The sequence below is a fragment of the Rhodococcus sp. AZ1 genome (assembly GCF_054979605.1).
In genome coordinates, this window is the sequence record NZ_JBUEQF010000006.1 from 229,842 (window position 1) to 274,103 (window position 44,262).

Below are 44,262 nucleotides of genomic sequence, written 5' to 3' on the forward strand. Positions count from 1 at the left end.
CCGCGTCCCATGCGTCCTCGATCAGACGACGGGGGCCGCTCACGGCGTCGCCGGGCGGCAGGGCCGACCCGGTTTCACCGGCGATGGCAGCGGCGAGGGCGCGGAAGGTGGTCGACCCGTCGGCCACCATGTGCGAGACGTGCAGAGTGAGGACGAACCGACCGGATGCGGTGTGCGCACCGGCGAGCGACCATGCCCGACCGGTCACCGGGGACAGATGCGCCGCGCGCAGGCGGGCCTCCGTCCAGGCCTGGACGTCGGCATCGGCGATCGGGTCGGGTTCGATGTCGAGCACCGGGGGCTGCTGGGCCCGCACCCACCGGTCCCTGGCGAAGGGTACGGCGGCGGGCACCACCCGGCGGTCGAACGCGCCGGTGGACAGAGCCTCGGCTATGCCCTTCAGCGCGGTCTCGGCCGGCGCACGGTCGAACACGAGGATGAGTTGGATGGGCGCGACCACACCGAGGACCTGCTCGGCGAGACCGTAAGCCTCGTCCGCGTCGGACATTCGAGTATCGGCGACGGTGCCGGCCATGGGTTCCCCTTCCGGAGGACGATCAGGTGACGGTGTGCGGAACTGCCCATCCGTGCAGTTCCTCGGACAGCAGCTCACGCAGGTGAGCACTGCTGCGGATGTGGGTCTCGTCGAAGGCCAGCACGCAGAACGTGGCCGAGGTGCCGGTGGTGAGCAACCACGACTGCAGGCCGTCGCCGAAGCGGTGCGGAGCGGACGGATCGACACCCTGCGCATTGCCACGGAACGCCACCGAGGTGGCCCGCCGGCCGTCGAGTACGGCGAGGTCGGCCTCGAAGTCGCCGAGGTTGGAGACCATCGCGTCGGGCATCCCCGATCCCGTCGACGAGACGAGCGTGATGACGAGCGAGATAGGCATCAACTGCAGGAGCGGTTGGAGGTGGATCATCGCGGGGCGGTGACCGCTCGAGATGGCGGTGAACGCGGCCTTGCACTGGGCGCGAATGCCGGCGAGGTCTCCGCCGGCGACCGGGCGCTCGGTCAGCATCACCGACACACCGGCGGTGGCGTTGCCGCGGTCGTCGCCCTCGGTGCGCAGGCTCACCGGGATCCCCACCTTGACCACGTCGAGCCCCTCGGCATACCCGGAGGCGAAGAGCGCACCGGCGATGACGGCCACGAACAGCGAGTTCGCCGTGCCGCCGTGTCGGCCGGCCGCGCGGATCCAGTCGTCGACGTCGACGGTGACGGTGGCCCGCGCCGGCGCTGCCTTCGGGGATCGGTCCGCGGTAGGGGTACGGGCAGCGGACACCTTGGGTGCGGGGGCGGTGTCGGCGCCGATACCGCGCACGCTGGTCGACACCGCGGTCAGCACGCCGGACGCAGCGGACCCGACCCGCGCCGCGGTGTCGAGGAGGTCTGCCAGCACCGTCGACCGCCCACGGCCGAGAGGATCGACCACTCCACCGGCCAGCGCATTCAGCGCCGCGGTGGTCATGGCCTTGCCGTCGGCAACCAGGTGCAGGGCGGTGAGCGAGATCAGGGTCGACCCGTCGTGAACGCGGGCGGCGCGAAGACGCCAGGACCGTCCCGCCCGCGCGTCGAGATCGACGGTGTCGAGATCGTCGTCGGCCCAGCGCGCCGCGGCGTCCGGCGCCAGCGGCTCCGGGTCGATCACCGCCCGCGGACGCAGCGGTGAGTGCACCCAGTACGGACGGGCGGTGGGCAGCGTGGGCGGGATCAGCATGCGGTGCAACGGCCCATCGACGAGGGCGTCGTTCATGGCCTCGATGGCGTCGTCGGACGGCGACTGCGACGGCGGGAAGGTCCACACCAACTGAAGCACCACCGACCACCCGAACGCCCGATCGAGGAACAGGTACGTGAAGTCCTGGTCCTGCACCCGCACCGGGCTGCTCACGTGAGCACCCGGGCTGCCTCGACGGCGTCGGCTGCGAGGGACACCGCCTTCGCCGGCTCGATCAACGACGCCGCCACGCGCCCCACGGCGTCGGCTGCGTCGGCGGTCAGGGCGACGGTCAGCGCGTCGGTGAGGTTCTCGGCGGTCAGGGTGGACAGCCGCAGGCTCGCGCCCGCTCCTGCCGCCGCGACGCGGGCGCCCCAGAACGGCTGATCGGAGCTCAGCCAGCACACCACGGTGGGCCGCGACGCGCGCAGACCGGCGACGGTGGACCCGGCGCCACCGTGATGAACCACGGCGCGGCACAGCGGGAACACCGCCTCGTGATCGACGGCGCCCACCACGCGCACCTCCGGGTCGGACTCCGCGTTCTCCGCAGCCGGATCGACACCGCTCCAGCCGACACTGATCAGTGCCCGCAGACCCAGGGCGGCGCACGCCCGGCGTATCGAGTCCAGAACCGCGCCGGGGTTGTCCACGGGCATCGACCCGAAGCCGAAGTACACCGGTGGATCCCCGGCACCGATCCACCGCTGCAGGTCGGCGTCGATCCCCTGGTCGAGTCCGATCCGAGCGCGCAGGTCCGAGTCCAACTCGAGGAATCCCGAGAACGGCCGGGCGCCGTTCCATTCCGCGACGATCTCGGGCACCAGCGCCGGGTCGTAGGCCTGCAGCTCGACGGCGTCGGACCCCGCGGTCCGCCGTGGCAGCGCAGTCCACGTGCGCGCCAGGCCGAGGCGGCGACGCAGGGCGTTCTCCCGACCGGCGGTCGCGGCGAACAGCACCGACTCCGCCACGGTCCAACTCGCGCGCACGGACGCCGAGGGCTCCTGCCCACCACCGGGATCGGCTGCGGGCACCGGCCCGACGTAGGAGTTACGCCGCACCGGCGCGTGCTGGAGGGCGACGTAGCGCAGCCCGCGTGCCGCCGCGAAGCTGTACGCCGCCTGCTCGGTGGTGATCCCGGTGACGATCGCGTCCGCTCCGGTGGTGGCGGCGTCGAGTTCGGCCACCATCTGGTCCCATCCGAAGTTCCAGAGTGTGGCGGCGGCCGAGATGCGCTGGCGCAGCGAGCCGCTGCGCACCTGCACCCGCACCAGGTCCGAGTTCATGTGCTCGCGGGTGTCGTAGCCGAACGGCACCGTCTCGAGGCCGGCCGCCGTCGAGAACGCCGTGACGTTGGGGGGCACGGCCATCAGGACGTCGTGGCCTCGGCGGGTGAGCTCCGCGCCGAGAACCACGCCGGGTTGCACGTCGCCGCGGGTACCGCTGATGGCGAAGACGATCCGCACTTGCTCTGTACTCCTTCGCCGTGAACAGGACGAAGTCGAGTATCGGCGACCCGCGCCCGGTCCGCACGGCGCACAGTATGGGCTTGCTCACTGATCGATAGCCTCGGTCAGCACACCGGGGTCACATCTGTCAGTGTTCGGGCCGTGAAAGTGGTTCTGTCGTTCAACGGCAGCCGTGGCGATGTGCAGCCGGGTGTCGCCCTGGCGCTGGAGCTGGGTCTGCGCGGACACCACGTGACGATGGGCGTTCCGCCCAACCTCGTCGACTTCGCACGGCGCGCGGGAGCGGACGCCCACCCGGTCGGCGCCGACACCCGGCAGGTCCTGGACTCGGACCTGGTGACCCGCGAGTTGAAGTCCGCGAATCCGCGGAGGCGGCTGCGCGCGATCTCGGCCCTGACCCTGCGCGATGGCGCTGCGGCGCAGCGAGAACTTCTCGACCTCGCCACCGACGCCGACGCCATCGTGGGGTCGAGTGTGGGTCAGGAGCGCTCGCTCAACGTCGCCGAGGCTCTGACAATTCCGTACATTCCGGTTCACATGTGCCCGATCCGCGCCAATCGCGCCGTCTCCCTGATCGGCTCGTCCCGCTCGGAGCTGCCCGCACTGCTCGTCCCGCTCTCGTGGGCGGTGATCGATCGGGTGCTGTGGTGGGGGACGCGGCGCACCGAGAACAGCCTGCGCGCCGAGGTGGGCCTGCCCCCCGCGCGCGGAAGCACCGCGGCACGTCTGCGCCGCCGCGCGGTTCCCGAGATCCAGGTCTACGACCCGGCCATCTTCGGCGAACTCGCCGCGGAATGGGGACCATCACGGCCGCTGGTGGGGTTCCTCGATCTTTCTGCGGACACGCGGGATCGGCTGGCCGAATCCGGTGTCGACAGCGATCTCGAGAGCTGGCTCGGTGCCGGTGACCCCCCGCTCTACGTGGGTTTCGGCAGCATGGCCCTCACCGACCCGCAGGCGGTGACCTCCGCCGTGGTGGGCGCCGCCGCGGCCGTCGGGCGGCGGGTGCTGCTGGTGGGCGCTGCTGTCGGCAACGTCGCCGTGCGCGACGCGGACGACTCGGTGTACGTGGTGGCCTCGGTGGACCATTCCGGCGTGCTGCCTCGCTGCGCGGCGGCGGTGCATCACGGCGGAGCGGGCACCACCGCGGCAGTGATGCGGGCCGGGATCGCGTCGGTGGTGTGCACGTTCGGGGCCGATCAACCCCTGTGGGGACGTCGGATCGCGGCTCTGGGAGTAGGTTCGGCACTGCCCATGGCCCGGCTGACCGAGGCCGCTCTCACCGACGCCCTGCGCTCGGCTCTCGACGTTCGTACCGCCCGCGCAGCGCACGCTCTGCGGGACAAGCTGGTCTCGGCCGACGACGCTGTCGCGGCCACCGCCTCGCTCGTCGAGCGTGTTGTGGAGTCGTCGCCGAGCAGAACGAACCGACAGTGACGGCCACGAGAGCGCGAGGACGAGACGATGACACCCCCTGATTCCCCGGTCGAGACCACGAAGATCCTGTCCGTTGTGGTGCCCGCGTACAACGAACAGGACAGCCTGGCCGAATGCCTGGATCGGCTGACCGGCCAACTCCGCTTCATCCGCGACATCGTGGTGGTGGACAACAACTCCACCGACGGCACGGCTGCTCTGATCGCCGACTACGCCGCACGGTTCCCCGAGATCGTGCCCATCACCGAGGTTCGTCAGGGCCTGGTGTTCGCCCGCAACACCGGGCTCGACACCGCGACAGGGGAGCTGATTGCTCGAATCGACTCCGACACGCGGGTCCCCGAGCACTGGGCAGAGTCGATCGTCGAGTTCTTCGCCGCCGATCCCGAGCATCGGTGGGCCGCGCTGTGTGGACGCGGTGAGGCCTACGATCTGCCCTACGGCGACGCCGTGGAGCGACTGAAGAACAGGTACTCGCCGTTCGGTGACCGCTCCCGCGCCACCGCCGACGCGTCGGCCGCGATCGCTCCCCCGCGCGACGTCCCGGTCCTGTACGGCTCCAACATGATCCTGCGGCGACAGACATGGGCCCTGGTGCGCGAGCGCGTGAGCATGCGGCGCAATGTGTTCGAGGACGTCGATACCGGTCTGTGCGTCCAGGAGGTCGGCGGTCGCAACGCGTTCCTCGCCTCCATCACCGTCGGGGTGTCGGCACGGCGTATGGAGTCGTCCCTGCCGTCGTTCGTGTCGTACATGATCTGTCTGCCACGCACGCTGATCCTGCATCGACGCTGGCTTCTCGCCGCGGGCGCTGCGCTGCTCTACGTGCCGGGAGTGACCGTGCTGCACGCCGCCCGGCTCGTGGTGATCCGCGCCTACGACCGCGACAGCGGGTCGTTCAGCCTGCGGGCACTGGCGCGTCCACGCCAGGAAGCCGATCGCGTTCTTCCCTGACCTCCCGAATCCAGTTCGAAACGAACGGTCCCTAATTATCGAGTGACCGTCGTCTCTGCGCGCCAATTTCCCGTTCGAACGGTGCAATTACGACGGTTCCCCTCGTTGCGACGCGTGACCTCGGTCGTGAACCCCGGGCACCTGCCGCTGGTCCCGAATGACGTTGTGCCGAAACAGAAGCCTGCGTGGATGGTGTGATCCGCGTTGCATTTTCGATTCAACTAATTGCCGTCAGAAACCTCCGTGAAACATTCGAGATTCATTCACGAAACTCGAGAACAGAAGTTGAGAATTAGTGATCGACAACACGCTCTCCAGTTGTTTCACGCAGTAATTCTCGACTTATTGTTTGGCCCAGCAACTTCTTCTCCGGGTGCCAACGGTGACGCCCGCCCCGTCGACACAGCATCCGTAGTCGCCCGCGCGTCGGGCCCGCCACACCACCTGAAACGGACATCCGAATGGACTGCACAGAACTCGCCGACTACCCGCTGCCCGCCGGCATCGTCACCCAGTGGACGCCCGTCGCGGATCGCGAGAAGTTCCGAATCGACGAGCGGCCCCTCGCCTTCACCCACGAGGCCCACCTGCGCCACAGCCTCGAGGCACCGGTTGCGAGCAACGGAGCCTCCTGGCTGGGCGCGGCAATTCGGATCGAGGGCCTGTTCGACGCCGACGCCGCAGCCCGCGCGATGACCGCCTGGACCGCCCGTCACGAGAGTCTGCGCACCACCGTCACCGTGGCCGAGGACGGCAGCGGTGACCTGATCCGACGCACCGTCGCGCCGGAGCATGTGGGCATCGCGATGAGCACCAACTGGGTCCCCCTGCAGTCCGGGGCCGTGCACGATCGCATCACGCGAATCTTCGGCGACCAGCTGTCCCCGTTCGTGTGGCCCCACCTGCTCCTGGTGACGGTGCACGATCCCGAGCGCGATGGCTTCCTGCTCGTCTTCGGTGGCGACCACGCCGTGATGGACGGCTACTCGATGCTCCTGTCGATCAACGAATTGCACATGCTCTACCTGAGCGAACGCGACGGTGTGGCCGCAGACCTGCCCGACGTCGGCTCACACCTGGACTACTCGGAGATCGACCGCCGCTCCGGTGAGGCGATCACCCCCGACCACCCGGGCGTGGCCGCATGGGATCGGTTCCTCCGCGACGGCGCCTTCCCGCGTTTCCCCCTGCCCACCCAGCAGATCGGGGCGGCGCATCCGCGTCAGAGCAGCCTGACCTTCCCGATCCTGACGCCCGCGGAGTCCATCGCCGTCGCGGCCGCCTGCAAAGCGGAGGGGCACAGCATGCAGAGCGCCGTGATGGCCGCGTTGGCGATCGCCACCGATCGCGTGACGTCCTCATCCGGCAAGCCCTGCAGCACACTCGATGTCGTCATGCCGATGCACACTCGCACCGAAGCCCGCTTCGTGCACTCGGTGGGCTGGTACGTCGGCGTGGTGCCGGTGAGCATCGACCTCTCGCGCGTGGGCACCTTCACCGAGGCGCTGGACACCGCCAAGGAGTCGATCCGTGTCAACAGATCCGTCGCCCAACTGCCGTTCTCCCGCGTCGCCGATCACCTCCAGATCGCCGACAGTCCTACCTTCGTGGTGTCCTTCCTCGACCTGCGGCACGTCCCGGGAGCCGAGAACTGGGATCGATGGGCAGCACGAACCCTGCGCAGCACCACCGACTCCATCGACGAGGTGTACTTCTGGATCACCTATACCCGCGCGGGCTTGAGCGTGAGCACCCGCTTCCCGAGCACCGAGGCCGCCACGGTGAGCGTGCACCGTCTCCTGGGCACCCTGAAGTCCGTTCTCACCGAGCAGCTCGCCGATGCCCCCGCGGCAGACCGGACCGCGCTCGCCTACAGCACGGCCGGCCGGCCATGAGGATCACCAAGACCGCGCTGTGGAACATCGGTCCCGGTCACGTTCTTCGCGTGGTCCCCACCGAGCAGTGCCGCGCAGCAGCCGAGAGTGCGCCTGCCATTGCCACCACCTGTACGTTCCTGCAGGAGGACCACATTCGTGCCCAGCACCGACGGCGCGCGAGCGGTGCACCCAACACCGGGTACCTGTTGGCGGCCACCGAGTTCGACACTCCCCTCGACCGGGCGGCTCTGCTGGCCACGGTCGAGCAGTTCGTGGCGCGACACGAGTTGGTGCGCACTCGATTCGCCATCGCCGAGGACGGCCACATCGATCGACACGAGGTTCCCGCATCGGCGCTGTCGTTCGAGTTCACCGACGTGGGCGCGGCCGACGCCGCAGCTCCCGCCGACGGATCGGCGGTGTTCGCCGACGGGACGTCGGTGCGGGACTGGGCCAAACGGCTGATCGCCGACGAGGCCACCCCGTTCGAATGGCCGGGTTTCGTGATCGGGATCGTCGAGCGCCCGGGCAGCTTCTCGTTCTTCTACGGAGTCGATCACGCCTTCTCCGACGGATCGTCACAACCGCTGGCCGTGTCGGAGTTCGCCGACCTGTACTACGCCGCCGTCGAGGGTCGACCGCCCACCGACACCTCCGCACACAACACCGGCTTCTTCGAGTACGCGGCCGCCGAGCGGGCACTGGCGGCCTCCATGGACGCCACCACCCCCGCCGTGGCCGAGTGGACCCGGGTGTTCCTGGACAACGGGTCGACCATTCCGCGTAGTCCACTGGACCTGGGGCTGGTGCCGGGCGAAAGTGCCCCGCCCGCAGCCCTTCACGTGATCGACCTGCTGACCGCCGATCAGGCCGACGCCTTCGAGCAGGTGTGCATCGGCGCGGGAGGCAAGATCACCAGCGGGATCTTCGCCGCGATCGCCCTGGCCGAACACGAGATCACCGGGCAGGACCGGTACTACGGCGCCGCTGTACTCAGCACCCGCACGAGCGAGACACTGTTGTCGCAGGGGTGGTTCTGCAACTTCGCCCCGGTGGCGTTCGAGGTGGCCGGGGTGTCGTCGTTCACCGAACTTCTCCCCCGCGCCCGCGCCGCGTACCGCCGAACCCGCTCGATCGCCGAGGCACCCATCGAAGCGGTCATCACCTCGTGGCTCACCACCGGGTTGGCCGGACTCGATGTGGTGGCCAGCCCGAACCTGGTGTCCTACATCGACTTCCGCTGGTTCCCCGGAGCGGGCTCACCCACCGACCGCGCAGCGATCCAATCCCACGGTGAGGGGCCGACGTCGAACGCGTCGCTGTGGGTCAACCGCGACGCCGACAGTCTGTATGTGGGCGCCCAGAGCCCGGGCAACCCCACCGCCGCCGCAACGATGGACACGTTCTTCGAACGCCTTCGAACCATCCTCCGGACGGTCGCCGACCACGGCGAGTACCTACCGCGACAGAAAGTGCTGACCGGTGCAGGTCACAACGATCACTGAGTTCTCGCCGGCACCGGGATCCTTCGTGCAGTGGGCGGTGGACATCGGCCGATCGACACCACGCCGATCCTCGGCAGGGCCGTCACTGAACCAGATATTCCACATCCAGGGCGCCCCCGACGACGCGCCCACGGTGTGGCTCGCGGCATCCTTCGAGATCCGCGGCGAACTCGACACGGCGGCACTGACCGCCGCCTACCGGGATCTCATCGTTCGCCACGCGACGCTGTGCAGTGGTTTCGAGCGGGCGGACTCCGAGATCGTCCGATGGCTGCACGACCCGGAGAGCCTGGACGTACGAATGGGCGAGCCGATCCACACCACGGGGGTCGAGGACACCCGGCGCGTGGTTCGCGAGGCCCTCGATGCAACCTGTCGCCCGCTGCAGTTCCCGTCGTACCTGCTCGGGGCGATCGTGCGTCCGACATCGACGACGGTGATCGCCGGTTTCGACCACGCCCACGTCGACGCGTACTCGATGGCGGTGGTGGTCGACGATCTGCACGCGCTCTACCGCTTGCACTGTGGTGAGCCCGCCTCGGACCGTCTGCAGCACGTGCCGGGGAACTTCGTCGACTACTGCGCGCAGGAGGGCACCGAGGTGGCCGCGCACGACGAGTCGAAGCTCGAGCGATGGGTCGACTTCATGCGGGCACACGGAGACGGCCCACCGTCGTTCCCACTCGATCTCGGCGTACCCGAGGGGAGCACCGCCGACCAGGCCGTCGACATGCGAACGTTGTTCGACGAGCGGGAGACCGAGGACGCCGAGAGAATGTGTCGCAATGTCGGCGCGAGCCTGTTCGCGGGCGTCCTGGCTGCGATGGCAACGGCCGTGCGCACCCTCGGGGGCGGCCCGTCCACCGCGTTGGTGATTCCGATCCACACCCGCACGAGCCCCGAGTGGGTCACGTCGTTGGGCTGGCTGACCACCAACGTCCCCGTGACCGTGACGCCCGGTCGCGACCTCCTGTCCACCATCGCCGATACCGGGTGGACCGTGCGATCGGCCATCGGCATGGGCACGGTGCCGATCACGTGCGTGATCGATGCGCTCCCCGGTGGGATGGTTCGCCGCCGCGACGACATCTTCATGGTGTCGTACATCGACTACCGGGCGGTGGGGAACCACGAGACGCGCACCGAGCTCGACGCACACCACATCTCCAACGTCACCCGCGCCGACGACGCCCAGTTCTGGCTCTCGCGAACCGAGGCGGGCCTGGCCCTGCGCAGCAGGTTCCCCGCCACCGCCACCGCCCACGAGACGATCGACGCGGTGCTCGCCCTGACGCGTCGGATCGTCGTCGAGCACCTCGATCGCGACCCGGGCGCCCTCACGGGAGGCGGTGCACTAAGTTGTCCAGCATGAGCGAGACCGCGCAGCCCCTGATCAAGATCGTTGCCGGGCATCCCACGGACGAGGAGCTCGCGGCACTCACGGTGGTGCTCACCGCCGCGGCGTCGGCGGCCGATCCTGTCGGCGACAAGCCCGAACCCGAGAACTGGGGAGCACCGGTGACCATGCACCGCACCACCGCCCCGTTCTCCCCGTACGCCTTCTCCACGAGGTGACGCGTCTGGTCCTGGCCTCGCAATCGCCCGCTCGACTGGCGGTGCTGCGAGGGGCCGGGATCGAACCCGTCGTGCGTGTATCCGGAGTCGACGAGGACGCCATCACCGCACGTCTGGGTCCCGACGCTCCCCACGAGCAGGTGGTGACCACCCTCGCCGAGGCGAAGGCGCAGGCTGTGGCAGCGACCGGCGAACACTTCGGGCCGGACGTGGTGATCGTGGGGTGCGACTCCATGCTCTCGATCGGCGGCGAATTGGTGGGCAAGCCGGCCACCGTGGACATCGCGCGTCGACGCTGGATGGCCATGGCCGGAAAGTCGGGGACCCTGATTACCGGCCACGCAGTGCTGCGCGTGGTCGACGGGACGGTGATCGACCGGGCCGTGGACCGGTCGTCGACGGTGGTTCGGTTCGGGACGCCGTCACCGACCGACCTCGAGGCGTACCTGAGCTCGCGTGAGCCGCTGGCGGTGGCGGGTGCGTTCACCCTCGACGGGCTCGGCGGATGGTTCGTCGACGGGATCGACGGCGACCCGTCGAGTGTCATCGGCATCGGGCTGCCCCTGATGCGGGGCCTGCTCCGCGCGGTCGGGGTGAGCGTGGCCGAGCTCTGGGCCGCCGACCCGAGCGGGCCGGACACCCCGCCGGGCTAGGATCAAGATCACCCCCGCACTCACCCGAGGAGGCTCCGATGACGGTTGCCACGGACCCCAACCCCGCATTCGCCGGTTACGCTCACCCCGAGCGCCTGGTCTCGACACAGTGGCTCTCCGCGCACCTGGGAACGCCGGGTCTGCGCGTGGTGGAATCGGACGAGGACGTCCTGCTCTACGACGTGGGCCACATCCCCGGCGCGGTGAAGGTGGACTGGCACCTCGACCTCAACGATCCGGTCACCCGTGACTATGTCGATGGCCGAGCGTTCGCAGAGCTGATGTCGCGCAAGGGCATCGCCCGCACCGACACCATCGTGATCTACGGCGACAAGAGCAACTGGTGGGCCGCCTACGCGCTGTGGGTGTTCACCCTCTTCGGCCATCAGGACGTGCGCCTGTTGGACGGGGGCCGCGATGCGTGGCTCGCCGAGGGCCGGGAGACCACGTTGGACGTGCCTGCGTATCCGCGCACCGACTACCCCGTGATAGACCGGGACGACTCGTCGATCCGGGCGTTCAAGGACGACGTACTCGCCCACATCGGCACCGGTCCGCTGGTCGATGTGCGCTCACCGGCCGAGTACACGGGCGAGCGCACCCACATGCCGGACTACCCGGACGAGGGCGCGTTGCGCGGCGGGCACATCCCGTCCGCGGTGAGTATCCCGTGGGCGAAGGCGGCCGCCCCGGACGGCCGCTTCAAGTCGGCCGACGAGTTGCGCGAGGTGTACGCCGACGTCGACCCCGACTCGGCGGTGGTGGCCTACTGCCGGATCGGTGAGCGGTCGAGCCACACGTGGTTCGTCCTCACCCACCTCCTGGGGTACCCCACGGTGCGCAACTACGACGGGTCCTGGACCGAGTGGGGCAACGCGGTGCGCACCCCCATCGTCACGGGGTCCGCACCGGGCGCGCTCGGCGGATGAGTGCGCCGCTCCCCGCCGCGCTGGCGGAGATCGTCGACGATTTCGCCGCCGTCGACGGGCAGGACAAGATCACGATGCTGCTCGACTTCGCGAGCGAGTTGCCGCCGTTGCCCGAGCATCTCGAGGAATCGGCCATGGAGCCCGTCCCGGAATGCCAATCGCCATTGTTCCTGTCCGTCGACAGCACCGATCCCGGCGCCGTGCGGCTGTTCTTCAGCGCCCCCGCCGAGGCTCCGACCACGCGCGGGTTCGCCTCGATCCTGCATCAGGGCCTCGACGGACAGAGCGCGGCGACAATTCTTGCCGTTCCCGACGATTTCGCCCATTCGCTCGGACTCGAGTCCACTGTGAGCCCGCTTCGACTGCGCGGACTGACGGCCATGCTCTCGCGGGTCAAGAGAGCCCTGCATTCCTGAGCCGGAGCCAGTATTTGGCTACTCGCCAGTAAGGACGGCCCCTGTGCAGCCGAGGGGTCGGGAGGGCCCTACACTCCCATTCGAACTTCTCGGCACGGGCTCGACCGGTCACCGACATCGCAGCGGTCACCGACTCTCGATCCGGCCGACCCGTCGATGCACGAACGTCACGATCTACGAACCAGGAGGCTCCGTTGCCCAGTCATGCGAGCGCGCAGATCACCAAGGTCCTCGTCGCGAACCGCGGTGAGATTGCAGTCCGAGTGATCCGAGCAGCAGCCGATGCCGGGTACACGAGCGTGGCGGTCTACGCCGAACCGGATGCGGACGCTCCGCATGTGCGCCTCGCCGACGAGGCCTTCGCGCTCGGCGGCACCACCTCGGCCGAGTCGTACCTGGACTTCGACAAGATCCTGAGCGCCGCGGCGCGCTCGCACGCCGATGCGATCCACCCCGGGTACGGCTTCCTCTCCGAGAACGCCGATTTCGCTCAGGCCGTCATCGACGCCGGGTTGATCTGGATCGGCCCGTCACCGCAGTCCATCCGCGACCTCGGCGACAAGGTCACCGCGCGCCATATCGCCACCCGCGCCAAGGCGCCGGCAGTGCCCGGCACCGCCGAGCCGGTCAAGGATGCGGACGAGATCCTCGCCTTCGCCGACGAGTTCGGTCTGCCCATCGCCATCAAGGCCGCCTTCGGCGGTGGTGGCCGCGGCATGAAGGTCGCGCGCACCCGCGAGGAGATCCCCGAGCTCTTCGACTCCGCCACCCGTGAGGCCGTGGCCGCGTTCGGTCGCGGCGAGTGCTTCGTCGAGCGGTACCTCGACAAGCCACGCCACGTCGAGGCTCAGGTGATCGCCGATCAGCACGGCAACGTGGTGGTCGCGGGCACCCGTGACTGCTCCCTGCAGCGCCGGTTCCAGAAGCTCGTGGAGGAGGCGCCCGCACCGTTCCTCACCGAGGCCCAGCGAGCCGAGATCCACGCCTCCGCCAAGGCCATCTGCCGCGAGGCCGGCTACTACGGCGCCGGCACTGTCGAATACCTCGTGGGCCAGGACGGCCTGGTCTCGTTCCTCGAGGTCAACACCCGCCTGCAGGTCGAGCATCCGGTCACCGAGGAGACCTCGGGTATCGACCTGGTGCTCCAGCAGTTCCGCATCGCCAACGGCGAACCGCTCTCCATCACCGAGGACCCCGCACCGCGCGGACATTCCTTCGAGTTCCGCATCAACGGCGAGGACGCCGGACGCGGCTTCCTGCCCGCACCCGGTCCGGTGACCACCTTCGTCGCGCCCAGCGGACCCGGCGTGCGCGTGGATTCCGGCGTCGAGAGCGGCAGCGTGATCGGCGGCCAGTTCGACTCCATGCTCGCCAAGCTCATCGTCACCGGCGCAACCCGCGAGGAGGCTCTCGCCCGCTCGCGGCGGGCTCTCGCCGAGTTCGACGTGCAGGGCCTTGCAACGGTGATCCCGTTCCACCGCGCCGTGGTCTCCGACCCCGCGTTCATCGGCGACGGCTCGTCGTTCCAGGTGCACACGCGCTGGATCGAGACCGAGTGGAACAACACCGTCGAGCCCTTCACCGCACCCGGGACCATCGATGACGACGATGTGGCGCCGCGCCAGTCGGTCGTCGTGGAGGTCGGCGGACGGCGGGTCGAGGTGTCTCTGCCGGGCTCGTTCTCCCTGTCCTCGGGCGGCGGCGGCGCCGCCGACGGTGTGATCCGTCGTAAGCCCAAGCCGCGCAAGCGGGGCGCGGGTGCGGGCTCGGGCGCCTCCGGCGACTCGGTCACCGCACCCATGCAGGGCACGGTGGTGAAGGTGGCCGTGACCGAGGGCCAGGAGGTTGCCGAGGGCGACCTCATCGCCGTGCTCGAGGCCATGAAGATGGAGAACCCGGTCAACGCCCACAAGGCCGGCGTGGTCACCGGCCTGGCCGTCGAGGCGGGAGCCGCCATCACCCAGGGCACGGTGCTCGCCGAGATCAAGTAGCACCGTGGGCCCCGCGAGCGCACCGCGGCCCTACCGGGCCGCACTGTTCGACGTCTTCGGAACGGTCGTGGACTGGCGAGGCGGCATCGCCGACCAGGCAGCTGCCTGGTTCGCCCGCCATGGCCGTCCCGGCGTCGACGGCGGAGCCTTCGCCGATCGCTGGCGGGCGCGGTACCAGCCCTCGATGGAGCCCGTACGGACCGGTGCCCGGCCGTTCACACGACTCGACGTCCTGCACCGGGAATCGCTGACAGCTCTGCTCGCCGAGGACGGCGTGGACGCGACCGACGCGGCGATCGACGAGCTGAACCTCGCCTGGCACCGATTGCCGCCCTGGCCCGACTCGGTCGCCGGGATCGCTCGTATACGCACGTCGATGATCGTCGCTCCACTCTCGAACGGGAACATCTCCCTGTTGCTGGACATGGCCCGGGGAGCGTCACTGCCCTGGGACACTATCCTCGGTGCCGAGGTTGCCAGGGCCTACAAGCCGTCCGCGGAGTCGTATCTGCGTACCGCCGACGTCCTCGGCCTCGAGCCGGCACAGTGCCTGATGGTGGCGTGCCACAACTCCGATCTCGCGGCTGCGCGGGCGAGCGGGTTGGCCACGGCCTTCGTCTCGAGGCCCCTCGAGTACGGCGAGGGTGGCTCACCGGACACCGATCCGTCGGAACCGACGTCTGACTGGGACATCGTCGCGTCCGACATCGGCGACCTCGCCGATCAGCTCGCCCCGCAGGCCTGACAGCTCAGCACTCGGCGCCGGTCAACGATCGTAGAAGGTCTGCAGCACGATCGTGCTGCGAGTGTTGACGTTCGCCGTGCTTCGGATCAGGTGCAGCAGTCGCTCGAGGTCACGCGGACCGGTGACCCGCACCATCAGCACATAGCTCTCGTCGCCCGCCACCGAGTGGCACGCCTCGATCTCGGGGATGTGCCGCAGTCGCTCGGGGGCGTCGTCCGGCGCCGCCGGGTCCAGCGGGGTGATTGCGACGAACGCCGAGAGCGGACGTCCCAGCACCTCGGGATCGACGCGGGCCCGGTACCCGGTGATGACGCCCTTGGTCTCGAGTCGGCGAACCCGCGACTGCACGGCCGAGACCGACAATCCGGCCTTGTCCGCCAGGGCGGCGAGGGTGGCGCGCCCGTCGGCGACGAGCTCGTCGACCAGCACGCGATCGATCGGATCGAGGGGATCGGGCACGGGGAAACCTTAGCGGCTGCCGTGACGGTGCGCCGTCAGACGAACAGCGGTGGCAGGGCGAGAACCATGATCGACGACCACGTCACGTGGGTGAGGATCGGCGCCAGGATCCCGCCGGACGCGCGGCGCTCGAGTCCGAGGACGGCGCCGAGGAAGGCCGCGGCGAACGCCAGCATCGGGTTGCCCGAGGCGAGTGTGGCGATCACGTACACGATCGTCGAGATCAACACCGGTCTGCGCCGCCCGATCGCAGCGAACAGTGCACCGCGGAAGAACACCTCCTCGGCAACACCGTTGATCAGGGTGATGAACACGATCAGCCACAATGGCCCGAATCGCGCGTGCACCAGCACGTTCTCGACGAAGTCGCGTAACGGCGGGATCAGCCGAACCACCAACGCTCCCGCAACGAAAACCGATCCGACGCTCAGCCCGACCACGATGGGAGTGACGATGGGCCTGCGCAGGTGGCCGCGAAAGTTGATCCTGCCCAGATGCAGGGGGCCCGAGACGAGTCCACCGACGGTCCACACCAGCGCAAGGGCGATGGTCAGTACGTAGAAGCGCGAGTCGCCCGGATCGGTGGACAGCGAGAATCCCAACAGGGTCGCGCCCAGGGCCAGCACGACCGCCACGATGATGCGCCGACGCCAGAATGCCCGATCGGTTTCGCTGTGATCGCGATCGACCTTGTCCACCAGGGCAGATCGGACGAGGGCCTCCGCTCGCTCACGCATCGTCGTCAACGAAGTCTCCTCTTGGGCTCATGAACCGAGGTTACGGGTGGTAGAACGGAGGTCACCATGGAGACCATCGGAGCGGACACGCTCATCGGCGACGCCGCAGCGGACACGCTCATCGGCGACGCCGCAGCGGACACGCTCATCGGCGACGCCGCAGCGGACACGCTCATCGGCGACGCTGCGACGCGTGCGGCAGACGGCCACCGGAGGGTGTCCGAGCCCATTCCTTCCCGGCCGATCCCGGCCCACACTCTCGATCGCAGACCCGCCCGCCCGCCGGCGCCGGTGCGAGCGCGGTCGATCCTGGCGATCCCCACACCGTCCGATCTGGTCGCCGTCGCGCGGGGGGTGGTGAACTTCGCCGTGGACTCGGTGACCCTGGTGGCGTCGCTGCCCACCCGTGTCGAGGCAATGTTCGCACAGATCGAAGACCTGATCACCGCTGTCGAGACCCTGCTGGCGCGGGTGGCGGAGGTCACCGAGGATGCCGGTGCGGTGGTTCTGCAGGTGGAGTCGACGGCTGGACGGGCAACCGTGCTCATCGGCGACATCGAACCGATCGCCGAGAAGGCGATCCCCCTGGGCAAGGACTTCGTGGACAACATCTCCAACGAGGAACTGCTCGCGGCCGTCAAGATGGTCGACTACCTGCCCGAGCTGCTCCAACGCATGGACGCCCTCGTCCCGATCCTCGCCCAACTCGATTCGGTGGCCCCGGAGCTGCACCAGCTGCTCAACGTCACCAAGGACGTCCGGCGCGCGGTGATCGGCATCCCCGGTTTCCGGTTCTTCCGCAACCGCGGCGATCAGATTCTCGACGAACGCTGAGCTGATCGTGTGTCCACACTGCAACCCGACGCGGTACTGAGCCGCTTCTCCCCGTTCACCCGAGAATGGTTCGACGGTGCCTTCACCGCCCCCACCCCCGCCCAGCTGGGCGCGTGGGACGCCATCTCGAGCGGCGCTCACACCCTGGTCGTGGCTCCCACCGGTTCGGGCAAGACCCTCTCCGCGTTCCTGTGGGCTCTCGACCGCCTCGCCTCCCGCACCTCCCCGGCCCCGACAGACGACGACGCCGCCGACGGCGCGCGCGGCACCCGCGTGCTCTACGTCTCGCCGCTCAAGGCCCTCGCGGTGGATGTGGAACGGAACCTGCGCGCCCCGCTGGTGGGCATCACCGCGACCGCGGTGCGGCACGGACACCCCGCCCCGGACATCACCGTCGGCGTGCGCTCGGGTGACACCACACCCGCGGCGCGGCGCGCCCTGGTCGCGACGCCTCCCGACATCCTCATCACCACCCCGGAGTCGCTGTTCCTGATGCTCACCTCCGCTGCGCGGGAGTCGCTCGCACAGGTGGACACCGTCATCGTCGACGAGGTGCACGCCGTGGCCGGCACCAAACGCGGTGCGCACCTGGCACTGTCGCTCGAGCGCCTCGACCGCGGGCTCGCACGTCCGGCGCAGCGGATCGGGCTCTCGGCCACGGTGCGACCACACGAGGAGGTGGGCCGATTCCTGGCAGGGTCCGCACCGATCCGCATCGTCTCACCTGCGTCGAGAAAGACCTTCGACCTGTCGGTGCGTGTGCCGGTGGCGGACATGACAGACCTCGGCACCGCCGACACCGGCGAGGGCGACACCTCGTTCGCTCCGTCGCAGGGCTCGATCTGGCCGCACGTGGAGGAGCAGATCGTGGATCTGATCCTCGATCACCGCTCATCGATCGTGTTCGCCAACTCCCGACGCCTGTCCGAGCGCCTCACCGCACGCCTGAACGAGGTGTACGCCGAGCGCACCGCCGCCGACGCCTCGCCCGAGTCCACCGAGAACCCGGAGCTGCTCGCCCGCGCCCACCACGGCAGCGTCAGCAAGGACCAGCGCGCCCTGATCGAGGACGACCTGAAGTCCGGTCGACTCCGCTGCGTGGTCGCCACCAGCAGCCTCGAGCTCGGGATCGACATGGGCGCAGTGGATCTGGTGGTGCAGGTGGAAGCGCCACCCTCGGTGGCCAGCGGTCTGCAGCGAGTGGGCCGCGCCGGCCATCAGGTGGGCGAGATCTCGCGTGGGGTGCTCTTCCCCAAGCACCGCACGGACCTGATCCACTGCGCGGTCACCGTTCACCGCATGACCAGCGGTCACATCGAGGCCCTGCACGTGACCACCAACCCTCTCGACATCCTCGCGCAGCAGACCGTGGCGGCGTGTGCGCTCGAACCCATCGACGTCGAGGAGTGGTTCGACAGCGTGAGGCGCACGGGCAATTTCGCGACCCTCCCACGCTCGGCGTACGAGTCCACGCTGGACCTGCTGGCCGGACGGTACCCGTCCGACGAGTTCGCAGAGCTCCGTCCACGATTGGTGTGGGATCGCGATGCCGGCACTCTCACCGGTCGTCCCGGTGCGCAGCGCCTGGCCGTCACCTCCGGTGGGGCGATCCCCGATCGCGGACTGTTCACCGTGTTCATGGTGGGCGAGAAGTCCACGCGTGTCGGTGAACTCGACGAAGAGATGGTGTACGAGTCGCGCGTGGGCGATGTGTTCGCCCTGGGCGCCACCAGCTGGCGCATCGAGGAGATCACCCACGACCGGGTGATGGTGAGCCCGGCTTTCGGCCAGCCCGGCAAGCTCCCGTACTGGCACGGCGACGGGCTGGGCAGGCCGGCGGAGCTGGGCGAGGCGTTGGGGGCGTTCCTGCGCGAGTCCGCCGATGCCGACACCCTCGCCGCCGCGATGACCGAGGCCGGCCTCGACGACAACGCACGCACCAATCTCGTTGCGCTGCTCGATGATCAGCGCGCGGCCACCGGCAACCTCCCCACCGATCGCACGCTGGTGGTCGAACGATTCCGCGACGAACTCGGCGACTGGCGCCTGGTGCTGCACTCACCGTACGGGCGCGGGGTGCACGCCCCGTGGGCGCTGGCCATCGGCGCCCGCCTGATCGAGCGATTCGGCGTCGACTCCTCCCCCACCGCCTCCGACGACGGCATCATCGTGCGCCTGCCCGACACCGACGACGCCCCGCCCGGCGCCGAGCTGTTCGTCTTCGACGCCGACGAGATCGGCGCCGTGGTCACCGAGGAGGTGGGTGGCTCGGCGCTGTTCGCGTCCCGCTTCCGCGAGTGCGCGGCCCGGGCACTGCTGTTGCCGCGGCGGAACCCCGGCAAACGCGCCCCCCTGTGGCAGCAGCGCCAGCGCTCGGCACAGTTGCTCGACGTGGCGCGTAAGTTCCCCACCTTCCCGATCCTGCTCGAGACGGTGCGCGAGTGCCTGCAGGACGTGTACGACCTGCCGGCCCTCGAGGACCTGTGCCGGCGCATCGCCCGCCGACAGATACGGGTGATCGACGTCGAGACCGCCTCGCCGTCGCCGTTCGCGTCGTCCTTGCTGTTCTCCTACGTCGGCCAGTTCATGTACGAGGGCGACTCGCCGCTGGCCGAGCGTCGCGCCGCGGCCCTGTCGCTGGATGCGTCGCTGCTGGCCGAACTGCTCGGGCGCGTGGAGCTGCGGGAACTGCTCGATGCCGACGTGGTGCGCGACACCGAGCGTGAACTCCAGCGACTGACCGACTCGCGCCGCGCCCGTGACGTCGAGGGCGTGGCCGATCTGCTGCGGCTGTTGGGACCGCTCACCGACGACGAGCTCGCTGCCCGAACGATTCCCGACGGCGACTGCCGGTCGTGGGCCCAGAAGCTGGTCGAGGCGCGTCGGGCCTTGCGGGTGAGCTTCGGCGGCCGACAGTGGTGGGTGGCCATCGAGGATGCCAGTCGACTGCGCGACGCCCTCGGTGTGCCGCTGCCGATCGGGACACCCGCGGCGTTCATCGAGCCGGTTCCCGATCCCCTGGGCGATCTGGTGGCGCGGTACGCGCGCACCCACGGACCGTTCACGGCGCCAGAACCGGCCGAGCGCTTCGGCGTGGGAACCGCCGTGGTGACCGAGGTGCTCTCGCGCCTCGCCGTCGACAAGCGAGTGGTCGAGGGTGAGTTCCGTCCCGGCGGCACCGGCAGTGAGTGGTGCGACAGCGAAGTGCTGCGGCGACTGCGTCGGCGCTCCCTGGCGGCTGCACGCGCCGATGTGGAGCCGGTCGCGACGGCAACCCTGGGCGCTTTCCTACCCCGCTGGCAGCACGTGGGCGGGACGCTGCGCGGGGTCGACGGCGTGGCCGCCGTGGTGGAACAGCTTGCGGGCGTACCCGTTCCGGCGTCTGCGTGGGAGTCGCTGATCCTGCCCTCGCGGGTGCGTGACTACTCCCCCGCGATGCTCGACGAGCTCACCGCCGCCGGGGAGGTGCTCTGGTCCGGGCACGGGTCGATCTCCACCAAGGACGGCTGGGTGTGCCTGCACACCGCCGACGCCGCTGCGGTGACGCTCGCCGCCCCCACCGACATCGAACTCACCGAGACTCAGCAGCGTGTTCTCGACGCGCTGGGCGGCGGCGGTGCGTACTTCTTCCGCCAACTCAGCGACACCGTCGGTGCCCTCGACGACACCGCCACCATCGCGGCGGTGTGGGATCTGGTGTGGGCCGGGTATCTCACCAACGACACCTTCGCCCCGCTGCGCGCTCTCCTGCACGGCACGACCCGCGCCGCCCCCGCCCATCGGCCCGTACGCCGCACCCCGCGCAGTCGGTCGTACCGGAGATTCGACCGGCCCGCCCTGCCCACCCGCACCGGGCCACCCACCGCGGCCGGACGGTGGGCCGCGCTGCCGCCGCTCGAACCCGACCCCACGGTGCGCGCGCATGCCACCGCCGACATCCTGCTCGAGCGATACGGGGTTCTCACCCGCGGCGCGGTGATGAACGAGGGTGTACCGGGCGGGTTCGGCGGCGTGTACAAGGTGCTCACCTCGTTCGAGGACTCCGGACGCGCTCGACGCGGCTACTTCGTCGACTCGCTCGGTGGCGCCCAGTTCTCCACCTCGGACGTGGTGGATCGGCTCCGCGCCGAGGACGAGAAACTCCGCGACGAGAAGACCCTGACGGCCGTCGCCCTCGCCGCCACCGACCCCGCCAATCCGTACGGCGCGGCGCTGCCGTGGCCGAAGGGACCCGACGCAGGGTCCGGGCACCGGCCCGGGCGCAAGGCCGGCGCCCTCGTGGTTCTGGTGAACGGCGAGATCGTGCTGTTCGTCGAACGCGGCGGCAAGTCTCTGCTGACCTTCACCACCGATCACGATCGGGTGATGTGCGCGGCGCAGGCCCTGGCATCGCTGGTGGCCGACCGCGCGGTGGACCGCCTACTGATCGAGCGCGCCGACGGTGATGACATCCACGCCAGCGCCCTCACACCGATCCTCACGGAGGCGGGCTTCTCGGCCACCCCGCGCGGACTGCGGATACGGAGCTGACATGCCCGAGGGCGACACCGTCTGGCGCTCCGGCACCGTGCTGCGCGAGGCGCTGGTGGGACGAGAATTGATCACGTGCGACGTGCGCGTTCCGCGGTACGCCACGGTGGACCTCTCCGGCGCTGTCGTGGACTCGGTGGATTCGGTGGGCAAACACCTGCTGATCCGTGCCGGTGGCAAGGTGATCCACTCCCACCTGAAGATGGAGGGGGCGTGGCACGTGTATCGGCCGGGCGCCCGGTGGCGTCGCCCCGCCTTCCAGGCGCGCATCGTTCTCGAGAACAGCGAGCGCTCGGCCATCGGTTTCGAACTCGGCGAACTGGACATCGTCGACAGCGACGAGGAGGCCGTCGGCTACCTGGGACCGGACCTGCTCGGCAGAACATGGGACGCCGAGCGGGCGGCGCAGAACTTGGCATCACAGCCGGATCGGCCGATCGGGCTCGCCCTGCTCGACCAACGCAACCTCGCCGGACTAGGCAATGTCTATCGCAACGAGGTGTGCTACCTGCGGGGGGTGCGGCCCACCACCGCGGTCGGCGCCGCCGGGGACATGCACGGGGTGGTCGACGTCGCGCACCGGGTCATCCACGCGAACAAGCACCGCAACCAACGCTCGTTCACCGGTGACCTACGACCGGGACGCCAGTTCTGGGTGTACGGCCGCGAGCGCAAACCCTGTCATCGCTGCGGCACGGTCGTGATGGCCGGCAGCCTCGGTGACTCCGCGACCACCGAACGCAACATCTTCTGGTGCCCGAGCTGCCAGCGCTGACCCACGAGACCGGCGCTACGTCCCCGTGACCGGCTCGAGGATCTCCTGACGCGCTTCGGGGGCCGCTGCGCGCAGGGCATCGGCGGACCGGTCGTCGGGCTGAGTCTGTGACTGCACCTCCGCCTCCACCCTGGCCCGGTAGGTGGAGACCTCCCGGTCGATGTCGGCCGACGACCACCCCAGCACCGGGGCCATCAACTGCGCCACCTCCTCGGCGCACGCCACACCGCGGTGCGCGTACTCGATGGAGATGCGGGTGCGGCGGGCCAGGACGTCCTCGAGATGCAGTGCACCCTCCGCGGCGACGCCGTAGACCGCCTCCACTCGCAGGTAGGCCGGTGCGTCGGTGATCGGCTTCAGCAGATCGGGATCCTCGGCCGCCAGGGAGAGCACCTCGTCGATGAGCGAGCCGTACCGGTCGAGCAGATGCGTCACCCGATGCGGATGGAGCCCGTACTTGCGACCGTAGTGCGCCGCCTGGTTGAGCAGCGCGAAGTACCCGTCGGCGCCCACCAGGGGCACCCTCTCGGTGATCGACGGTGCCACGCGACCCGGGATATCCTCCGCCGCAACATCTATCGCGTCCTCACCCATCACCCGATAGGTGGTGTACTTGCCACCGGCGATGGCCACCAGGCCGGGGGCGACACGGGCCACCGCGTGCTCACGCGAGAGCTTCGAGGTCTCGTCGCTCTCGCCGGCCAGCAGCGGTCGCAGACCGGCGTACACGCCGTCGATGTCGTCGTGCGTCAGCGGGGTCACGAGCACCGAATTGACGTGGCCGAGAATGTAATCGATGTCCGCGCGGGTAGCCGCCGGGTGCGCCAGATCGAGGTTCCAGTCGGTGTCGGTGGTCCCGATGATCCAGTGACTGCCCCATGGGATGACGAACAGCACCGACTTCTCGGTGCGCAGGATGATCGCCGCCTCGCTGACGATGCGGTCACGCGGCACCACGATGTGCACACCCTTGGAGGCGCGTACCCGGAACCGGCCGCGCTGGCGCGAGAGTGCCTGGATCTCGTCGGTCCACACCCCGGTGGCGTTGACCACCACGTGGCCGCGGATCTCGGTGGTGGCGCCGGTCTCCGAATCACGCACCTGCACACCCGAGACTCGATCGGCCTCGCGCAGCAGACCCACCACCTGCGTCGACGTGCGCACCACGGCGCCGTAGTGGGCTGCGGTGCGCGCGACGGTCATCGTGTGGCGAGCATCGTCCACCACCGTGTCGTAGTAGCGAATCCCGCCGATCATCGACGACCGCTTGAGTCCCGGCGCCATGCGCAGAGCACCTGCTCGGGTCAGATGTTTCTGTCCCGGAACGGATTTGGCGCCACCCATGGTGTCGTAGAGAAAGATGCCCGCACCGATGTAGGGCCGCTCCCACACGCGATGGGTCAGCGGGAAGAGAAACTTCAGCGGCTTGACCAGGTGCGGAGCCAGAGTCGACAGTGAGAGCTCACGTTCGCGCAGCGCCTCCTTGACCAACCCGAACTCCAGCTGTTCGAGGTAGCGCAACCCACCGTGAAACATCTTCGAGGACCGACTGGACGTGCCCGACGCGTAGTCGCGAGCCTCCACCAGGGCCACTCGTAGTCCGCGCGTGGCGGCGTCGAGGGCGGCACCGGCCCCCACCACGCCACCACCGATGACGATCACGTCGAAGGTGCCGTCACCGAACTCCTGCCAGGCCCGCTCGCGCTGCTGCGGTCCGAGAAACGTGGACGTCGATCTGTTACCCAACATCTGTGCCCTCCTCACCGACCACGCTACGGGACCGCGATATCAGCCCAGGTCGTCGTGCCGCATCAACTGACGGGCGGCCTCGGTCACCGACCCGCTCAGCGACGGGTACACCGAGAATGTGGCCGCGAGATCGTTGACCGTCAAGTTGTTCTGCACTGCGATGGCGATGGGCAGGATCAGCTCCGACGCGGTCGGCGCGACCACCACACCGCCGATCACCACACCGGTGGCGGGGCGACAGAACACCTTGACGAAACCACGCCGCAGACCGGACATCTTGGCGCGCGGGTTGGTGGCCAACGGCAACATGACGGTGCGCGCCGGAATCTGGCCGTCGTCGATCGCCGCCTGGCTCACCCCGACGGTGGCGATCTCGGGTCGCGTGAACACCGCCGACGCCACCGTCTTGAGCTTGATCGGACTCACACCCTCACCGAGCGCGTGATACATCGCGATACGCCCCTGCATCGCCGCCACCGAGGCCAGCGGCAGTAGCCCCGTGCAGTCGCCCGCGGCGTAGATGCCCTGCACCGGTGTGCGTGAGACCCGGTCGACGCGCAGGTAGCCGCCGCTGTCGAGTTCGATGCCCACGGTCTCGAGTCCCAGGCCCGACGTGTTGGGCACCGACCCCACCGTCATGAGTGCGTGACTGCCGATCACCTCTCGACCGTCGGAGAGCAGCACCACCACCCCGTCGTCGGTGCGCTGCACCTTGTCCGCGCGCGCGTGCTTGATCAGCGTCACCCCGCGCTCGGCGAGGACGTCCTCGAGCACCAACGCGGCGTCGGCGTCCTCACCGGGCAGAACGCGGTCCCGGCTCGAGACCACGGTGACCTTGACGCCCATCTCGGTGTAGGCGGAGACGAACTCGGCACCCGTCACACCGGAGCCCACGACAACCAGGTGGGTGGGCAACGCATCGAGGTCGTAGAGCTGACGCCAGGTCAACACCCGCTCACCGTCGGGCTCGGCACCGGGCACCACCCGCGGGCTCGCGCCGGTGGCGATCAGCACCACCTCGGCGTCGAACTCTCGTACCTGCCCGTCGGCGAGAGTGGCCGCAACCTTGTGGGCGGCGAGCCCTGGCTGGGTGTCGACGAGCTCGGCCCGTCCGGACAGCACGCTCACCCCCACCGTCTGCAGGCGCGCTCGAATATCCGACGACTGCGCCTGGGCGAGAGCTTTGACGCGCGCGTGAATCTGCGGAAGGTCCACCCGACCGTCGTCGCTGTCGAGGTTGATGCCCAGGTCCGCGGCTCGGCGCATGTCGGTGCGCACGCCGGTGGAGGCGATGAAGGTCTTCGACGGCACACAGTCCCACAGCACGCAGGCACCGCCGACTCCGTCGCTGTCGATCACCGTCACGGCGCCGCCGTGCTGCGCGGCGACGAGGGCGGCCTCGTAACCTGCCGGTCCACCGCCGATGATCACGATCCGGGTCATGGAACCTCCGTGTTTGCGAACTCAGGGGCGCGCCGAGAGCGGACGACGGCGCCGAAGGCGGACGTCTGCGCCGACGGCCGACGTCACCGCTCCCACGCTATTGCACCCACCGCCCCTCCCGCACTCCGGCGGACGGTCCTCGGCGTGACCGAACGGCCGAACACGGTTTAGGCTCAGCGCCGTGCCGATCTATGCCGCCTACGGTTCGAACATGCATCCCGAGCAGATGCTGACCCGGTGCCCCCACTCCCCGGTGGCAGGTACCGGGTGGCTGCACGGGTGGCGTCTGACCTTCGGCGGGGGCGATATCGGCTGGGAGGGCGCACTGGCCACCGTGGTCGAGGATCCCGCGTCGAAGGTGTTCGTGGTGCTCTACGACGTCCCACCCGAGGACGAGGCGAGCCTGGATCGGTGGGAAGGCTCGGAGCTGGGCATCCACCGCAAGATTCGTCTGCGCGTCGACACCGACGACGGTGGGGTTCTGGCCTGGCTGTACGTACTCGATGCCTACGAGGGCGGACTGCCCTCGGCCCGATACCTCGGCGTGATGGCCGAGGCGGCGGAGATCGCCGGGGCACCCGCGGACTACGTGCGCGACCTGCGCACTCGCAACAGCCTCAACGTCGGGCCCGGCCCGGCGAGCTGATCGGTCCGCTCACAACCCCAGCGCGATACCGACCATCGTCCGCACGCCGACGGCGAGCGCTCGCTCGTCGAGGTCGAACGTGGGCGCATGGATATCGAGCCGAGGTCCGATGCCCGACCACACGCCCAGACGCGCCATTGCGCCGGGCACCTGCTCGAGATACCAGGAGAAGTCCTCGCCCCCACCGGACTGCGCAGTGGCGGCCAGAGCCTCGGGATCCATCGCTCGGACTGCCGATTCGATTCTGCGAGTTGCCTTCTCGTCGTTGACCACCGGCGGCACCCCGCGGCGATAGTCCACCTCCACGCTCACTCCGGTGGGCGCGACGAGCGCGGGCACGATCTCGTGCACGAGCGGTTCGAGCAGCGCCCAGGTGTCGTGGTCGCCGGTGCGGACGGTGCCGGTCAGCATCCCCTTCTGCGGAATCGCATTGGGGGCCTGCCCGGCCACCACCGCACCCCACACCATCACGGTGCTGGTCCGTGGGTCGACTCGCCGCGAGAGCATCCCGGGTAGCCCGGTGATCACCGTGCCGACGGCGTGCACCAGGTCCGAGGTCAGGTGTGGCCGCGAGGTGTGCCCGCCCGGCGAGGCGAACCGCAGTTCGACGGTGTCCGCGGCGGAGGTGATCGCCCCCACCCGGACACCGACACGACCTACCTCGAGGCGGGGGTCGCAGTGCAGGGCGAAGATCGAACTCACGGTCTCGAGCGCTCCGAGGGCCACCATGTCGCGCGCACCCCCGGGCATGACCTCCTCGGCCGGCTGGAAGATCAGGCGAACCCCGACGGGCAGGGCGTCCAGTCCCGCGAGCACCAGCCCGGTCGCGAGCAGGATCGCAGTGTGCGCGTCGTGCCCGCACGCGTGCGAGACCCCCGGCACGGTCGAGGAGTACTCGGCACCGGTGATCTCACCGAGGGGCAGCGCATCCATGTCGGCCCGCAACGCGATCCGCGGACCTGCCGGACCGACATCGCACACGACGCCGGTGCCGGACGGCATCACACGTGGGTGCAGACCCGCCGCGGTGAGGCGCTCGGCCACGAACGCGGTGGTGGCGAACTCGTGCCGGGACAGCTCGGGGTGTGCGTGAATGTGCCGACGCCACGCGATGAGCTCGTCCCCGTGGGCTGCGAGCCACCCGTCCGCCGGGTTCATCGACGACCTGTCGTCTGTGATGCGCGCCGATCGAGGCCCCCGAGCAGCCGCGCGCGCTGGTCCGGATCGGCGGCCGCCGCCCGCACCACCGTCGCCAGCGCGATCGCCCCGTCGAGCACCGCACGGTCGGCGGAGGCGGTGACGCAGGCCGCCGCGAACGCCGGCTGGTGAGTGACGGCACCACCGGAATCGAGACCGATCACCGGGTGGATCGAGGGGAGCACCGCACTGACGTTGCCCATGTCGGTGCTTCCCAGTGGACGCAACGCCTCCTCCCCGGCGGTGGGGAGGTCGCGGCCCAATGATGTGGCGACCTCGCGATACGCCTGCACCAGCCACGGATCGGGAGTCAACTCCAGATAGGTGGGCGAGACGGTGGCGATCTCGTGTGAGCAGCCGGTGGCCACCGCACCCGCCTCGAAGCAGGCACCGACTCGACGGGTGAGGTCCTCGAGCGACTCGGCGCTGCTCGCGCGCAGGTAGTAGAACATCTCGGCGAAGCCCGGCACGATGTTCGGCGCCGCCCCTCCGGTGCCGACGATGCCGTGCACCTGCTGATCGGGTCGCATGTGCTGGCGGCCCAACCCGACCGCGACCTGCGCGATGGTCGCGGCGTCGGCGGCGTTGACACCCCACTCCGGAGCCGCGGAGGCATGGGCTTCTCGTCCGGTGTACCGCACGGCGATGTCGGACAGGGCCAACGAGCGCGGCCCGGCCAGGTCGAACGGGCCGGGATGCACCATCACGGCGGCGGCGACACCGTCGAAGATCCCCCGCTCGAGCATGAGCACCTTGCCACCGCCGGCCTCCTCGGCCGGGGTCCCGAACACCGCCACCGTGATGCCGAGTTCGTCCGCGAGCGGCGCGAGCGCCAGCCCGGCCCCGACGGCCGACGCGGCGATGATGTTGTGCCCGCACGCGTGGCCGATCTCGGGCAGGGCGTCGTATTCCGCGAACACCGCCACGGTGAGCTCACCGGATCCGTACCGGGCCGCGAAGGCGGTCGGGAGATCGGCGATACCGCGCGTGACCTCGAACCCACTGGCGGCCAGCATGTCCGCGGTGGCACCCGCGGCGAAGCGCTCCTCGAACGCCAGTTCCGGACGCGCGTGGATGGCGTGCGAGAGGTCTGTGAGGTCGGGCCCGGCGGCCTGCACGGCAGCGGTGACACGCGGATCCGGGATCATCGTCCGCCGGGTGGGAGCACGAAGTGGTCTCCGTGGCGTTCGAGTGCGGACATTGACGCGATGATACTCGGCGGCAACGATCTCGCTTCACTACGCTCGGAGGCCGTGACCATCACCGATCCCACGTCCACGGCAGCCGAAGCCGCCGCCGCACTCGCCGACGCCACGGGGGTGCCCGAGCATCCCGTCGCCGTGGTGCTGGGCTCCGGGTGGCAGCGCGCCGCCGAGCAGTTCGGAACCCCCGATCACGTGGTTCCCATGGCCTCGCTGCCCGGCTTCGCCGTCCCGTCCGCTCTCGGCCACGCCAACTCGATGTGGTCGGTGACCGTCGAGGGCGTGCCGGTGCTGATTCTGCTCGGACGCATCCACGCCTACGAGGGCCACGACCTCTCGCGCGTGGTCCACCCGGTCCGAACCGCGTGCGCGGCGGGAGCGCGCACGGTGGTGCTCACCAACGCCGCCGGCGGCATCAGAGAGGGCATGAGCGTCGGTGACCCCGTGCTGATCAGCGACCACCTCAACCTCACCGCACGGTCACCACTGGTGGGCGCTCAGTTCGTCGATCTCGTCGACGCGTACTCGGCGGACCTGCGGGCGGCGGCGCGCAGCATCGACCCCTCGCTCACCGACGGCGTCTACGCGGGCCTTCCGGGACCGCACTACGAGACACCCGCCGAAATTCGCATGCTGCGCACGCTGGGCGCCGACCTGGTCGGAATGTCCACCGTGCACGAGACCATCGCCGCGCGCGCCGCGGGCGCGCGGGTGCTCGGCATCTCGCTGGTGACCAATCTTGCGGCGGGCATGACCGGTGCGCACCTCGACGCCGACGAGGTGATCGCCGCGGGTGCCGCGTCCGCCGAGCGCATGGGCACCCTCCTGCGCCGGGTGGTTCCGCTGCTGTGACCAGACTCGACGCTGCCTCGGTCGAGCAGTCCGTGGCGGACTGGATCGCGGGGGATCCCGATCCGGCGACCCGCGCCGAGCTGGCCGCACTGCCCGCCGCCGAGGCGGCGAGTCGCATGCGCGAGCCGTTGACCTTCGGCACCGCCGGGCTCCGCGGCCCGGTGCGGGCGGGACCGTCCGGGATGAACGTGGCCGTGGTGATCCGCACCACCGCTGCCCTGGCGACCTACCTGACCCGCGCATGTCTCGGGGGGTCGACGGTGGTGGTGGGCCGAGATGGCCGAACCGGCTCCGAGGAGTTCGCGCGCGCGGCCGCGGAGGTGTTGGCGGCGGCGGGTTTCGACGTATTCCTGCTCCCCCGACCGCTGCCGACCCCGATCGTCGCGTTCGCCGTGCGAGCGCGCGCCGCCGCGGCGGGCGTGCAGATCACCGCGTCCCACAACCCGGCCGCCGACAACGGGTACAAGCTCTACCTGGCCGGCGGCACGCAGCTGATCTCCCCCGCGGACCGTGAGATCGAAGCCCTGATCGCCCGCGTCGGGCCGGCGGCGGCCGTCCCCCGATCACCGGTCGCACCGACCGACGACGCGCTGGTCGAGGCCTACCTCGACCGGGTGGCGAGCCTGCCGCGCACCCCCGCGGCGGCGCGCTCGACGCGGATCGCGCTGACCGCGATGCACGGGGTGGGCGGGGCGCTCGCCGTCGACGCGCTGCGCCGGGCCGGGTTCACCGACGTGGTCACGGTGGCCGAGCAGTTCGACCCCGATCCCCGATTCCCGACGGTGCCGTTCCCCAACCCTGAGGAGCCGGGCGCGACGGACCTGCTGATCGCCGCGGCCGAACGCGCGGACGCGGACCTCGCGATCGCATTGGACCCCGACGCCGACCGGTGCGCGGTCGGCATTCGCCGCGACGGCGAGTGGGCGATGCTCACCGGCGACCAGACCGGCGCCCTGATCGCGCAGTACGTCCTGGCCACCACAGACTCGCCCGATCCGCTGGTCGCCACGACGCTGGTGTCCTCGACGCTGCTCGGATCACTGGCAGCTGCCCGCGGGGCCCGCTACGCGCGCACACTCACCGGCTTCAAGTGGCTGGCACGCGCGGGCGAGGGGTTGGTGTACGCCTACGAGGAGGCCATCGGCCACTGTGTGGACCCGACGGCCGTGCGGGACAAGGACGGGATCTCCGCCGCGATCGTGCTCGCCGATCTCGCGGCCGCACTGGCGGCCGAGACCCGCACGCCCGCAGACGTTCTCGACGATCTGGCCGTCGAGTTCGGCCTACACCTGGGCACCCAGGTGTCACTGCGGGTGGAGTCCGTCCCCGAGATCGCGGACATGATGGCGAGGTTACGGGCGGCGCCGCCGCCGACCCTCGCGGGACGTGCGGTCTCGGTCACCGACCATCTGCTCACCCGCGAAGCGATGCGCACCGACGCCCTGGAGATGACCACCGAGGGTGCACGCATCGTGGTCCGCCCGTCGGGTACCGAACCGAAGCTCAAGGCCTACCTCGAGGTGGTGGTTCCCGTCGCCGATCGCGGCGACCTGCCGCGGGCCCGACGGGTGGCCACCGACCTGCTCGAGCAGCTGGCCGATTTCGCCCGATCGCTGCCGACCTACCGGGGACCGAACTGACGATCGCCGGCATCGCCGAGGCCCGGCACGATGTAGGCGTCGTCGTTGAGGCCGTCGTCGACCGCCGCGGTGATCAGCCGAACCGGCAGGCCCGAGTTCTCCAGGGCAGCAATACCTTCCGGTGCAGCGACCACACAGATGGCGGTGACATCGTCCGCTCCGCGGGCCACGAGCAGCTCGATGGTGTGCACCATCGAACCCCCGGTCGCCAGCATGGGATCGAGCACGAACACCGGATGGCCGGCCAGGTCCTCGGGCAGGGACTCCATGTAGGGCACGGGCTGATGCGTCTGCTCGTCGCGGGCGATGCCCACGAATCCCATGCGCGCCTGCGGGATCATCGCGCTCGCCTTCTCCACCATGCCCAGACCGGCGCGCAGCACCGGCACCAGTAGCGGCGGGGCGGCCAGCGCGACACCCGTTGTCGGGCCCACCGGGGTGGTGATGGGGAATCGGGTGATCGGCGCGTCGCGCACGGCCTCGTAGACCAGCATCTGCGTCAGCTGCCGCAGCGCCGATCGGAATGCCGCGTTGTCGCTGCGCTCGTCTCGCATGATCGTCAACAACGCCGAGGCCAGAGGATGTTCGATCACCCGTGAATCCATGTCCGCCAGCGTAGGCGGAACCGATCGGCGCCGGGGTGCGTCCAACTCACACAGAGCAGGAAACGAGAAGGGGGCGGTTATGACGGGGGTCGGGGCGAGTACGACCGGGATCGGGGCGAATGCCGTTCGAGCCGACGGGGACGTAGCGCGCGCCGTGGCGGCGCAGGTGACCGACACGGCGCAGCTGGTGGCCACCGCGGCGACCACCGCGCCGGTGGCGCATGCCGCGCTCGCGGTGTCGATGGGTCCCGTCGGCGCCGCATTCGCCGCCGCGTTCATCGCGGCGGTCGATCGCCACGGCGCCGCCACTGCGGACCTGGCCCGGCGGTTCGCCGACGCCGGATCGGCCACCGCGGCCGCGCACCGCTCGTACCACGAGGGTGAGCGGGCGGCAGCGGCGGCACTGCGGGGAGCGTGGCGATGATCGACCTGCTGGCCGCTCCCCTCGAAGCCCTGCTCGCCGAGATCGGCAGCGGCGCGGTGGCACTCGACGGCTCCGGTCGTGGCGGTGTGCTGCAGGAGAGCGCCACCATCGTCGAGCGAGGCATGGCCGATCTGGCGGCGGTGTGGGCCGGACCGAGTGCGCGCGCCGCGGCAGCTCTGCTGGACGCGGGAGTACGCACGGCCGTGACCCTGGCCGAACACGCCGACGACCTCGACCGCATCCTCGCCGCTGCCTGCGCGGACGTGGCCTCGGCGAACACCGACCTGGTCGGCATACTCGACTCGTTCCTGACCTGGGCCGCCGCCGCGGGACCGGTACTGCTCACCCCGGCGGGTTTCTCCGCCGCCGTCGCGGTCGCCGCCGAGCACATCGGACGCGGGTGGGCGGTGATCGAGCGAACCGCACACAAGCTCGAGGCACACATCAAGGAGCTCGAAGCGATCGTCCCGCACCGCGATCCGCCCACGCTCCCCCCGCTGTCCCGGTCACCCCAACTGCCGGACACCGGCGCCGGAGCACCGGCCGCGCCCGCCCTGTCGGTGACGCTCCCCGACGGGAGCACCGCCACCGCACCGACACCCGCCGCGGCCGACGCCGTGCGCTTCGCGCTCACCCAGCAGGGCGTGCCGTACGTGTGGGGCGGCACCACGCCGGGAGTCGGCCTCGACTGCAGCGGCCTGACCCAGTCCGCATACGCCACGGCGGGGGTGGACATTCCACGCCTGGCGGCCGATCAGGAGGTCGGCTCACCGGTCGAGGAGTCGGCGGTGATGCCCGGTGACCTGGCGGTGTGGGACGGGCACGTGGCCATGGTGGTGGGCAACGGCATGCTCATCGAGGCGGGCGACCCGGTGTCGATATCACCGATTCGGACCACCAACTCGGGCATGAACTTCCACGGCTTCTTCAGGCCCACGCAGTGACGGCATCGCCCGTGCGCCTCACCCTCGGACCGTCGCACGAGATCGCCGAACTCGAGATCGACCGACACGAGATGCGCTACGGCGGTGATGCCCTCGCCGGCACCATCATCGACCTGCACGCGCGGGCGTTCGCCGCCGCGCAGCGTGAACGCGAGCGCGAGTTCGCCGAGCTGGGCGTGCCCAACTGGTTCCGCACACCGGGCCGCCCGACCACACTCGACCCCGATGCGCCGGGTGCACATCTGCTCGGCGGGATGCGCGCCTTCCTCGACACAGCGGCCGCCGCCACCGGTACCGGCACCGCAGACCTCGCCGGGGGTCGTGTTCGGGCGATCGTCTCGGTGTACGGCGATCTGCTGGAGTTGTCACTGCCCGCCGCACTGCGAACGATCGCCCCTGCGCTCCTGTGCGCGGCGATCGTCGAGGCCTGCGCCCGAGCCACGGACGACGCCGCCGGAGCTCTCGCCGCCGCACGGGACGAACTGCGCCGATCACTGACCGGCGGCTGAGATAGGCTCGCGGCCATGGCTGGAGACATCGTCCCGATCGAAGTGGGCGTGACCGCGGGGGACCTGGTCACACTGTGGGCGCCCCAGTGGCGTGAGGGCGACGACGAGTGGGAGGCGTTCCTCGGCCGCGACGAGGACCTGTTCGGGTTCGCCTCCGTCGCGGACATGGTCGGGTTCATCCGGACCGACACCGACAACGATCTCCTCGATCACCCGTCGTGGCGCGTGGTCGTGGCGTTGTCCGCCGCCCAGTTCGAGCCGGACGAGGACCGTCGGTTCGACTTCGTCGGCATCCCCGAGTTGGCTGCCGGCGCCCCTGACGACGACACCGTCGCCGAACTGGGTCGCTCGCTGGAGATGGCGCGGACCATCGGCGAGGTCTGCGAGCTCGAGGCCGTCACCAAGTTCTTCAACTCCAATCCGGTGCTCGGGGTTCTCTCGCGCGGCGCGGAAACCTTCTCCGGCCGCGACGGCAAGCAGCTGTGGGACCGCGTCGGCTCGGTGCTGTCGAAGAAGTGGGACGCGGTGCTCGATGCCATCGACACCGTCATCACCACCCCCGACGTCGATTCCGACGCCGTTGCCGTGGCCGAGGCCGAGATACTCGCCGCTGCGGACGCCGACGACGACGACGATCTGATCGACGAGGACGTGGTCGACTCGGACGAGGACGATCTGATCGACGAGGACGACGACGAAACGGACGAGGACGACGACGCGGACGACTCCGAGGAGGATGACGACGACACCGAGGCCGAGGAGTCCTTCTGGACCGCGGTGGGGGTGGACCCGGTGCGCATCATCACCTCCGACAACACCTACTACACCCTGCGCTGCTACCTCGACGACGATCCGGTGTTCCTCGGCAGCAACGGCGCGATCAGTGTGTTCACCTCCGAGCGTGCGCTCGCGCGCTACCTCGCCGACGAGCACGACCACGATCTTGCGGCAGTGAGCACCTACGACGACATCCGAAACGCCGCGGTGGACGGCTCGCTCGACATCGAGGTCACGGACGAGAACGTGTACGTGCTGCCCGGGCTCGCGGACGACATTGCGCGCGGACCCGATGCGGTCGACCCGGATCAGCTCGATCTGGCCGTCGAATTGTTCACCGACGCGGCGGAGTATGCCGACGACGAGTCGGTGGACGAGGCCCTGGCCACCTCGACGCCGCTGGGGTGGTTCGTCTCCTACGTGGTCGAGCCCACTGCCGGACGGCTTGCGCCCAGTGCGCCCTTCGACGCCGAAGCCGACGCGTGGCGTGCACTCGAGCGTGAGTTCGAGGCGCGGCTGCGCAGGCCGTGACGTCCGTCGGTCACCCGTTCAGCCGATCAGCACCGCGAAGCCGGGCTTGACGACGTTGTCGATGATGTCCAGCCGCTCGTCGAACGGCAGGAACGACGACTTCAACGCATTGATGGTGAAGCGCTCGAGGTCGGACCAGCCGTAACCGAAAGTCTCTGCGAGAACAGCCATCTCGTGGCTCATGCTGGTGCCGCTCATCAGCCGGTTGTCGGTGTTGACCGTCACCCGGAACCGCAGTCGGGCCAACAGGTCGAACGGATGGTCGGCGATGGAGGCCACCGCGCCGGTCTGGACATTGGACGACGGGCAGAGCTCGAGCGGAATTCGCTTGTCGCGCACGTAGTGCGCCAGCCGTCCCAAACGGGGCGTCCCCGACTCGTCGACCGTGATGTCGTCGACGATACGGACCCCGTGCCCGAGCCGGTCGGTGCCGCAGAAGGCCACGGCCTCGTGGATGGAGGGCAGTCCGAACGCCTCTCCGGCGTGAATGGTGAAGTGTGCGTTCTGCCCTCGCAGGTACTCGAACGCATCGAGGTGTCGGCTGGGTGGGAACCCGGCCTCCGCGCCGGCGATGTCGAAGCCCACCACCCCCGAATCCCGGAAGCGCATCGCCAACTCGGCGATCTCCCGCGAACGTGCGGCGTGGCGCATCGCCGTCAACAGGCATCCCACCCGGATGGAGCGACCGGCCGCCCGCGCCGCGGACTCCCCCGCGCGGAACCCTGCCAGCGTGTGCTCGACCACCTGATCGAGAGTCATCCCGCGTGCGAGATGCTGCTCGGGGGCGAAGCGCACCTCGGCGTAGACCACGCCGTCGGCGGCGAGATCCTCGGCGCACTCGCGGGCCACCCGGTGCACGCCCTCGGGGGTCTGCATCACCGCGACCGTGTGGACGAAGGTCTCGAGGTAGCGCTCGAGCGAGCCGCTGTCCGATGCGTCGCGGAACCACCGCCCGAGGGCGTCGGCGTCGGACGCCGGTAGGGCGTCGTACCCGTCGTGCTCGGCCAGCTCGAGCACCGTCGACGGCCGCAACCCGCCGTCGAGGTGGTCGTGCAGAAGGGCCTTGGGAGCTGTCCGGATGCTGGCTTCGTCTAGGCGTACCGGCGTCATGTTTCGACCCTAGTCCCGCGTCGAAACTCGTTCGTCTCGACAATCGAATCGGTTGCAGTGTTACCCGGATGAAAACAGTTCCGTGGTATCGATACATCTCGACAACCGAAACCGTATATTCCGAGCCGACACCCTCGGGAGAATCGGAGCGAGAATGGCCGTGACGGAACCGCCCGCGTCGAGCGCGCCCGCGACCACCAGCAAAGGCCTCAACGCCGGAGCACTGGGGTTGGTCGGCAACATCGTGATCGGCCTGTCCGCAGTCGCACCCGCCTACAGCCTGGCAGCCACCCTGGGCTACGTGGTGCTCGCCGTCGGGGAGAAGGCGCCGTCGATGTTCCTCGTCGCCTTCATCCCGATGCTGCTGACCGCCTTCGCCTACCGTGAACTCAGCCGCGACACCCCCGACTGCGGCACGTCGTTCACCTGGGGCACCAAGGCCTTCGGCCCATGGGTTGGGTGGATGGCCGGATGGGGTCTGGCCGTATCGGCCATCATCGTCCTGGCCAATGTCGCCGAGGTGGCCGCGATCTACCTGTTCAAGTTCCTCGGCGCCGACAGCCTCGCCGATTCCACCGGCGCCAAGGTTGCGCTGGGCTGCTTCTTCATCGTGGCGATGACCTACGTCAGCTTCCGCGGCATCCTCATCAGCGAGCGCATGCAGAACGTGCTGATCGTGGTGCAGTTCGGGGTGCTGATCGTGGTCTCGATCATCGCCCTGGTGAAGGTCTACGCGAACACCGCCGGCCCGCAGGCCATCACCCCGCAGCTGAGTTGGCTGGTACCGAGCGGGTTGAGCATGTCCGATGCGGCCCAGGCGATCATCCTGTGCATCTTCATCTACTGGGGTTGGGATGCGTGCCTGGCCGTCGGCGAGGAGACCAAGGACTCGGCGAAGACGCCGGGGCGCGCAGCCGTGATCACCACCCTCATCCTGGTGCTGACCTACGTACTGGTGGGATACGCCGTGCAGTCGTTCGCCGGGTTCGGTGACACGGGCATCGGGCTCAACAACCCCGACAACGCCGACGACGTGCTCACCATCCTCGGCGACCCGGTCGCCGGGTCCATCGCGGCGGGTCTGCTGCTGCTCACGGTGTCGATCTCCGCCCTCTCCTCGACCCAGACCACGATCCTGCCCACGGCCCGCGGGGCGCTGTCGATGGCCGTCTACGAGGCCATTCCCAAGCGCTTCGCGGGCGTGCACCCCAAATACATGACACCGGGCTTCGGCACCCTGGTGATGGGCGCCGCGGCGTTGCTGTTCTACCTGGTGCTGACCTTCGTCAGCGCCAACGCCCTGCAGGACTCCGTGGCCTCGCTCGGCCTCGCGGTGGCGTTCTACTACGGCATCACCGCGTACGCGTGCGTGTGGTACTTCCGACGCACCTTGTTCACCTCGACGCGAAACCTCTTCATGCGCGGCATCTTCCCGCTCCTCGGCGCCCTGTCGATGACGTGGGCCTTCGTGCAGAGCGCGGTCGACATGATCAAGCCCGACTACGGATTCACCACGTTCGGGCCCATCGGCGGGGTGTTCGTCCTCGGGGTCGGCATGCTGGTGCTGGGGATCCCGCTGATGCTCCTGTGTTTCGTGGGCAACCGGGACTTCTTCCAGGGCAAGACCCTCGACGCCACCACCGAGGTCAAGGTGCCCGACACCACCTGACCCCCGTCACACCTGCAGCCCCCTGCTCATCGTCAGAGACCCTGGCCCCTCGCGCAAGGATCAGCCCATGCACATCACGGTCGGTTACCTCGCCACTGCCAGCGGGGACGACGGCATCGCTCTCGCCGCAGCCCTCGCATCCACGTTCGATGCGTCCGTGGACGTGGTGGTCGTCCTCAAGGGCGACGATCCGCCCATGGAGGGCAGCGGGCCGTATCGCAAGGTACTCGAGGCCACGGCCACCGGCTGGCTCGACGACGCCCTGGCCCAGTTCCCCTCCGGCACAACGGTTTCCCCACATCTGATGTGGGCCGAATCGTTCGCCGAGGGGCTCGTCGAGTTCGCCACCACCCACAACTCGGACCTGATCGTGCTCGGCGCCACCGGCGACGGGATCCTCAACCGGCACACCATCGGATCGGTGGCGGGCGCGTTGCTGCACTCGTCACCGCTCCCCCTCGCCCTCGCGCCCCGCGGCTACCGCGACCGCGGCGTGACAACGCTGACCGGCCTCACGGTCGCAGTACCCACTCGACCATCGAGCGACAATCCGCTGCCGTTCGCCCTCACCCTCGCCAGCGCGTCCGGGGTTCCGCTGCGCCTGCTCTCCCTCGTCTCCCTCGAGCCCGGCAGCTACGGGCCGGACGGACCGGCCATCGAGACACGTCAGCACTATGTCGACGCCGCCGAGCGCAACCTCGCCACGGCAACGCGAGCTCTCCCCGACGCCCCGGATCTGGAGTCGATCGTCGCCGACGGTGAAACGCTCGACGAGGCAGTGGCGTCGCTGGACTGGGAGGACGGCGACATGCTGGCCCTCGGCTCGGGGCGCCTCGGGCAGGCCTCGCGGGTGTTCCTCGGCTCGGGAGCGGCCAAGATCCTGCGCGCCACCACAGCCCCGGTTCTGGTGGTCCCCCGCTCCTGACGATCAGAACCGGCTCACAGGGACTGGCTCACGACGGCAGGCTCACGAATCGAAGCCGAGCCCGACGGCGTTCATCGCGCGCAGGTACAACCCCGAGCGGCCCTCGTTGCGATCGGCGCGGGCGAACTCTCTGCGCGCGAGAGTGATCCCCATCCAGCGCAGGGGCTCGGGCGGGAACGGCAGCGGCTTGGTTCGCACCATGTTCAGTCGGGTGCGCTCGGTGTCCCGCCCGTCGACCAGGTCGAGCGCCGTACGCGCGGCGAAGTGCGAGGCTCCGACCCCGAGGCCGGTGAAGCCCACCACCGACACCACGCGACCGCGGGCCGAGACGTCCCAGAACGCACTGAAACGCGAGCACGTGTCGATGGCGCCGCCCCACGCGTGCGAGGCGCGAATGCCCTCGAGGCTCGGGAAGTACTGCAGCAGATGCTCGGCCAGCACGGCGAACGACTCGGGGTCCTGCGTACGTCGCGGATCGGTGTCCCCACCGTAGAAGTAGAAGTTGTCCCACCCGCCGAACAGAATGCGGTCGTCGGCGGTCAATCGGAAGTAGTGGAAGCGATGACCACTGTCGGCCAACCCTTCCCGGCCCTGCCACCCGATGCTCGACCGCTGCGTCGCGGTGAGCGGCTCGGTCACGATGGAGTAGTCCCACACCGGCACGATCCAGTGACGCAACTTGCGCAGCACCGGCGTCGACGCCGCCGTGGCCAGCACCACCCTGCGTGCGCGGACCGTGCCGTACCCGGTGCGAAGACCGATCGTGGCCGAGGAGGTGTCCAGCCCGGTCACCCGAGTGTTCTCGTGGATGCGCACCCCGAGGCGTTCGGCGGCGTCGGCGATGCCCCACACCAGCTTGGCCGGATCGATCATCATCACATCGGGATCGAAGGCCCCGCCGAGAGCTCGCGGACTGTGCACCCGTCGGTCGAGCTCGGCGCGGTCGAGGTAGAGCATCTTCTGATCGAGGCCTGCTGCCTGCGCGACCAACTCGCGCAGTTCCCGAATCTGATAGTCGAAGTTGGCGATATCGATCTCACCGGTGCGCTCGATATCGGCATCGATACCGTGGCGAGCGACGGCGGCTTCGATGTCGTCGAGGGTGCGGGTGCCCATCTCCAGCAGCGTCGGCAACTCGTCGGAATACCGGTCGATTCCGTTGGCGAGCCCGTGGGTCAGGCTCGCGGCGCAGAACCCGCCGTTACGCCCGCTCGCGCCCTCGCCGATGCGCTCGGCCTCGAGCAGCACGATCGAGCGACCGGGGTTCTCCTCCGCCGCGATCAGCGCGGTCCACAGGCCGGTGAACCCACCGCCGACGACCACCAGATCGGCCACGACCTCCCCGGTCGGCCGCGGCCGAGGCTGCGGCCGTTCGGGGCGGTCGAGCCAGTACGGGGTGGGGACCGCACCCGCGACCATGTCGACCCCACGAGCGGTGGGTCTGGTGGCCCACGGCGCGGTTCTCGGACCGGTCACGACCGACCGCCGAAGACCGTGCTGTGCCAATCCTTGTGAGCAGCACCGGTGATGTCGGTCATCACGTGCTTGATCATCAGGTACTCCTCGAAGGAATAGGTGGAGAGATCCTTGCCGAACCCCGACGCCCCGACGCCTCCGTGCGGCATCTCGCTCACGATCGGGATGTGGTCGTTGACCCACACGCATCCGGCACGGATCTCCCGGGTGGCCCGCCCCGCGCGGTACACGTCGCGGGTCCACGCGGAGGCGGCGAGGCCGTAGTCGGTGTCGTTGGCGCGGCGGATCGCGTCGTCGTCGCCGTCGTGAGCACTCACGCACAGCACCGGTCCGAAGACCTCGTCGCGGTAGATCTCCGACCCCTCGCTCGCTCCCACCACCAGTGTGGGCGGATAGAACGCTCCCGGTCCGTCGGGAAGCGTTCCACCGGTGACCACACGCGCCCCCGCGGCGAAGGCCCGAGAGACCATGGCGTGCACCCGATCACGGTGTCGACACGAGATCAGCGAGCCCATGTCGGTGGCGGGATCGGTGGGGTCGCCGACCACCACGGTGGACATCAGCTCGGCCACGCCGTCGACGAAGTCGTCGTGAAGATCGCGCGCCACGATGGCGCGTGCGGCAGCGGTGCAGTCCTGGCCGGCATTGATCAGCGACCCGGCCACGGCCCCGCGCACGGCGGCCTCGATGTCGGCGTCGTCGAACACCACGAAGGGAGCCTTGCCGCCGAGTTCGAGCTGCACTCGGGTGCCGTTGGCCGCTGCCAGGCCCATCACCGTGCGCCCGACGGCCGTCGAACCGGTGAAGGTGACCACGTCGAGACCTCGATGGGACGCCAGCGCGGCGCCGGCCTCGGGACCGGTTCCGGTGACCACCGAGAAGACCCCGGCGGGCAGCCCCACCTCCGTGGCCAGGCGTGCCAGTCGCAGACTGGTGAGTGGAGTGAGTTCGGCGGGCTTGAGCACCACGGTGCAGCCGGCCGCCAGCGCGGGCAGTACCTTCCACACCGCCATCTGCAGCGGGTAGTTCCACGGGGTGATGGTGCCGACCACCCCGATCGGCTCACGGCGGATGGTCGAGGTGTGCTCGGCGGAGTACTCCGCGCTCGCGCGACCCTCGAGATGCCGGGCCGCGCCGGCGAAGAAGTCGATGTTGTCGATGCTGCCGGGAACGTCGAACTCCGAGGCCAGGCGCACACTCTTGCCGGTCTGGGCGACCTCCTCGGCGACGAAGAGCTCGCTGTCGCGCTCGACGGCGCGGGCGAGGGCGGCGAGCAGTGTCGCGCGCTCGACGGGGGCGAGTGTCGACCACGACGGAAAGGCCGCGCGGGCGGAGGCCACCGCCCGGTCGATCTCGACGCCGGTCCCCATGCTCAGCGACGCCACCGCAGCCCCGGTGGCGGGGTTCTCCACGTCGATCGCGGCACCGGAACCGTGCGCGGGCTCGCCATCGATCCAACATCCTGCATCGAGCTCGCTCATGCCTGACGATGTTATGCATCTCGACGTCCGGCCGCCACAGAAAGCAACGGATATGGTGGGGCAATGTTCGTTCGACAACTGAATCCATGCTTCCGAACGCCGAACGAGACTTGAATTAGTCGTCGTAACCGGTCAGGATCAAGGGGTGCCGGATCCCGCCGTATCTCTCGACGACGTCGCGAAGGCGATCATCGAGCAACTTCAGGCCGATGGTCGCCGGTCCTACGCAGCCATCGGCAAGGCCGTCGGGCTGTCGGAAGCGGCTGTGCGTCAACGTGTTCAGAAGCTCACCGACGCAGGGGTGGTGCAGATCGTCGCCGTCACCGATCCGGTCCAGGTGGGCTTCACCCGCCAGGCCATGATCGGCATCCGCTGCACCGGTGACACCACCGCCCTCGGGCGCACACTCGCCGAGTTCCCCGAGATCGACTACGTGGTGCTCACGGCCGGGTCCTACGACGTTCTGATCGAAGTGGTGTGCGAGAACGACGATCACCTCCTCGACCTGCTCAACAACCACATCCGAACGCTGCCGGGGGTCACCAGTACCGAAACCCTGGTGTACCTGAAACTGCTGAAGCAGCAATACAATTGGGGAACACGATGACCACCACCGCGCCGAGCACCACCGCCGATCGCGAATTCGACACCGCAGCGCTCACGGCCTCCGCCAAGCGTCATCTGTGGGGTCACTTCGCCCGCCACGGCGAGCACATCAACCCACCGGTCATCACCCGCGGAGAGGGAGCGCGAATCTTCGACAGCACCGGCCGCAGCTACATCGACGGCCTCTCGGGGTTGTTCGTCGTGCAGGTCGGGCACGGTCGCGAGGAACTGGCCGAGGCGGCCGCTCGGCAGGCGAAGGAACTGGCCTTCTTCCCCCTGTGGTCGTACGTGACCCCGTCGGCGGTGGAGTTGGCCGAACGGGTCGCCGGTTACGCGCCCGGCGACCTCAATCGCGTGTTCTTCACCACCGGCGGCGGGGAAGCCGTCGAGAGTGCGTGGAAGTTGGCCAAGCAGTACTTCAAGAAGGTCGGCAAACCCGGCAAGCACAAGGTGATCTCGCGGGCGATCGCCTACCACGGCACCCCGCAGGGCGCTCTGGCGATCACCGGCATCCCGGCACTGAAGGAGGCTTTCGAGCCGCTCACCCCCGGAGCCTTCCGCGTACCCAACACCAACATCTATCGAGCCCCCGAACCTCTCGGCACCGATCCCAAGGCATTCGGGCGCTGGGCGGCGGACCGTATCGCCGAGGCCATCGAGTTCGAGGGACCCGACACCGTGGCCGCGGTGTTCCTCGAACCGGTGCAGAATGCGGGCGGGTGCTTCCCGCCGCCGCCGGGATATTTCGAGCGGGTGCGCGAGATCTGCGACGAGTACGACGTCCTGCTGGTCTCCGACGAGGTGATCTGTGCATTCGGGCGCATCGGATCGATGTTCGCGTGCAACGACTTCGGGTTCGTGCCCGACATCATCACGTGTGCCAAGGGTCTGACCTCCGGATATTCGCCCATCGGCGCGATGGTCGCCTCCGATCGCCTGTTCGAGCCCTTCTCGGACGGCATCACCTCCTTCGCGCACGGCTACACCTTCGGCGGACATCCGGTGTCCGCGGCAGTGGCCATGGCCAACCTCGACATCTTCGAGCGCGAGGGCATCAACGCACACGTCGCGCAGACCGCCCCCGCGTTCCGGACGACGCTCGAGCGTCTGCTCGACCTGCCGATCGTGGGGGACGTGCGCGGCGAAGGGTTCTTCTACGGCATCGAGCTGGTCAAGGACAAGGCGACCAAGGAGACCTTCGACGACGCCGAATCCGAGCGTCTGCTGCGCGGATTCCTCTCCCCCGCTCTGTTCGAGGCGGGTCTGTACTGCCGCGCCGACGACCGGGGCGACCCGGTGGTGCAACTCGCTCCGCCCCTGATCTGCGGGCAGTCCGACTTCGACGAGATGGAACAGATCCTGCGCGATGTCCTCACTCGCGCAGGCGAATTGCTCTGATCCACGCTCGGGAGGTCCGAGTTGTCCACAACCGCACACGCAGAGCAGCGAACGTATGTTCGATTGCGTGGTAGGGTTGCCGGAGGCGCCGGGGGGTGCCGGAGATGGTGATCGGCGAGGGGGTGCGGGGTGGTCGAGGAGTCGATTCGTGCCGCCGTGGGCGCCGACGATGCCCTGGTGGGGATGTCGGAGCGGGCGTTGGAGCGGCGCCTCGCCGGGCTCGAGCGAGCGGCGGCGATGATCGCCGCGGCACAGATGTCGGTGGTTGCACGGATGCAGGTGGTGGCGCACACCGCTGATCAGGCGCAGACGGCCGCGGGTCGGGAGCAGTTCGACGGGACGACGCTACCGGCGCGGCCGCGGCGGGTGGCCGGGTTGGCGATGGTGGTGGGTCTGGCCTGCAAGATCTCCCCGAGTCAGGGGCGTCGGGTGATCACCCGCGCCACACGCCTGATCACACAGTTGCCGACG

General features: G+C 69.4%; 39 protein-coding genes (1 of these 39 cut by a window edge). 26 read left to right on the plus strand and 13 right to left on the minus strand.

Annotated elements, in window-relative coordinates; translation table 11 throughout:
* The 3 genes in view from ACY48E_RS10115 to ACY48E_RS10125 are tightly spaced (at most 22 nt apart) and all read right to left on the minus strand, a layout consistent with a single transcriptional unit that may run on beyond the window.
* Positions 1–535, minus strand: the 5' end (the start) of a protein-coding gene (locus ACY48E_RS10115) for a hypothetical protein (RefSeq protein WP_462872019.1). 824 nt of this gene lie to the left of the window's left edge; only the first 535 of its 1,359 coding nucleotides appear in the window; the start codon lies at positions 533–535; its stop codon lies beyond the left edge, outside the window.
* Between the two features lie 22 nt (positions 536–557).
* Positions 558–1,895, minus strand: coding sequence for a hypothetical protein (locus tag ACY48E_RS10120; protein WP_462872020.1), 1,338 nt, complete (start codon positions 1,893–1,895; stop codon positions 558–560).
* The gene (locus ACY48E_RS10125) at positions 1,892–3,187 is read right to left on the minus strand and encodes a glycosyltransferase (RefSeq protein ID WP_462872021.1); all 1,296 of its coding nucleotides are present in this window, start codon (positions 3,185–3,187) and stop codon (positions 1,892–1,894) included. The genes ACY48E_RS10120 and ACY48E_RS10125 overlap by 4 nt, the downstream gene beginning before the upstream one ends.
* Before the next feature lie 144 nt (positions 3,188–3,331).
* Between ACY48E_RS10125 and ACY48E_RS10130 the strand changes: the two genes are divergently transcribed.
* The 11 genes from ACY48E_RS10130 (at position 3,332) to ACY48E_RS10180 (ending at position 15,272) form a co-directional block, all read left to right on the plus strand.
* Positions 3,332–4,627: a glycosyltransferase gene (locus ACY48E_RS10130; RefSeq protein WP_462872022.1), complete on the plus strand. Its 1,296-nt coding sequence runs from the start codon at positions 3,332–3,334 to the stop codon at positions 4,625–4,627.
* Between the two features lie 27 nt (positions 4,628–4,654).
* Positions 4,655–5,581, plus strand: coding sequence for a glycosyltransferase family 2 protein (locus ACY48E_RS10135; RefSeq protein WP_462872023.1), 927 nt, complete (start codon positions 4,655–4,657; stop codon positions 5,579–5,581).
* Between the two features lie 461 nt (positions 5,582–6,042).
* The gene (locus ACY48E_RS10140) at positions 6,043–7,476 is read left to right on the plus strand and encodes a condensation domain-containing protein (protein WP_462872024.1); all 1,434 of its coding nucleotides are present in this window, start codon (positions 6,043–6,045) and stop codon (positions 7,474–7,476) included.
* On the plus strand, positions 7,473–8,963 hold the full coding sequence (locus ACY48E_RS10145) for a condensation domain-containing protein (protein ID WP_462872025.1): 1,491 nt from the start codon (positions 7,473–7,475) through the stop codon (positions 8,961–8,963). Before ACY48E_RS10140 ends, ACY48E_RS10145 begins: the two co-directional genes overlap by 4 nt.
* Complete coding sequence (locus ACY48E_RS10150) at positions 8,941–10,335, plus strand: condensation domain-containing protein (RefSeq protein ID WP_462872026.1); 1,395 nt, start codon at positions 8,941–8,943, stop codon at positions 10,333–10,335. The genes ACY48E_RS10145 and ACY48E_RS10150 overlap by 23 nt, the downstream gene beginning before the upstream one ends.
* Positions 10,332–10,538: an acyl-CoA carboxylase subunit epsilon gene (locus ACY48E_RS10155; RefSeq protein ID WP_462872027.1), complete on the plus strand. Its 207-nt coding sequence runs from the start codon at positions 10,332–10,334 to the stop codon at positions 10,536–10,538. The genes ACY48E_RS10150 and ACY48E_RS10155 overlap by 4 nt, the downstream gene beginning before the upstream one ends.
* Positions 10,535–11,191: a Maf family protein gene (locus tag ACY48E_RS10160; protein ID WP_462872028.1), complete on the plus strand. Its 657-nt coding sequence runs from the start codon at positions 10,535–10,537 to the stop codon at positions 11,189–11,191. The genes ACY48E_RS10155 and ACY48E_RS10160 overlap by 4 nt, the downstream gene beginning before the upstream one ends.
* 38 nt (positions 11,192–11,229) lie before the next feature.
* The gene (locus ACY48E_RS10165; RefSeq protein ID WP_462872029.1) at positions 11,230–12,120 is read left to right on the plus strand and encodes a sulfurtransferase; all 891 of its coding nucleotides are present in this window, start codon (positions 11,230–11,232) and stop codon (positions 12,118–12,120) included.
* Positions 12,117–12,536 (plus strand): SufE family protein, encoded by a 420-nt coding sequence (locus ACY48E_RS10170; protein WP_462872030.1) that lies wholly within the window; start codon positions 12,117–12,119, stop codon positions 12,534–12,536. Before ACY48E_RS10165 ends, ACY48E_RS10170 begins: the two co-directional genes overlap by 4 nt.
* Positions 12,537–12,730: 194 nt before the next feature.
* Positions 12,731–14,527 carry an acetyl/propionyl/methylcrotonyl-CoA carboxylase subunit alpha gene (locus ACY48E_RS10175; protein WP_462872031.1) on the plus strand — a complete coding sequence of 599 codons (1,797 nt, stop codon included), beginning with the start codon at positions 12,731–12,733 and terminating at the stop codon, positions 14,525–14,527.
* A gap of 4 nt (positions 14,528–14,531) precedes the next feature.
* Positions 14,532–15,272: a haloacid dehalogenase type II gene (locus tag ACY48E_RS10180; RefSeq protein WP_462872032.1), complete on the plus strand. Its 741-nt coding sequence runs from the start codon at positions 14,532–14,534 to the stop codon at positions 15,270–15,272.
* 21 nt (positions 15,273–15,293) lie between these two features.
* Here ACY48E_RS10180 and ACY48E_RS10185 read toward each other — a convergent pair whose 3' ends face one another.
* Positions 15,294–15,731 carry an Lrp/AsnC family transcriptional regulator gene (locus ACY48E_RS10185; protein ID WP_462872033.1) on the minus strand — a complete coding sequence of 146 codons (438 nt, stop codon included), beginning with the start codon at positions 15,729–15,731 and terminating at the stop codon, positions 15,294–15,296.
* 35 nt (positions 15,732–15,766) lie between these two features.
* A complete protein-coding gene (locus tag ACY48E_RS10190) occupies positions 15,767–16,468 on the minus strand; it encodes a lysostaphin resistance A-like protein (RefSeq protein ID WP_462872073.1) in 702 nt (233 codons plus the stop codon).
* 66 nt (positions 16,469–16,534) lie between these two features.
* Between ACY48E_RS10190 and ACY48E_RS10195 the strand changes: the two genes are divergently transcribed.
* From ACY48E_RS10195 to ACY48E_RS10205, 3 genes are read left to right on the plus strand one after another with little or no spacing between them, the layout of a single operon-like run.
* On the plus strand, positions 16,535–17,302 hold the full coding sequence (locus ACY48E_RS10195; RefSeq protein WP_462872034.1) for a hypothetical protein: 768 nt from the start codon (positions 16,535–16,537) through the stop codon (positions 17,300–17,302).
* A gap of 9 nt (positions 17,303–17,311) precedes the next feature.
* Positions 17,312–21,832, plus strand: a complete 4,521-nt coding sequence (locus ACY48E_RS10200; protein WP_462872035.1) for an ATP-dependent helicase — start codon at positions 17,312–17,314, stop codon at positions 21,830–21,832.
* Position 21,833: 1 nt separating this feature from the next.
* Positions 21,834–22,607 carry a DNA-formamidopyrimidine glycosylase family protein gene (locus ACY48E_RS10205; protein ID WP_462872036.1) on the plus strand — a complete coding sequence of 258 codons (774 nt, stop codon included), beginning with the start codon at positions 21,834–21,836 and terminating at the stop codon, positions 22,605–22,607.
* 15 nt (positions 22,608–22,622) lie between these two features.
* Here ACY48E_RS10205 and ACY48E_RS10210 read toward each other — a convergent pair whose 3' ends face one another.
* Entirely contained in the window at positions 22,623–24,356 is a 1,734-nt protein-coding gene (locus ACY48E_RS10210) for a glycerol-3-phosphate dehydrogenase/oxidase (protein WP_462872037.1), read from the minus strand.
* Between the two features lie 39 nt (positions 24,357–24,395).
* Positions 24,396–25,799 carry an NAD(P)H-quinone dehydrogenase gene (locus tag ACY48E_RS10215; protein WP_462872038.1) on the minus strand — a complete coding sequence of 468 codons (1,404 nt, stop codon included), beginning with the start codon at positions 25,797–25,799 and terminating at the stop codon, positions 24,396–24,398.
* Between the two features lie 181 nt (positions 25,800–25,980).
* On the opposite strand from ACY48E_RS10215, the gene ACY48E_RS10220 reads away from it, so the two are divergent.
* The gene (locus tag ACY48E_RS10220) at positions 25,981–26,445 is read left to right on the plus strand and encodes a gamma-glutamylcyclotransferase (protein WP_462872039.1); all 465 of its coding nucleotides are present in this window, start codon (positions 25,981–25,983) and stop codon (positions 26,443–26,445) included.
* Between the two features lie 9 nt (positions 26,446–26,454).
* Here ACY48E_RS10220 and ACY48E_RS10225 read toward each other — a convergent pair whose 3' ends face one another.
* Positions 26,455–27,603, minus strand: coding sequence for a M20 family metallopeptidase (locus tag ACY48E_RS10225; RefSeq protein ID WP_462872040.1), 1,149 nt, complete (start codon positions 27,601–27,603; stop codon positions 26,455–26,457).
* Positions 27,600–28,790 carry a M20 family metallopeptidase gene (locus ACY48E_RS10230; RefSeq protein ID WP_462872041.1) on the minus strand — a complete coding sequence of 397 codons (1,191 nt, stop codon included), beginning with the start codon at positions 28,788–28,790 and terminating at the stop codon, positions 27,600–27,602. Before ACY48E_RS10230 ends, ACY48E_RS10225 begins: the two co-directional genes overlap by 4 nt.
* A 60-nt stretch (positions 28,791–28,850) precedes the next feature.
* Between ACY48E_RS10230 and ACY48E_RS10235 the strand changes: the two genes are divergently transcribed.
* Positions 28,851–29,696 carry a purine-nucleoside phosphorylase gene (locus ACY48E_RS10235; RefSeq protein WP_462872042.1) on the plus strand — a complete coding sequence of 282 codons (846 nt, stop codon included), beginning with the start codon at positions 28,851–28,853 and terminating at the stop codon, positions 29,694–29,696.
* A gap of 116 nt (positions 29,697–29,812) precedes the next feature.
* Positions 29,813–31,336 (plus strand): phospho-sugar mutase, encoded by a 1,524-nt coding sequence (locus ACY48E_RS10240; protein ID WP_462872074.1) that lies wholly within the window; start codon positions 29,813–29,815, stop codon positions 31,334–31,336.
* Here the strand turns inward: ACY48E_RS10240 and upp are convergent.
* On the minus strand, positions 31,318–31,941 hold the full coding sequence (gene upp, locus ACY48E_RS10245; protein ID WP_462872043.1) for a uracil phosphoribosyltransferase: 624 nt from the start codon (positions 31,939–31,941) through the stop codon (positions 31,318–31,320). The genes ACY48E_RS10240 and upp overlap by 19 nt on opposite strands.
* Before the next feature lie 79 nt (positions 31,942–32,020).
* Between upp and ACY48E_RS10250 the strand changes: the two genes are divergently transcribed.
* The 4 genes from ACY48E_RS10250 to ACY48E_RS10265 are packed head-to-tail and all read left to right on the plus strand — an operon-like array spanning position 32,021 to position 35,126.
* On the plus strand, positions 32,021–32,365 hold the full coding sequence (locus ACY48E_RS10250) for a hypothetical protein (protein WP_462872044.1): 345 nt from the start codon (positions 32,021–32,023) through the stop codon (positions 32,363–32,365).
* A complete protein-coding gene (locus ACY48E_RS10255) occupies positions 32,362–33,309 on the plus strand; it encodes a C40 family peptidase (protein ID WP_462872045.1) in 948 nt (315 codons plus the stop codon). The genes ACY48E_RS10250 and ACY48E_RS10255 overlap by 4 nt, the downstream gene beginning before the upstream one ends.
* Complete coding sequence (locus ACY48E_RS10260) at positions 33,306–33,818, plus strand: hypothetical protein (protein ID WP_462872046.1); 513 nt, start codon at positions 33,306–33,308, stop codon at positions 33,816–33,818. Before ACY48E_RS10255 ends, ACY48E_RS10260 begins: the two co-directional genes overlap by 4 nt.
* A gap of 15 nt (positions 33,819–33,833) precedes the next feature.
* Entirely contained in the window at positions 33,834–35,126 is a 1,293-nt protein-coding gene (locus tag ACY48E_RS10265) for a primosomal protein (RefSeq protein ID WP_462872047.1), read from the plus strand.
* An 18-nt stretch (positions 35,127–35,144) separates the two neighbouring features.
* Here the strand turns inward: ACY48E_RS10265 and ACY48E_RS10270 are convergent, their stop codons facing one another.
* Positions 35,145–36,236, minus strand: coding sequence for an adenosine deaminase (locus tag ACY48E_RS10270; RefSeq protein WP_462872048.1), 1,092 nt, complete (start codon positions 36,234–36,236; stop codon positions 35,145–35,147).
* Between the two features lie 154 nt (positions 36,237–36,390).
* Here ACY48E_RS10270 and ACY48E_RS10275 point away from each other — a divergent pair, with 154 nt between their 5' ends.
* Positions 36,391–37,905, plus strand: coding sequence for an APC family permease (locus ACY48E_RS10275; protein WP_462872049.1), 1,515 nt, complete (start codon positions 36,391–36,393; stop codon positions 37,903–37,905).
* A 67-nt stretch (positions 37,906–37,972) separates the two neighbouring features.
* A complete protein-coding gene (locus ACY48E_RS10280; protein WP_462872050.1) occupies positions 37,973–38,830 on the plus strand; it encodes a universal stress protein in 858 nt (285 codons plus the stop codon).
* Between the two features lie 42 nt (positions 38,831–38,872).
* On the opposite strand, the gene ACY48E_RS10285 is transcribed toward ACY48E_RS10280, so the two are convergent.
* Entirely contained in the window at positions 38,873–40,249 is a 1,377-nt protein-coding gene (locus ACY48E_RS10285) for an NAD(P)/FAD-dependent oxidoreductase (protein ID WP_462872075.1), read from the minus strand.
* Positions 40,250–40,302: 53 nt separating this feature from the next.
* Positions 40,303–41,787: a gamma-aminobutyraldehyde dehydrogenase gene (locus ACY48E_RS10290; protein WP_462872051.1), complete on the minus strand. Its 1,485-nt coding sequence runs from the start codon at positions 41,785–41,787 to the stop codon at positions 40,303–40,305.
* Between the two features lie 145 nt (positions 41,788–41,932).
* Here ACY48E_RS10290 and ACY48E_RS10295 point away from each other — a divergent pair, with 145 nt between their 5' ends.
* From ACY48E_RS10295 to ACY48E_RS10305, 3 genes are all read left to right on the plus strand, one after another.
* The gene (locus ACY48E_RS10295; RefSeq protein ID WP_462872052.1) at positions 41,933–42,394 is read left to right on the plus strand and encodes an Lrp/AsnC family transcriptional regulator; all 462 of its coding nucleotides are present in this window, start codon (positions 41,933–41,935) and stop codon (positions 42,392–42,394) included.
* The gene (locus ACY48E_RS10300; protein ID WP_462872054.1) at positions 42,391–43,791 is read left to right on the plus strand and encodes an aspartate aminotransferase family protein; all 1,401 of its coding nucleotides are present in this window, start codon (positions 42,391–42,393) and stop codon (positions 43,789–43,791) included. The genes ACY48E_RS10295 and ACY48E_RS10300 overlap by 4 nt, the downstream gene beginning before the upstream one ends.
* 129 nt (positions 43,792–43,920) lie before the next feature.
* Positions 43,921–44,262, plus strand: a 342-nt coding sequence (locus ACY48E_RS10305; RefSeq protein ID WP_462872055.1) for a hypothetical protein, incomplete at its 3' end; no start/stop codon positions are given.

Coding starts and splice junctions, on each gene's coding strand:
- ACY48E_RS10225 (WP_462872040.1), bottom strand. CDS start 27,603: ATGAACCCGGCGGACGGGTGGCTCGCAGCCCACGGGGACGAGCTCATC.
- ACY48E_RS10240 (WP_462872074.1), top strand. CDS start 29,813: ATGCGCGAGCCGTTGACCTTCGGCACCGCCGGGCTCCGCGGCCCGGTG.
- ACY48E_RS10300 (WP_462872054.1), top strand. CDS start 42,391: ATGACCACCACCGCGCCGAGCACCACCGCCGATCGCGAATTCGACACC.
- ACY48E_RS10205 (WP_462872036.1), top strand. CDS start 21,834: ATGCCCGAGGGCGACACCGTCTGGCGCTCCGGCACCGTGCTGCGCGAG.
- ACY48E_RS10290 (WP_462872051.1), bottom strand. CDS start 41,787: ATGAGCGAGCTCGATGCAGGATGTTGGATCGATGGCGAGCCCGCGCAC.
- ACY48E_RS10145 (WP_462872025.1), top strand. CDS start 7,473: ATGAGGATCACCAAGACCGCGCTGTGGAACATCGGTCCCGGTCACGTT.
- ACY48E_RS10255 (WP_462872045.1), top strand. CDS start 32,362: ATGATCGACCTGCTGGCCGCTCCCCTCGAAGCCCTGCTCGCCGAGATC.
- ACY48E_RS10275 (WP_462872049.1), top strand. CDS start 36,391: ATGGCCGTGACGGAACCGCCCGCGTCGAGCGCGCCCGCGACCACCAGC.
- ACY48E_RS10195 (WP_462872034.1), top strand. CDS start 16,535: ATGGAGACCATCGGAGCGGACACGCTCATCGGCGACGCCGCAGCGGAC.
- ACY48E_RS10210 (WP_462872037.1), bottom strand. CDS start 24,356: ATGTTGGGTAACAGATCGACGTCCACGTTTCTCGGACCGCAGCAGCGC.
- ACY48E_RS10190 (WP_462872073.1), bottom strand. CDS start 16,468: ATGCGTGAGCGAGCGGAGGCCCTCGTCCGATCTGCCCTGGTGGACAAG.
- ACY48E_RS10265 (WP_462872047.1), top strand. CDS start 33,834: ATGGCTGGAGACATCGTCCCGATCGAAGTGGGCGTGACCGCGGGGGAC.
- ACY48E_RS10155 (WP_462872027.1), top strand. CDS start 10,332: ATGAGCGAGACCGCGCAGCCCCTGATCAAGATCGTTGCCGGGCATCCC.
- ACY48E_RS10250 (WP_462872044.1), top strand. CDS start 32,021: ATGACGGGGGTCGGGGCGAGTACGACCGGGATCGGGGCGAATGCCGTT.
- upp (WP_462872043.1), bottom strand. CDS start 31,941: ATGGATTCACGGGTGATCGAACATCCTCTGGCCTCGGCGTTGTTGACG.
- ACY48E_RS10235 (WP_462872042.1), top strand. CDS start 28,851: ATGATACTCGGCGGCAACGATCTCGCTTCACTACGCTCGGAGGCCGTG.
- ACY48E_RS10170 (WP_462872030.1), top strand. CDS start 12,117: ATGAGTGCGCCGCTCCCCGCCGCGCTGGCGGAGATCGTCGACGATTTC.
- ACY48E_RS10140 (WP_462872024.1), top strand. CDS start 6,043: ATGGACTGCACAGAACTCGCCGACTACCCGCTGCCCGCCGGCATCGTC.
- ACY48E_RS10280 (WP_462872050.1), top strand. CDS start 37,973: ATGCACATCACGGTCGGTTACCTCGCCACTGCCAGCGGGGACGACGGC.
- ACY48E_RS10135 (WP_462872023.1), top strand. CDS start 4,655: ATGACACCCCCTGATTCCCCGGTCGAGACCACGAAGATCCTGTCCGTT.
- ACY48E_RS10285 (WP_462872075.1), bottom strand. CDS start 40,249: ATGGTCGCGGGTGCGGTCCCCACCCCGTACTGGCTCGACCGCCCCGAA.
- ACY48E_RS10215 (WP_462872038.1), bottom strand. CDS start 25,799: ATGACCCGGATCGTGATCATCGGCGGTGGACCGGCAGGTTACGAGGCC.
- ACY48E_RS10230 (WP_462872041.1), bottom strand. CDS start 28,790: ATGATCCCGGATCCGCGTGTCACCGCTGCCGTGCAGGCCGCCGGGCCC.
- ACY48E_RS10270 (WP_462872048.1), bottom strand. CDS start 36,236: ATGACGCCGGTACGCCTAGACGAAGCCAGCATCCGGACAGCTCCCAAG.
- ACY48E_RS10165 (WP_462872029.1), top strand. CDS start 11,230: ATGACGGTTGCCACGGACCCCAACCCCGCATTCGCCGGTTACGCTCAC.